At 26.9% G+C, this 57,671-nt stretch carries 54 protein-coding genes and 1 riboswitch (1 of these 55 running past the window's edge); of the genes, 10 read left to right on the top strand and 44 right to left on the bottom strand.

Features of this window, described 5'->3' with window-relative positions:
- The 3 genes from J2Z25_RS14535 to helD all read right to left on the bottom strand — a co-directional run.
- Positions 1-751: the 5' end (the start) of an AAA family ATPase gene (locus J2Z25_RS14535; RefSeq protein ID WP_209741109.1), read on the bottom strand. 1,559 nt of this gene lie to the left of the window's left edge; 751 of the gene's 2,310 nt are visible here — the first part of the coding sequence; it begins with the start codon at positions 749-751; its stop codon lies beyond the left edge, outside the window.
- A 283-nt stretch (positions 752-1,034) separates the two neighbouring features.
- Positions 1,035-2,207 carry an FprA family A-type flavoprotein gene (locus J2Z25_RS14530; RefSeq protein ID WP_209741108.1) on the bottom strand — a complete coding sequence of 391 codons (1,173 nt, stop codon included), beginning with the start codon at positions 2,205-2,207 and terminating at the stop codon, positions 1,035-1,037.
- 135 nt (positions 2,208-2,342) lie between these two features.
- A complete protein-coding gene (gene helD / locus J2Z25_RS14525; RefSeq protein WP_209741107.1) occupies positions 2,343-4,625 on the bottom strand; it encodes an RNA polymerase recycling motor HelD in 2,283 nt (760 codons plus the stop codon).
- 252 nt (positions 4,626-4,877) lie between these two features.
- Here helD and J2Z25_RS14520 point away from each other — a divergent pair, with 252 nt between their 5' ends.
- Positions 4,878-5,522, top strand: a complete 645-nt coding sequence (locus J2Z25_RS14520) for a GntR family transcriptional regulator (protein WP_008677269.1) — start codon at positions 4,878-4,880, stop codon at positions 5,520-5,522.
- Positions 5,523-5,552: 30 nt separating this feature from the next.
- On the opposite strand, the gene J2Z25_RS14515 is transcribed toward J2Z25_RS14520, so the two are convergent.
- From J2Z25_RS14515 to J2Z25_RS14495, 5 genes are all read right to left on the bottom strand, one after another.
- The gene (locus J2Z25_RS14515) at positions 5,553-6,788 is read right to left on the bottom strand and encodes a hypothetical protein (RefSeq protein WP_209741106.1); all 1,236 of its coding nucleotides are present in this window, start codon (positions 6,786-6,788) and stop codon (positions 5,553-5,555) included.
- A 37-nt stretch (positions 6,789-6,825) separates the two neighbouring features.
- Positions 6,826-7,581 (bottom strand): flavodoxin family protein, encoded by a 756-nt coding sequence (locus J2Z25_RS14510; RefSeq protein WP_209741105.1) that lies wholly within the window; start codon positions 7,579-7,581, stop codon positions 6,826-6,828.
- 103 nt (positions 7,582-7,684) lie between these two features.
- Complete coding sequence (locus J2Z25_RS14505; RefSeq protein WP_209741104.1) at positions 7,685-8,530, bottom strand: protein phosphatase 2C domain-containing protein; 846 nt, start codon at positions 8,528-8,530, stop codon at positions 7,685-7,687.
- Positions 8,531-8,772: 242 nt separating this feature from the next.
- Entirely contained in the window at positions 8,773-10,128 is a 1,356-nt protein-coding gene (locus J2Z25_RS14500; protein WP_008677255.1) for a PFL family protein, read from the bottom strand.
- 13 nt (positions 10,129-10,141) lie between these two features.
- Positions 10,142-10,411, bottom strand: a complete 270-nt coding sequence (locus J2Z25_RS14495) for an ACT domain-containing protein (protein WP_008677252.1) — start codon at positions 10,409-10,411, stop codon at positions 10,142-10,144.
- A gap of 335 nt (positions 10,412-10,746) precedes the next feature.
- Between J2Z25_RS14495 and J2Z25_RS14490 the strand changes: the two genes are divergently transcribed.
- Positions 10,747-10,962 carry a hypothetical protein gene (locus J2Z25_RS14490; protein ID WP_209741103.1) on the top strand — a complete coding sequence of 72 codons (216 nt, stop codon included), beginning with the start codon at positions 10,747-10,749 and terminating at the stop codon, positions 10,960-10,962.
- Between the two features lie 215 nt (positions 10,963-11,177).
- A complete protein-coding gene (locus tag J2Z25_RS14485; protein WP_209741102.1) occupies positions 11,178-11,684 on the top strand; it encodes a hypothetical protein in 507 nt (168 codons plus the stop codon).
- 148 nt (positions 11,685-11,832) lie between these two features.
- On the opposite strand, the gene J2Z25_RS14480 is transcribed toward J2Z25_RS14485, so the two are convergent.
- The 5 genes from J2Z25_RS14480 to hcp all read right to left on the bottom strand — a co-directional run bounded on the left by J2Z25_RS14480 (position 11,833) and on the right by hcp (position 17,884).
- A complete protein-coding gene (locus J2Z25_RS14480) occupies positions 11,833-12,192 on the bottom strand; it encodes a DUF1667 domain-containing protein (protein ID WP_209741101.1) in 360 nt (119 codons plus the stop codon).
- A gap of 1 nt (position 12,193) precedes the next feature.
- On the bottom strand, positions 12,194-13,447 hold the full coding sequence (locus tag J2Z25_RS14475) for an NAD(P)/FAD-dependent oxidoreductase (RefSeq protein WP_209741100.1): 1,254 nt from the start codon (positions 13,445-13,447) through the stop codon (positions 12,194-12,196).
- Positions 13,448-13,457: 10 nt separating this feature from the next.
- Complete coding sequence (locus tag J2Z25_RS14470) at positions 13,458-14,888, bottom strand: NAD(P)/FAD-dependent oxidoreductase (protein ID WP_209741099.1); 1,431 nt, start codon at positions 14,886-14,888, stop codon at positions 13,458-13,460.
- A gap of 431 nt (positions 14,889-15,319) precedes the next feature.
- Positions 15,320-15,988, bottom strand: a complete 669-nt coding sequence (locus J2Z25_RS14465; RefSeq protein ID WP_209741098.1) for a Crp/Fnr family transcriptional regulator — start codon at positions 15,986-15,988, stop codon at positions 15,320-15,322.
- A 255-nt stretch (positions 15,989-16,243) separates the two neighbouring features.
- Positions 16,244-17,884, bottom strand: coding sequence for a hydroxylamine reductase (hcp, locus tag J2Z25_RS14460; protein WP_142691096.1), 1,641 nt, complete (start codon positions 17,882-17,884; stop codon positions 16,244-16,246).
- A 271-nt stretch (positions 17,885-18,155) separates the two neighbouring features.
- Between hcp and J2Z25_RS14455 the strand changes: the two genes are divergently transcribed.
- Positions 18,156-19,043, top strand: coding sequence for an AraC family transcriptional regulator (locus tag J2Z25_RS14455; protein ID WP_209741097.1), 888 nt, complete (start codon positions 18,156-18,158; stop codon positions 19,041-19,043).
- Between the two features lie 184 nt (positions 19,044-19,227).
- Here J2Z25_RS14455 and J2Z25_RS18915 read toward each other — a convergent pair whose 3' ends face one another.
- The 6 genes from J2Z25_RS18915 to J2Z25_RS14425 all read right to left on the bottom strand — a co-directional run bounded on the left by J2Z25_RS18915 (position 19,228) and on the right by J2Z25_RS14425 (position 27,172).
- On the bottom strand, positions 19,228-22,362 hold the full coding sequence (locus tag J2Z25_RS18915) for an AAA family ATPase (RefSeq protein WP_209741096.1): 3,135 nt from the start codon (positions 22,360-22,362) through the stop codon (positions 19,228-19,230).
- Between the two features lies 1 nt (position 22,363).
- Positions 22,364-23,533, bottom strand: a complete 1,170-nt coding sequence (locus J2Z25_RS14445; RefSeq protein ID WP_209741095.1) for an exonuclease SbcCD subunit D — start codon at positions 23,531-23,533, stop codon at positions 22,364-22,366.
- 129 nt (positions 23,534-23,662) lie between these two features.
- Complete coding sequence (locus tag J2Z25_RS14440) at positions 23,663-24,517, bottom strand: patatin-like phospholipase family protein (RefSeq protein WP_008677233.1); 855 nt, start codon at positions 24,515-24,517, stop codon at positions 23,663-23,665.
- Between the two features lie 188 nt (positions 24,518-24,705).
- The gene (locus J2Z25_RS14435) at positions 24,706-25,227 is read right to left on the bottom strand and encodes an ECF transporter S component (RefSeq protein ID WP_008677231.1); all 522 of its coding nucleotides are present in this window, start codon (positions 25,225-25,227) and stop codon (positions 24,706-24,708) included.
- A 98-nt stretch (positions 25,228-25,325) separates the two neighbouring features.
- Complete coding sequence (locus tag J2Z25_RS14430) at positions 25,326-26,354, bottom strand: acyltransferase family protein (protein ID WP_209741094.1); 1,029 nt, start codon at positions 26,352-26,354, stop codon at positions 25,326-25,328.
- Positions 26,342-27,172, bottom strand: a complete 831-nt coding sequence (locus J2Z25_RS14425) for an alpha/beta hydrolase (protein WP_209741093.1) — start codon at positions 27,170-27,172, stop codon at positions 26,342-26,344. The genes J2Z25_RS14430 and J2Z25_RS14425 overlap by 13 nt, the downstream gene beginning before the upstream one ends.
- A gap of 434 nt (positions 27,173-27,606) precedes the next feature.
- On the opposite strand from J2Z25_RS14425, the gene zupT reads away from it, so the two are divergent.
- A complete protein-coding gene (gene zupT, locus J2Z25_RS14420) occupies positions 27,607-28,383 on the top strand; it encodes a zinc transporter ZupT (RefSeq protein WP_008677226.1) in 777 nt (258 codons plus the stop codon).
- 34 nt (positions 28,384-28,417) lie between these two features.
- Here the strand turns inward: zupT and J2Z25_RS14415 are convergent, their stop codons facing one another.
- Both J2Z25_RS14415 and J2Z25_RS14410 read right to left on the bottom strand, forming a co-directional pair.
- Positions 28,418-29,035: a DUF4397 domain-containing protein gene (locus J2Z25_RS14415; RefSeq protein ID WP_209741092.1), complete on the bottom strand. Its 618-nt coding sequence runs from the start codon at positions 29,033-29,035 to the stop codon at positions 28,418-28,420.
- 10 nt (positions 29,036-29,045) lie between these two features.
- A complete protein-coding gene (locus tag J2Z25_RS14410) occupies positions 29,046-30,785 on the bottom strand; it encodes a hypothetical protein (protein WP_209741091.1) in 1,740 nt (579 codons plus the stop codon).
- Positions 30,786-30,928: 143 nt separating this feature from the next.
- Between J2Z25_RS14410 and J2Z25_RS14405 the strand changes: the two genes are divergently transcribed.
- Positions 30,929-32,215, top strand: a complete 1,287-nt coding sequence (locus J2Z25_RS14405; RefSeq protein ID WP_209741090.1) for an aminotransferase class V-fold PLP-dependent enzyme — start codon at positions 30,929-30,931, stop codon at positions 32,213-32,215.
- Between the two features lie 101 nt (positions 32,216-32,316).
- Here the strand turns inward: J2Z25_RS14405 and trmB are convergent, their stop codons facing one another.
- A complete protein-coding gene (gene trmB / locus J2Z25_RS14400; RefSeq protein ID WP_008677221.1) occupies positions 32,317-32,970 on the bottom strand; it encodes a tRNA (guanosine(46)-N7)-methyltransferase TrmB in 654 nt (217 codons plus the stop codon).
- A 303-nt stretch (positions 32,971-33,273) separates the two neighbouring features.
- Between trmB and J2Z25_RS14395 the strand changes: the two genes are divergently transcribed.
- Positions 33,274-34,038, top strand: a complete 765-nt coding sequence (locus J2Z25_RS14395) for a 4Fe-4S binding protein (RefSeq protein ID WP_209741089.1) — start codon at positions 33,274-33,276, stop codon at positions 34,036-34,038.
- 313 nt (positions 34,039-34,351) lie between these two features.
- On the opposite strand, the gene J2Z25_RS14390 is transcribed toward J2Z25_RS14395, so the two are convergent.
- Both J2Z25_RS14390 and yeiL read right to left on the bottom strand, forming a co-directional pair.
- Entirely contained in the window at positions 34,352-34,999 is a 648-nt protein-coding gene (locus J2Z25_RS14390) for a hypothetical protein (RefSeq protein ID WP_209741088.1), read from the bottom strand.
- Positions 35,000-35,306: 307 nt separating this feature from the next.
- Positions 35,307-35,993, bottom strand: a complete 687-nt coding sequence (yeiL, locus tag J2Z25_RS14385; protein WP_008677216.1) for a transcriptional regulator YeiL — start codon at positions 35,991-35,993, stop codon at positions 35,307-35,309.
- A gap of 268 nt (positions 35,994-36,261) precedes the next feature.
- Here yeiL and J2Z25_RS14380 point away from each other — a divergent pair, with 268 nt between their 5' ends.
- Together J2Z25_RS14380 and J2Z25_RS14375 are read left to right on the top strand one after the other, a co-directional pair.
- Positions 36,262-36,684 carry a DMT family transporter gene (locus J2Z25_RS14380; protein WP_111928050.1) on the top strand — a complete coding sequence of 141 codons (423 nt, stop codon included), beginning with the start codon at positions 36,262-36,264 and terminating at the stop codon, positions 36,682-36,684.
- Positions 36,685-36,693: 9 nt separating this feature from the next.
- A complete protein-coding gene (locus tag J2Z25_RS14375; RefSeq protein WP_209741087.1) occupies positions 36,694-37,149 on the top strand; it encodes a DMT family transporter in 456 nt (151 codons plus the stop codon).
- 48 nt (positions 37,150-37,197) lie between these two features.
- On the opposite strand, the gene J2Z25_RS14370 is transcribed toward J2Z25_RS14375, so the two are convergent.
- From J2Z25_RS14370 to J2Z25_RS14290, 17 genes are all read right to left on the bottom strand, one after another.
- Complete coding sequence (locus J2Z25_RS14370) at positions 37,198-37,746, bottom strand: NADH peroxidase (RefSeq protein WP_008677212.1); 549 nt, start codon at positions 37,744-37,746, stop codon at positions 37,198-37,200.
- 371 nt (positions 37,747-38,117) lie between these two features.
- Positions 38,118-38,825, bottom strand: a complete 708-nt coding sequence (locus J2Z25_RS14365; RefSeq protein WP_209741086.1) for a phosphatase PAP2 family protein — start codon at positions 38,823-38,825, stop codon at positions 38,118-38,120.
- A gap of 347 nt (positions 38,826-39,172) precedes the next feature.
- Complete coding sequence (locus J2Z25_RS14360) at positions 39,173-40,666, bottom strand: cobyric acid synthase (protein WP_209741085.1); 1,494 nt, start codon at positions 40,664-40,666, stop codon at positions 39,173-39,175.
- Positions 40,659-41,324 (bottom strand): Dph6-related ATP pyrophosphatase, encoded by a 666-nt coding sequence (locus tag J2Z25_RS14355; RefSeq protein ID WP_209741084.1) that lies wholly within the window; start codon positions 41,322-41,324, stop codon positions 40,659-40,661. Before J2Z25_RS14355 ends, J2Z25_RS14360 begins: the two co-directional genes overlap by 8 nt.
- A gap of 15 nt (positions 41,325-41,339) precedes the next feature.
- Positions 41,340-42,095: an ABC transporter ATP-binding protein gene (locus J2Z25_RS14350; protein WP_209741083.1), complete on the bottom strand. Its 756-nt coding sequence runs from the start codon at positions 42,093-42,095 to the stop codon at positions 41,340-41,342.
- Positions 42,096-42,105: 10 nt separating this feature from the next.
- Entirely contained in the window at positions 42,106-43,140 is a 1,035-nt protein-coding gene (locus J2Z25_RS14345) for a FecCD family ABC transporter permease (protein ID WP_008677207.1), read from the bottom strand.
- Positions 43,127-44,044, bottom strand: a complete 918-nt coding sequence (locus J2Z25_RS14340; RefSeq protein WP_097034455.1) for an ABC transporter substrate-binding protein — start codon at positions 44,042-44,044, stop codon at positions 43,127-43,129. The genes J2Z25_RS14345 and J2Z25_RS14340 overlap by 14 nt, the downstream gene beginning before the upstream one ends.
- 202 nt (positions 44,045-44,246) lie before the next feature.
- A riboswitch (cobalamin riboswitch) is annotated at positions 44,247-44,423 on the bottom strand.
- 55 nt (positions 44,424-44,478) lie between these two features.
- A complete protein-coding gene (gene cobD, locus J2Z25_RS14335) occupies positions 44,479-45,552 on the bottom strand; it encodes a threonine-phosphate decarboxylase CobD (RefSeq protein ID WP_209741082.1) in 1,074 nt (357 codons plus the stop codon).
- On the bottom strand, positions 45,552-46,496 hold the full coding sequence (locus J2Z25_RS14330) for a cobalamin biosynthesis protein (protein WP_008677202.1): 945 nt from the start codon (positions 46,494-46,496) through the stop codon (positions 45,552-45,554). Before J2Z25_RS14330 ends, cobD begins: the two co-directional genes overlap by 1 nt.
- A gap of 32 nt (positions 46,497-46,528) precedes the next feature.
- The gene (locus J2Z25_RS14325; RefSeq protein ID WP_209741081.1) at positions 46,529-47,137 is read right to left on the bottom strand and encodes a histidine phosphatase family protein; all 609 of its coding nucleotides are present in this window, start codon (positions 47,135-47,137) and stop codon (positions 46,529-46,531) included.
- The gene (locus J2Z25_RS14320; RefSeq protein ID WP_008677197.1) at positions 47,130-47,519 is read right to left on the bottom strand and encodes a bifunctional adenosylcobinamide kinase/adenosylcobinamide-phosphate guanylyltransferase; all 390 of its coding nucleotides are present in this window, start codon (positions 47,517-47,519) and stop codon (positions 47,130-47,132) included. Before J2Z25_RS14320 ends, J2Z25_RS14325 begins: the two co-directional genes overlap by 8 nt.
- A 216-nt stretch (positions 47,520-47,735) precedes the next feature.
- Entirely contained in the window at positions 47,736-48,491 is a 756-nt protein-coding gene (locus J2Z25_RS14315) for an adenosylcobinamide-GDP ribazoletransferase (protein WP_097034454.1), read from the bottom strand.
- Positions 48,488-49,039 (bottom strand): bifunctional adenosylcobinamide kinase/adenosylcobinamide-phosphate guanylyltransferase, encoded by a 552-nt coding sequence (locus J2Z25_RS14310; protein WP_209741080.1) that lies wholly within the window; start codon positions 49,037-49,039, stop codon positions 48,488-48,490. Before J2Z25_RS14310 ends, J2Z25_RS14315 begins: the two co-directional genes overlap by 4 nt.
- Positions 49,036-49,569, bottom strand: coding sequence for a cob(I)yrinic acid a,c-diamide adenosyltransferase (locus J2Z25_RS14305; RefSeq protein WP_209741079.1), 534 nt, complete (start codon positions 49,567-49,569; stop codon positions 49,036-49,038). The genes J2Z25_RS14310 and J2Z25_RS14305 overlap by 4 nt, the downstream gene beginning before the upstream one ends.
- Positions 49,570-50,679 carry a nicotinate-nucleotide--dimethylbenzimidazole phosphoribosyltransferase gene (gene cobT / locus J2Z25_RS14300; protein WP_111928063.1) on the bottom strand — a complete coding sequence of 370 codons (1,110 nt, stop codon included), beginning with the start codon at positions 50,677-50,679 and terminating at the stop codon, positions 49,570-49,572.
- Positions 50,680-50,835: 156 nt separating this feature from the next.
- Positions 50,836-51,315 (bottom strand): hypothetical protein, encoded by a 480-nt coding sequence (locus tag J2Z25_RS14295; RefSeq protein ID WP_195624638.1) that lies wholly within the window; start codon positions 51,313-51,315, stop codon positions 50,836-50,838.
- A 188-nt stretch (positions 51,316-51,503) separates the two neighbouring features.
- Complete coding sequence (locus J2Z25_RS14290) at positions 51,504-52,187, bottom strand: pseudouridine synthase (RefSeq protein ID WP_111928065.1); 684 nt, start codon at positions 52,185-52,187, stop codon at positions 51,504-51,506.
- A gap of 379 nt (positions 52,188-52,566) precedes the next feature.
- On the opposite strand from J2Z25_RS14290, the gene J2Z25_RS14285 reads away from it, so the two are divergent.
- Positions 52,567-54,351, top strand: a complete 1,785-nt coding sequence (locus tag J2Z25_RS14285; protein ID WP_209741078.1) for an alpha-amylase family glycosyl hydrolase — start codon at positions 52,567-52,569, stop codon at positions 54,349-54,351.
- 125 nt (positions 54,352-54,476) lie between these two features.
- On the opposite strand, the gene J2Z25_RS14280 is transcribed toward J2Z25_RS14285, so the two are convergent.
- The 3 genes from J2Z25_RS14280 to J2Z25_RS14270 all read right to left on the bottom strand — a co-directional run bounded on the left by J2Z25_RS14280 (position 54,477) and on the right by J2Z25_RS14270 (position 57,200).
- A complete protein-coding gene (locus J2Z25_RS14280; protein WP_209741077.1) occupies positions 54,477-55,262 on the bottom strand; it encodes an HAD family hydrolase in 786 nt (261 codons plus the stop codon).
- 27 nt (positions 55,263-55,289) lie between these two features.
- A complete protein-coding gene (locus J2Z25_RS14275) occupies positions 55,290-56,048 on the bottom strand; it encodes a DeoR/GlpR family DNA-binding transcription regulator (RefSeq protein WP_245173409.1) in 759 nt (252 codons plus the stop codon).
- Between the two features lie 270 nt (positions 56,049-56,318).
- Positions 56,319-57,200, bottom strand: coding sequence for a CPBP family intramembrane glutamic endopeptidase (locus tag J2Z25_RS14270; RefSeq protein ID WP_209741075.1), 882 nt, complete (start codon positions 57,198-57,200; stop codon positions 56,319-56,321).
- Positions 57,201-57,671 lie beyond the last annotated feature (471 nt).

The raw sequence follows: 57,671 nt of genomic DNA, 5'->3' as shown, positions 1-57,671 counted from the left end.
CATCTATAAACTCAAGTAAAACCTCATCCTTATATCCCTCCATTTCATTTGCTAGAAAATCACTATATATTTCTTTTAACTTTTTTATTGACTTAGTTTCTATGTCTTTTAATTTTCCTAAAACTGCTTCTGCTTTTTTCTTTAAAATAGATGCCTTAGCCACAATAGCTTCTTTTTTGTTTTTTTCTAAATTATCATATTCCCTTTCGCTAATTACTTTTCCACTTATTAATGGAATAAAAGCAAAACCTTTATTTGTAACCTTTACTTCAAAATCTTCCTTCTTTGCCATCTCCATTAATTCACTTATATAATCATTTCTCTTACTTTGTATTTCCTCTATAAGTTCATCCTTTTCATCTTCAGATGATGCATTATAGAACTCCTCTACTATTTCTATATAATTATTTCTTATTTCTTCAACTGCGTCCTTCAGCTTTTTACCATTACCATTGCTAACAAATAATACTTCTGGCTTCTTATCATCCTCTAATGAAACATAGCAAATGTCTTTTGGAGGTTCCAGATATTTATACTGCTCCTCTATATAACCTTGCAGCTTCTTCAGTTTTTCCTTAGAAAATGAATCGATTAAATAAAGATTATAGCCTTCTTTATTTATATTAAGAGCTCTTCCAATCTTTTCATACTCACTATCTATTTCAGGAATCTTTGTTACACTGCCTTTCAGATCACTTTCCTTGAATTTAAAATTAAATTTTACTTCTTGTGAAGTTAACTCTTTTCTCATATATTTTCCACTTTCAAATTGCTTTAGCAATTATTAAGAAGCAGTTTCCCCCCTTTTTTTAGTATTTACTATATAGATATTCTTAATATGCTTGTTTAGGGAATAAATTTTTCTAATTTAATTATTTTTTTATATATATTATATTAAATATATATGAGAATTTATTATCTATCACCAATACTTTCTTTCTTCATAATTATATATTTTTTGCTAATGTCTAGTTATAAAACAATAAAAGGCCTGTATTTTTCTTATTACAGGCCTTTTGTCTATTTTTTTATAATTACATTAGTTCTATAAACTTATTTACTACTTCTTCTGCATGTTTATAATCTTGTTCTGATGGAACAAAGCAGAATGATAAACCTGGCTCAACTACTTTAAGCTTTAAATCTTTTAGTCTTGCTGTTAGCATTCTTACGCCTTCTCCGCTCCATCCATAAGATCCAAATGCTAATGCCGGCTTTCCTCTATTTATTATAGGATTAACTAAGGATAATAAATCCCAAGATGGTTTAACTGCATCTTGATTTATTGTTGGTGATCCAACCATAAATCCTCTTGCTCTTTCTATTTTTGCTATACTTTCTTCTAAAGGAATAGTAGTTATTTCTGTTACATCTACATCATATCCTCTTGCTTCTAGCTTTTCCTTCATAAAGTTAGCCATATTTTCAGTATTTCCATATGCAGAAATATAAAATATTTCCACCTTATTTTTATCTACTTCTACTTCTGTTGCCCATTCTTTATAAAGGTTTAAAATCTTATCAATATTAGCAACATGAACTGGTCCATGGCTAGGCGCGATACATTCTATATTTAAATCTTTTATCTTTTCTAAGCCCATTAATACAAATTTTTTAAATGGTCCCATTATACAATTAAAATAGTATTCCATTTCAACAAAATAATCTTGATTTAAACTTTCTGTAATTCCGCCTTCTGGACAATAATGAGATCCAGTAAAATCACATGTAAATAATAAGTTTCTTTCTTTTACATATGTGAAAATAGTGTCTGGCCAGTGTAAATTAGGTGAACTTATAAATTTAAGACTTGTTTCTCCAAGTGAAATTTCTTCCTTAGCTTCTACAGCATTAAACTCTCTATTTAATATATTTTTCAAATAATTTAATGCAGCTTTAGATGCAACTACTTTTATTTCTGGATAATCTTCAATTAATCTTATAAGAGATCCACTATGATCTAATTCCGTATGCTGAACTATTACATAATCTACTTTTTTATTACCAATTACTTCTTTTAAATTATTTTTAAACTCATCATAAAATCCAGTTTTAACAGTATCTACTACTGCTACTTTTTCGTCATTTATTACGTAAGAGTTATAGGTTGTTCCTTTTTTTGTTTCCATTATTATATCAAATATTTTTAAATCCGGGTCTTTAACCCCTATCCAATATATATTATCTTTTAACTTTTCCTGTAACATATCCCTACCTCCAACTTTACTCTTTTATCTCTATATATTCTAGTAATATTTTACCATAAATATATTTGTCAAACAATTATGAAATTCGACTTTTTTTGTATATTTATTATATATTTTTTAATTATGCTATATTTTTTATATTTTTATCATATCTGTTATATTATCAACTTCTATTATATATTCATAATGCAAGGCTCTTGTTAATGATACATATAAAAGCCTTTGATCTAACAAAGTATTTTTAAAGTTAGACTCACTTGGATTATAAATAATAGTTGCATCAAATTCTAATCCCTTTGTTAAATAAGATGGTATTATCAATATATCATCATTATGCTCTTTTTCATTTCCTTTTATTAATGTTGCTTTAAATAAAGAATTCTTTTTTATAAGTTTTTCTAAAATTTTACCATCTTCTATACCTTTTGTTATTATTGCTATACTACTTTTACCTTTATTCATAACTTCAGTAATTATACTGTTTATATTTTTTATTACATCTTTGCTGTTATTACATTTTATTATTTTAGGAGATTCTCCATGTCTTAATACAGGTTTTGCTCTTTTTAACTCTAGTCCTTGTGATTCTAATGCACCATTAGCAAAATCTATAATTTCAACTGTAGATCTATAGCTTTGAGTAAGTTGCATATATGTCGCTTTTCCTTCAAAAACCTTTTCTACTATATCACTCCAATTTTTTATTCCTTTATAATAATATATTCCTTGAGCAATATCTCCAACTAAAGTAAGAGAATTTCCCTTAGTTAATCTATTTACTAAATAAATTTGGAATGGATTATAGTCTTGTGCTTCATCTACTACTATATGTGAATATTTTTCTTTTTCTTCAACACCTTCTAAAAGAATATTAATATATAAAAGTGGTGCTAAATCATCTTCATCTATAATTCCTCTATTATAATTTGAAATGATTTCTTCTTTCATAAATTCTGATAATTCTTTTGGTATCTTATTTAAAGTTGCAAGTTCAAAAAATTCTTCATTTTTAAATAAATCAACATATATATCCTTAGAGGTTATTCCCCTCCAACTTTTAAAATAATCATTCATTTCTTTTTTTGAGTTGCTTTTTATATTATTTTTTATTTCATCTCTTTCTGAATAAATTTTTATCAATTGCTTCCTTCTATCTTCACAATCCTCTTGTTTATTTTTTATCTCTTTAATTCTTATATCCCATTCTAAATCTACTTGCAGGCAAAGAACTCCTATTCTCTCTTTAAGCTTTAATCCTAGATATCTTTTTATTTCATCCTTTCTTTTATTTATTGGATAATTTTTTAAGTCTTTAAGATAAAGCCTCATTATTTCCCTTTTGTTAAATAATACATAATTACCAATCATTATGTCTGTTATATCAACAGAATCGCTTTCTAATAATGTAATGTATCTATCTATAATAGATTTAAAGGTTAATGTTCCTTTTATTTTAGATGCATTTATTATTAATTTACATTTCTCTGCATCTGTAGACTCAATTAACTCCTTAAGTTTTTCATCTTTTCCATTTACCTTGCTTCTAACTTTTAAATGATTAAGTACCAAATCTTGAAAAGTAGTTTGTTTTACTTCATCAACTCCTAAATTCGGTAATATATCTGAAATATAATCTAAGAATAACTTATTAGGAGCTAGAACTAAAATATCTTTTCCATTCATCGTTTCTGAGTATCTATAAATCAAATATGCCAGCCTATGTAAAGCTATAGTAGTTTTCCCAGAACCAGCCGATCCCTGAACTATAATAGGTAGATTCTTTGGCCACCTTATAATATCATTTTGTTCCTTTTGAATAGTTGCTACTACTTCTTTTAATTTTTTTCCTCTACTTTCCTCAAGATTTATTTTTAAAAATTCATCAACTAAGTCATTTCCTTCATCACTAGTTTTTATTATAATTTCATTTATTCCTTCATCGAATATTTCTTTTAATGAATCTTCTTTAAATAAAAATTTTCTTTTTAGTGATAAGTTTCCTTCAATTATTCCTATAGGCGATTTATAATATGCATATCCTCCAGTTCCACTATAATATAAATCTGCTACTGGAGTTCTCCAATCTACTACTATTTCTTCTCCATCTAAAGTTGAACTTACTGATTGTTTGCCTATATATATACTTTCATCACTACCTCTCAATTCTCTAAAATCAACTCTACCAAAATAAGGAACCTTTATAGCCTCCTCATAATTTTTTATATCTTTTCTTAACACAGAATATATTTTTTCTGTAGTTTCTTTTTCTTCGTTATAATTTCCTTTTGATTCCTTTGTTAAAGCTCTCAACTTACTTTCTATACCTTCATAACTCTTTTTTTTCTCTAAAAGCTCATTATCTATCTTTTTCCTTTTTTCCTTTAATATTTCTTGTTCTAATTTTAAATCCTTATTCATATTTTTACCTCTAAATTCAACTAATGCCTTAATTATAGGCTAATTAGATTCTAAATTCAATTATTATAGTATATAAACTAATCAAGTAAAAACTATTAACTATCAAAAGCATAAAATCTCATATATTCCAATTATTTACTATACTCAAAACATTTATTCCTTTTCTTACCCATTTATAAATTATAAATTTCAATAAGTATTTTACTTTCCAATATTGTGTGTTAGAATCTTATCGTAAAGGAGATGTTAATATTGTCTAAACAAACTAAAACACCTAACTATATAAAAATAGCTGTTGATATAGCTCATAGAATAATAAATAATGAATTTTTGGAAGGAAGTAAGATTACAGGAAGAACAACTTTAGTTAGTATATATAATGTATCTCCAGAAACTATTAGAAGATCATTAGCCTTATTAAAAGATATGAATGTTGTTACTATTAATGAAAAAAGCGGGATTATAATAAATAATAAGACTTATGCAAAAGAGTTTTTAAATAAATTCAAAACAAAATCAGATTTTACTCATTTAAATAGCGACACTTTTGACTTAATAAAAAAAAGGAAAGATATCGATAATAAGCTTGAAAAAAATATTAATGCAATAATTGAATTTGCTACTCAACTAAGAAATGTTGGTTCTATTATTCCCTTTGAAAGTATAGTAGAAGAAAATAGTATTGCTGTAGATAAAAGTATTGGTGAACTCGACTTTTGGCATAATACAAAAGCTACTATAATTGCTGTTAAGAGGGATGGAGATTTATTTTTATCACCAGGACCATACTTTAAAATACATTCACAAGATATAGTAGTTTATGTTGGAGAAGATTCAGTTCTAGAAACAGTTAAAAATTATATTTCTTTACCATCATCTGATAAAGAAAAAGAATAACAGCTAAAGTAAATTTACTTAGCTGTTATTTTAATTAATTCCTAATATATAGTTAACTGCATTTTTAAATTCTATTTTCCTAATTTTTTTTCTTAGTTTAAACTTAATACTTTCTATATATTTTATAGAAAATGGTAAGTATTCATCTATGACATTTATATATTCACTTGAAAAAAACTCTTTACTCAATATTACTGAAAACAATATAAGCATTATACAATTTGTTTTTATAAGTTCTTTCAATTCATGTATATTTTCTCCTTTAAAGCAACTGTCTTCTTTTAAAAACATAACTGTAAAATTTATTAATTTATTTACTATTTTATCTAAATTGTATTTAGGCGCTAATTGTGACATTATAGTTATATGATTGTTATTTATATCAGATTTAATATCTTGTAAATCATCTGCTAGTTGAAGCAAGAAACCATAAAAAATACAAAAAGATATTTCATCTTTATTCATCTTTCCCTTTGTTAAAAATCCATCTACTAGTACTGATGATCCACCTTTTTCAATAGATATACCTAAAATATCCTCTTCATAAGGAATACTCACAATATTTTGTTGTCTTAAACTTTTTATTTGACCTTTATGAATTGAAAGTAAAGCGTCATATAATTCACTATAATCATTTCTCTTAAAATCTTCTTCAATATAACTAACTAATTTATAAACAGCCTCTTCACAAAAATCGCTACTTTCTACATTTTCTCCATTTAATCTCTTATTCAATTTATAATTAAAATTTTTCTTTTCCATGTCATTTATCGTTGTATTATCTAAATAGTTATCTGTATATGGATATAACATACTATAGCTAAATATAGCCTTAGATAGCTGTACTTTTTCTCCAAAGACTGCTTGAAGGATATTTATGATCCAAACATTTCTCATGGCCTGTCCTATGTCAGTATAACTTAAATTTTCATCAAATTGTTTTGCTTCTTTTATAAATCTTTTAGTGCTATTAAAAAAGTCATTTTTAATATTTTTATTAATTATTCCAAGCTTAAAGGTTTCTTTTTCACTTTCTATGAAGTTATCTATAATTTCATCAAACTCATTTTGCCACTTTCCCTTTTTATTATCTTCCTTAGGAAATTCGTTTATTTTTTTAATTATTAAATCTATATAGTTATCTAAATTCTTTTCTTTATTTTTCTTCTCTATATTAGTATATTTTTTCATATCTAATTTAAAATTTCTATCTGATTTCCACCATCGTTCACTACATTCTAAATATATATAGTTTATTAAATTCATTATTAATCTCCCAAATCTAATCTTATCATCACATTTATTAATTTTTTACTTTGCTCCCCATTAATTTATAAGTAGCACTACCTATTGCTCTTTTTAAAGCTCCAATTTTAATATCTGGATGATAAATAAACTTTGAAAGCCCCGAATTTTTCCAATATCTATAATCAGCATCGCCCTCTTTAAAAGGTGTTTCTCCTGATTTTCTCCATAAATTATACATAAAAATAGATTTTACTTTTGGTTTGTGTATTTTTCTAGATATCAAATCTTCACTAAACTTACCAGATATACATTTTATTTTTTCCACATTTTTATCATTTAATTCTATGGCTCTATATGCTATTGGTATCATTTTCACAAAATTAAATCCCCAATAATACAATACATCCCTAATATACTTTGCTGAAGATGTATGACCTGCCCCTGCAGTAGTAGTAATTACTAATGCTTTTTTTGTAAAAAATTTTGGCCTATGAAAATTATAAGACATATGGTCTATAAACGTTTTTAAAAGCCCACTAACTTGCATTGAATAAACTGGTGAAGTAACTATAACAGCATCTGCATTTTCAATTTCATTTACTATATAACTCATCTTTTCATTGTGTGGACATTTATCTTCACCTTTATAAATACATAAAAAACACCCATTGCAATAAGGTATCTTTTCCTTACGTAATTCAATATCTATAAATTCAATTTCACCATGTTTTTTCATTTCCTCTTTTGCAATATTTAACACATCCCAAGTGTTACCTCTTCTTGGACTTCCATGTATTACAACACACCTCATAATTTCCCCCTAAAACAATAAAAGAGAAAGCTTAATATCTTGCCTTCTCTCTTGCTAATCATTCAATTTAAATTATACACCATATTTATCCAACTTGTAAATTTTATAATTCAAAATATATTATACTTGTATCATCTCTTTTCTTTAATCTCGGATAATCATTACAGTTACTATCTTTCTCCTGCTCTTCATATAATGTATTAAATATAGCCTCTACATTACTCTCTTTTAGTAAATTTATAAACGCCTTATAATCTTGTGCTAAATTGAATGTATCATAAAATTGTGAAAATCCATCTGAAGTAATACAAATACTAATTTCACCATTAATAGAAATTTTATTATATAACCCTCTATCTACCGCATCTTCATTAAATTCCAATATCCAATATCCATTTAATTTATTCTTTAATTTTCTTACACTTATAACTTCATCATTACAAAGCTTTCTTGCATCTAATACAGAAATATTATTTACTTTGCTTACTTCACACATTTTTCTTAAAATATTTTCTTCTAACCCTATTAGTTTTCTATCAACAATTTCTTTTATTGATTCATTTTCTTGAGAATATATTAATGTACAATCACCAATTACATAATACTCTAATTCTTTACTATTAAATCTTACTAAAGCTAAAGCTGCACAAGGATAATCAATTTCCTCTAAATCATTAAATCCATCATATTTAGAATATTTTTCTTTAACTTCCTTAATTGCATTTTTTATTATTTCCTTAATATCTTTTGAACTATTTATATGTTTTTTTAAGTAATCATCTAATGCTTCAACATACCATAATGCATCCGTTTCTTTCTCAGTAATTCTTTTTCCAGTTAATCCTGTTGCTCCATCTAATATCCAAGCTGAGCCTTCGATTATAGTAATTTTATCTTCATTCGGTTTAACATTTGATCCTTGTCTTGATAAAGCTTTTATATTTCTCATAAACTTATCCCCCTATATATCTTTAGTACTAAGTCCATACTCTTTAAATAAATCTTATATAAATTATATCTCTTTACTGGAACTATTTATACAGCTCTAAACACTAAAAATGGACAATTATACTTAAATTTATAATTGTCCATAGCTATATCTTTTATTAAAAATCTATAAAATAGTAATGTTATATCAAGTTTTAATAAATTGATTTAAATAAAATATAATAATTAAAATTCTATATTTATTTAATTTTTAAATGAATGAATTGGTGCAGGTATTCTTCCACCTCTTTGTATAAATAAAGAAGAGGAATATTTATTTACAGGCATTACTGGAGCTGTTCCTAGTAATCCTCCAAACTCAACTAAATCTCCTACCTTACATCCTGGTGCTGGTATTACTCTTACTGCTGTAGTCTTATTATTAATCATTCCTATAGCTGATTCATCTGCAATCATAGCTGCTATTGTTTCTGCTGGGGTATCTCCTGGAACAGCAATCATATCTAATCCTACTGAACATATAGCAGTCATAGCTTCTAGTTTTTCTAAGTTTAACGATCCATTTAATACAGCATCAATCATTCCTGCATCTTCTGAAACTGGTATAAATGCTCCGCTTAATCCTCCTACATGACTACATGCCATAACTCCACCTTTTTTAACAGCATCATTTAATAATGCAAGAGCTGCTGTTGTACCATGAGTTCCAACTACTTCAAGTCCCATTTCTTCTAGTATATGTGCTACAGAATCTCCTACTGCTGGAGTTGGAGCTAATGACAAATCTACTATACCAAAAGGAACTCCTAATCTTTCTGAAGCTTCTTTAGCAACTAATTGCCCCATTCTTGTAATCTTAAATGCAGTTTTCTTTATAGTTTCTGCAACTACATCAAAGGATTCTCCTTTTACTTTTTCTAATGCTCTTTGCACAACACCAGGTCCACTAACTCCAACACTTATAACCTTATCAGCTTCTCCAACGCCATGAAAGGCTCCTGCCATAAAAGGATTGTCCTCAACAGCATTACAGAACACAACGAGCTTAGCACAACCAAATCCTTTTGTATCCTTTGTGTATTCAGCAGTTTTTTTAATTACTTCACCCATTTCTCTAACGGCATCCATATTTATTCCTGATCTACTTGAACCTACATTTACAGATGAACATACTTTGCTAGTTTTAGCTAATGCTTCTGGTATTGAATTTATTAATATTTTATCGCCCTTTGTGTATCCCTTTTGTACTAAAGCTGAAAAACCACCTATAAAGTCTACTCCTAAAGTTTCTGCTGCTTTATCTAAAGTTTGCGCAAACTTAACATAGTCTGTCTCATCTGTAGCTCCTGCAATTATTGATATAGGGGTTACTGATATTCTTTTATTTACTATTGGAATTCCAAATTCATTTTCTATTTCTTTACCTACTTTAACTAAATCTTTAGCACTACTAACTATTTTATTGTATATTTTTTCTCTTGCCTTATCGCCATCTGAATCTATACAATCTAATAATGAAATACCCATAGTTATTGTTCTTATGTCAAGTTTTTCTTCTTCTATCATCTTTATGGTTTCTAATATATTATTACTATTCATCTTTAACCTCCAATTATAAAGTGTGCATTGAATTAAATATTTCTTCTCTTTGAATTTTAACCTCTACTCCAAGATCTTCGCCTTTTGTTACTAATGCACTTTTAATATCATCAAAGGTAGAATTAGCTTCTTTTAAATCTAGCATCATTATCATTGTAAAGTATTTATCCATTATAGTTTGGTTAACATCTAAGATGTTTATGTTTAATCTCAATAATTCATTACTAACTCCTGCAACTATTCCCACTTTATCTTTTCCTATTACTGTTAATATAGCTTTCATTAATATTCAACTCCCATTTTTATTATATTTTTCCACATAACCTAAAAAGTTATTATAATTTTATCCCTTGTCCGTAAGTTTGTCAATTTTCAACTGTAATTATTCGTGAAAAATCCGCAATTTTCATTCTTTTCTAAAAAAAAATTAGGCTCTGTTTTAATGAAGTGTTTATTATAATATTGTGAAGGAATTTAAAAATAAAATATTAATATTTTTATCCTAATATAATTATGCCTCCAATTAATGTATAATAAAAACATACATTAATTAACAATTTTATTATTTAATGAAATACTGTTTAATAATTTTACTTAAATTCGAATGGGAGTAGATTTATGAATAAGAATAGTAATTTACTTTATTGTATTTTAGGAAGTATAATATTAGTTTTGTTTAACACTAGTATTGTTTATGACTCACTTCATTTTCTTCCTATAATCGGATTATTTTTAAGTCAATTAACTTATTTTATATCAGCTATAGGTGTAATTTTATCTTTGTATTTTACAATTCTATTAATAAAAGAAAATTGGAAATTCAAAGAAAAATAATTTCAATTTATTAAAATTATAATTTTGACTAGTAGATTTAGAGTCACACTTGTAATTTTATGCATATTAAATGACAAATAAAAAATTCTATTAAAAGCTATTTTTATAAGTAAAATCAATGACTTAATAGGGTATAATATTTCGTTATTACCTTTTGAAAAAATTAATATTGAAGTTATATTTAATAATGCATAGTTTTTTAGGAGGAGCTTTCTATGAATAAAAGGAAAATAATAAGTATATGTGCTGCAGTATTAATCTTTTTTTCATTTTTGCTTTATAAATACTTGCAGTTAAGCAATAATAAATTAAATATCTATGCTGACAGAGTTCTATCATTAGCTATTAATACACAAAACTCTATTTATGCGATTACGGAGGCTTCCTCAACAGAAGAAGATTTTAACCGCAATGTAGAAGACCTAATTATTAATGTGTATGCATTACAAAATGTATTAGAAAGTGGTGAAATATTGCTTTCAGAAAATGGCAGGAACGGTAGTGCACTGTATAATTCTTTAGATAATCTTAAATCAGCATTTAAATACGATAATAAAAATCTAAAAAATATTGAACTAGATGCTATAAATAGTGCTAGTGATGTATTAATTCAAAGATTACAGCCTTATTATGACGATGGCAAAAATATAAGTAAAAAGGAAATACTTGCAGCTACTCAATTAGCTTTAATGAAAATGAGATTAATCGAGTTACTTCATTAATTACTGAAATGGAATTAATTATTATAAAATTTGCAGATAATTTTAATTTCTGCAAATATTCATGTTAAATAAAATGACTGGCTATTAATAGCCAGTCATTTTTAATCATTTCTCTCCCTTTATACTTCCATTTAAATTTCAATATTATTTAAGCCTTAATGCTTTTTATATCTCTGCAACTTACAATATTAATTCCTGTTCCTAATATATCTTTAAGAATTACTTCACCTACAGAAACAGGTGCAACTACTTCAAGTTTTTTAAGTTCTTCCATGCACTTAAAGTTAAGTTCTTTTGGAATTGCCCCCTTTGTTTTAACTGGAAGCACCGGAAGTTCACCATCTTTAACTTTAACAGTAGTAGTTATTACCCTAACAGGATTGGTTATTTCACTAATCCCATAATCAATACCTCTCTTGCATCCATTTCCATTTACTTTATTTTCTTCGATGTTAACCTTTAAATGACATCCCATTGGACAACATATACAAATTAAATTCTTTTCCATTTTATTCACCATCCTCTAAAGAAATAATTAAGTCTTCTTCTATATTGTTTAATAATTTCTTACTTAAAACTATTCTTTCCATTTCTGATGGCGCTAAATGCCTTTTCTTCAGCCTTGAAACTTCCTTTTCCCCAGATTTAACAACAAGCACTTTATTTTTATAAACATTATTTACTCTCATAAATATAGTCAACTTTTCATCTATATCTTCTATAGAAATTCTTTGAGGAACAGTATAATTTATAGCATTACCATTCTTTATATTTATATAATTTTCTTTCTTCAATATGTTCTTCAAATACTTTGCAGCTGATTTTCCTGCATGTTTAGCTTCTTCAGTAACAAAATCTACTAAATCATGTACATGAACTACATTTCCACAAGCAAAAATTCCATCAACATTAGTTTCCATACTTTCTGTTACAACAAGTCCATTAGTCCTTCTATCTAGTTCTATTCCTACTTTATCTGATAATTCATTTTCCGGAATTAATCCAACTGATAATAGTAATGTATCACATTCAAATTCTACTTCTGTTCCTTTCATAGGTCTCTTATTTTCATCAACCTTTGAAATTATAACTTTTTCTAGTCTTTTATCTCCAATAATATCTACAACTGTATGTGATAAGTATAATGGTATATTATAATCTTCTAAACATTGAACTATATTTCTATTAAGCCCGTTTGAATATGGCATAAGCTCTACAACTGCCTTTACCTTAGCACCTTCTAATGTCATTCTCCTAGCCATTATAAGACCTATATCACCAGAGCCTAAAATTACTACTTCTTTACCAGGCATATATCCTTCCATATTTATATATCTTTGAGCTGCTCCTGCAGTATATACACCTGAAGGTCTATCCCCTGGAATATTTATTGCTCCTCTTGTTCTCTCCCTGCATCCCATTGCCAATATAATTGCCTTTGTTTCCAAAATCATATACCCATCATTAGAATTTATTGCATGTATTCTCTTATTTTTTTCTATTTCTAAAACCATTGTATCAAGTTTTATATCAATTTCACTTTCTTCAACAAGTTTTATAAATTTATCAGCATATTCAGGGCCAGTAAGCTCCTCTTTAAATGTATGCAAACCAAAACCATTGTGAATACATTGATTTAATATCCCACCAAGTTCTCTATCTCTTTCAATTATTAAAATATTTCTTACCCCATTTAAATAAGCTTCATATGCAGCTGCAAGACCTGCAGGACCTCCACCTATTACAATTAAATCATACCTCATAATTATCCCCCTATCTTGACTTTCCAGTTAAAATATATGAACCATCTTTTTCTAAAACTATATTTTCTAAAGGTATATTAAGTTCTCTGGATATTATTTCTTGAACACGAGGTCCACAAAATCCACCTTGACATCTTCCCATTCCAGGTCTACATCTTCTCTTTACTCCATCTAAAGAAATAGCCCCAAAAGACCTTTTAATTGCATCTACTATTTCACCTTCAGTTATTTGCTCACATCTACATATAATTCTTCCATACTTACTATCTTTTTTTATTACTTCAGCTCTTTCTTCTAACGAAAGCTCCATAAATCTAATTTGCTCTCTATTTGGATTAAAGTTATCTTTTCTACTCATATTATTAAGTCCAGCATTTTTTAATATATCTAATACACCCATAGCTATTGCTGGAGCAGCAGATAATCCTGGTGACTTCATCCCTGCTACATCTATAAATCCTTTAATATCTTCATTTTCCTCTATAATAAAATCTCCATTATCAGAATGTGCTCTTAAACCTGAAAAATTTCTAATTGAATTTCTAAAATTTATTTTGTTTGTTGTCTTTGATGCAGTTTCCTTTATATAGTCTAAACCTTTACTTGTTGTTTTTACTGAATCTTTATCTTCAATAGTTTCTGCATTAGGTCCTACAATTAAGTTTCCATGAACAGTTGGAGTAACTAGTACGCCTTTTCCAAGTTTTGTTGGACATTGGAATATAGTATGTTCAAACATCTTGCCTTCATTCTTGTCAATTACATAATATTCTCCTCTAATTGGGGTTATCTCAAACTGCTCTTTACAAATCATGTTATGAATTTTGTCAGAATAAATACCAGCTGCATTTATTAAATATTTAGCCTCTACCACTTCTTTATCCTTTATCTTTATTTTAAATGTATCATCTTTTTCTATTCCTATAACTTCACTACTTAATTTAATTTCTCCTCCATTTTCAATACCATTTTCAATTAAAGCTATCGTATATTCAAATGGTCCTACTATTCCTCCTGTTGGTGCATATAATGCTCCTAATATATTTTCACTTAAATTAGGCTCTTTTAATAAAACTTCTTCTTTATTTAGTAGCCTCAATCCCTTTACCTTATTTTTTATACCATTCTCACATAATTTTTTTAATAACTCCATTTCTTCTTCATTAAAAGCTATTACTAATGACCCATTTCTTTTAAAGGGTACAGACAACTCCTTACATAGGCTTTCAAACATTTCGTTACCCTCTACATTATATTTTGCCATTAGTGTTCCATGTTCTGGATCATAACCAGAGTGAATTATAGCTGAATTTGCTTTTGTCGTTCCCATAGCTACATCATTTTCTTTTTCTAAAATTACAACTTTTAAATTAAATTTAGTTAGTTCTCTAAAAATAGAAGCTCCTATAACACCAGCTCCTATTATGGCAACATCATACATATATATACCCCCATTAATATTATTTAAATTTATTTTAACCAACCTTTTTATAATTTAAATTATTCCTGGCATCTTTGTTTAGATAACAAAAAAAGCACAAAAATAAGACTTAACTCTTATTTTTATGCTTAACTCTAACTTCTCTTAGCACATTAAATAATTATACATTCATTATATCATATATTTTTCCAATGGTACATATAACTTTCAGAATTTTATTTATATAATATTTTCCTATAAAATTTGTACAAAGATTATTATACTTTTTTGGTAATTATTCTAAATTTTCTAAATTTTATTTAATTTATTAAAATATTCCACTATAATATACTTATTGCACGGGTTAATTTAAGTTATCCCTTTACAATTTATATATACCAAATAATTGGGCAGGCTTTTTTATTTAATAGCCTGCCTAGTTACTTTTATTATTAAACCAAAAATTCATCTTCTAAGCCTTCAAGATCTAATATCATTATTTCTTTTAAACTAAAGTCTATAAGTCCCATATCTCTCATATTTATAAGTTCTCTTGAAAGAGATGGTCTTGGAATTCCAAGCTCTTCAGCTAAATCTTTTTTAGATGATATTTTTAATGAAAATGTATTATTTCTTTTATAATTATCAAGTAAAATCTTACATATCTTTCTTCTAATTGAATCTAATTCAATTAAATTTATTTTTCTATTTAATATAACTATTTTTTGAGATAAAAGCTCTAATATATTTTCTGTAAACTTAGTATTCTTCTGAATTATACCTAAAACACTTTTTTTAGGAAATGATAATACCTTACAATTTTCAAAAGCCATAACTGTTGCAGGATACTCTTTTTCTTTAGAGAATAATAATGCTTCTGCAAATACATCACTTACATTAAAATAGGATAATGTTAATACTTTTCCATTTTCATATATAGTCTGGATTACAGCCTTTCCATCAATTACAACAGATAAGCTATTACACTTTTCTCCCTGATTTGCTATTACTTCACCCTTTTTATATGATTTTATTATATATGATTCACTTTTTAAAATTTCCTCTATCTCAACTTCAGGAATACCCTTAAAAAAGCAAGTATCCTTTAATATATCTATCATACGAACTCTCCTTTGTATAAAAATGTGAACATTTTTATAATTGATAATGCATAATGGACAATTAAGAAAAAAACAGAGATTTTTAAATAAAAGGTGCTGATCACCAATTTAATTTAAGTTTTTCTGTGCAAAACATCCTTAATTATCAACTATCAATTGTCCATTATTAATATTATACTATCACAAATTATATATAAAAAAAACAAAAGCTGTTGTAAAACCAAGTAGCTTAGTTTTACAACAGCTTTTAATTTATTATTGTCCTAAGAACATGTTTAAATCATCTTCAACATTAGTTATTCCACCAATACCAAAGTTTTCAACAAGTACTTTTGCAACATTTGGTGATAAGAATGCTGGTAATGTTGGTCCTAAGTGGATATTCTTAACTCCAAGATATAATAATGATAATAATACTATTACAGCTTTTTGTTCATACCATGCAATATTAAATGCTATTGGTAATTCATTTATGTCTTGTAATTCGAATACTTCTTTAAGTTTTAATGCAATTAATGCTAATGAATATGAATCGTTACATTGTCCTGCATCTAGAACTCTTGGAATTCCACCGATATCTCCTAAGTCTAATTTGTTGTATTTATATTTTGCACAACCTGCTGTTAATATAACAGTATCATTTGGTAGAGCTTTTGCAAAATCTGTGTAGTAATTTCTTGATTTAGCTCTTCCGTCACATCCTGCCATTACGAAGAATTTCTTAATTGCCCCTGATTTAACAGCATCTACAACTTTATCTGCAAGTTGCATTACTTGATTATGAGCAAATCCACCTATGATTTCTCCTTTTTCTATTTCTGTTGGAGCCTTACATTTCTTTGCAAGTTCAATTATTTCTGAGAAATCTTTAGCTTGTCCATCTATACCCTCTATATGCTTGCATCCTGGGAATCCAGCTGCTCCAGTTGTGAATACTCTGTCTTTATAGCTGTCCTTTGGTGGTACTATACAGTTAGTAGTCATTAAAATTGGTCCATTGAAGCTTTCAAATTCTTCTTTTTGCTTCCACCATGCATTTCCGTAGTTTCCTACAAAATGATCATATTTCTTAAATGCTGGATAGTAGTGAGCTGGTAACATTTCTGAGTGAGTATAAACATCCACTCCTGTACCTTCTGTTTGCTTTAATAATTGTTCTAAGTCTTTTAAATCATGACCTGAAACTAATATTCCTGGTTTATTTCCAACACCTATATTAACTTTTGTCATTTCTGGGTGTCCATAAGTTCCAGTATTAGCACTATCAAGTAAAGCCATACCGTCTACCCCAACCTTACCAGTTTCTAAAGTTAAAGCAACTAGTTCATCTACTGTTAAGTTATCATTTAATAACTTAGCTAAAGTTTCTTGCATAAATGCACTTACTTCTTCATTATCATAGCTTAATTCATTAGCATGCTTCATGTAAGCTGATAATCCCTTTAATCCATAAGTTATAAGTTCTCTTAAACTTCTTATATCTTCATCCTTAGTTGCTAATACACCAACTTCTATTGATTTTGCATCATATTCTTCTCTTGTAGTTGCTGTCCATAATGCAGCTTCTGATAATCCATCTTTACTTGATAACTTATTTATTAATTCTTCTTTTATTTCTAAAACTCTTTTAACTCTTTCATAGAATATTTCATCATCAAAGTTAGCATTAGTTATAGTTGTAAATAAGTTTAATGTTATAAAGTGATTAATTTCAGCTGAAATTTCTTTTCCTTCTTTTCTTAATCTTGTTGTAACTTCTGATAATCCTTTTGTTGTATATACTAATAGATCTTGCATTCTTGCTAAATCTGGTGATTTACCACACACTCCAAATTGTGTACATCCAGTACATCCTGCTGTTTCTTGACATTGGAAACAAAACATTTTATTTTCCATCGAAAAAATCCCCCTTGATAATTTAAATCTTAATTTGTTCCTTCTATGTTTACATTATATGAGGATTTCATATCTAATTCGGTAACAATCGTTACAAGGTAACTAAAAAACAAAAAATTTATCTTTTAATTTGTCAAAGCCCAATTATAAAGATATTTTACTATAATGAAATTTATTTCTTTTTGCATTATACTGTTATTATAATTACTTTTCTCATTTAAAATTGCTTATAGGCATGACAATTTTGCTATTTTTATTTAAAGGAGATATTATGGATAATAAAAGTTATTTACAACTTAAGGAACAAGTTAACCATGGAAATATGCAATTACCACTAGAAGTCTATAATGTGGAATTTAGGAATTCAGCCGATTTCTATTCACACTGGCATGATGAAATGGAGTTTATATACATACTTAATGGTTCTGCAGAAATTTGCATAGATTTTAAAATATTTAGCGTAACTACTGGAGATTTCATTATTATTCCTAACGGATCTATTCATTATATGATAGGCAAAGAAAATACTAAGATATCTTATGTAGCTCTTGTATTTAATCTCTCTTTAATAGAAGGAAATACTTTAGATTATTCTCAAATTAACTTTGTAAATCCCATAATGAAAAACAAATTATTTTTTAAGAATATCATAAGAACTTCAAATGTTGGACATTCTAAAATAGTTAATTCTTTTAATAATATAATAGAAAGCTACAATAATAAATCTTATGGCTTTCAATTAGAAATTAAAGGATCTTTATTTTCAATTTTTTCTACTATCTTTAAAGAAGGTTATATTAGCCTAAATTTAAATTCAGAAAACTATAGTGATTTAATCAAAGTTGAAAAATTAAAAGAAGTTATTAAATATATTCAAACCAATTATAAAAATCCTATCTCAATTAAAAAATTAGCAGATATAGCTCAGTATAGTGAATACCATTTTTTAAGATTCTTCAAAGCTCAAACAGGTAAAACTTGTACTCAATATATTAATTATTTTAGAATTCAAAAAGCAACTTTGCTTTTATTTGATACAAATTTATCTATAACAGAAATTGCTTATGAAGTTGGATTTGGTGATGTTTCATATTTTATTAAAACCTTTAAAAAGTTTTTATCAATATCTCCAACTAAATATAGAAAATCAAATTTATAAATTGTGAATCAATTTATCTTTAATGAAATAATGAAAAAATTAAGGTAAAAAATCCTTACGGATTTTTAAATAAATAGTGCTTTGCACAATTAAATTTAAGTTTTGCAGAGCAAAACCTCCTTAATTCTTTCATTTCTTAATTCTTTCATTTTTTAACTATTTTGCTTCGCAAAATAACTTATAGCTAAACTTTAAAGACAGCCTTACTTCCCTTATTTGTTGAGCTTACTTCAAGCTTAGTTTCTATTCTATCTTTTAGTTCTTGAACGTGGGAAATTACACCAACCACTCTTCCATCGTCTTGTAGGTCTATTAAGCATTCTATAGCTGAATCAAGGGATTCTGGATCTAGGGTTCCGAAGCCTTCATCTATAAACATAGTATCTAGTTGTATGCCACCTGAATAACTTTGAACTACATCTGCAAGTCCTAATGCCATAGATAATGATGCTTTAAAGCATTCTCCTCCTGATAATGTTTTTACATCTCTAGATTTACCTGTATAGTTATCAAACACTTCTAAATCTAATCCTTGCCCTTTTCTTTTATCTCCTAATTCTTCTTTTCTTAAAAGCTCAAATCTATTACAAGTCATTTGTGAGAATCTAATATTTGCAGCTTCAATTATATCTTCAAAATATGCTGCTAAAACATATCTCTCAAAACTTATTTTTCTTGGATTATCCCCATTTATTACTTTTGCTAATTTACCTACGGTCTTATATTTTTCTTCATCTGCCTCTATTAATTTACTATAATTAATGCATTCTCCAACAATTCTTTTATTTTGGCTTATTCTTAAGTAAATTTCTTTTTCAGCTTTCTCTAAATTAATCTTTTCATTACTTTTAACTTTTAAAGCTTCTTCTATATTTCTCACATCAATTTTATTTAAATCCTTACACTCTTCTAAAGATAAATTATAAACTCTTTCTGCATTAGATAAATCTATATTAAACTTATTTATATCTCTTTCTAACTCATCAATTTCTACTTGTGTCATTCTCGTTGAAGAATAGTCATTGTAATTTTCAAATCCTAATTCTAGAACTTTTTCTTTAAACAGCTTTAAAGCATCATCTAGCTCTAACTTTGCATTTTCAGTTACTTTCTCTAGGGAACTCTTATTACCATTTTCTTTATCATAAATAGTTTTTATATTATTAAAGTTTTTTTCCGCCTTTAGATAATCTTCTTTTAACTTTTCAAGAGTACACTTTACTTTTAATTGTTCTTCTTCTAAATCCTTAACGCTTCTTATAGTTCCTTTGAATTCATCAACTATATTTTGTAGATTAGTTTCTTGAGTTTTTAATTCTCCCTCTTTTGCTAATAGTTCTTTATTTTTATTTTCTAGATCGATCCTTAATTCCTCAGTATATTTTTCTACTTCTTCCTTTTGCTTTAATTTAGTTAATTCTAGTGATACTACCTTTTCAATTTCTTTTTTTCTACTAATTACTTTATCTAACTGACTGTAATTATATTTTAGTTCAAATTTAACCTTTTCTATAGATATCTCAATATCATCATTAAACTCTTCTTTATTAAAAACTTCTATAAATATAGGTTTTATTGTTTCTTCTTTAAGTGAACTTATTTCTGCTTGTATTTTAGTAAGCTCCCTATAATAAGATTCTCTTTTTTCATAAAACTTGTCAGCTAATGCTTTTGATTCCTTTACAGCAGCTTCATTTATATTACCTGATTCAATAGTTGCAAGCTTTGGATGATGAATAGATCCACAAACAGGGCAATTTTTTCCTTCTATTAGCCCTTTAGCTAATATTCCTGCTTGATTTCTTCTAAAAGCATCTTCTAGCTTCTCATAATTTTTTTTCTTATCATTATATTCTTTATCTGCATTTTCATAAAATGCTGTTCCCTTTACATGTCTTTGACTTTCTAATTTACATTTTTCTAAAGCACTTAAAAGCTTATTGAGTTTTTCTTGTTTAGATGTATAATTTATTTCTTTTATATCTAAATTACTTTTTTCCTCTTTTAGCTTATTTATATTTTCTAGCTCTTCTGATAATAATTTTAATAAGTCATTCTTCTTATTTCTATCTATATCGATTTGCTTTATTCTTTCGATAATATATTGAGATTCTTTCATTAGCTTATCAAGCTTTTCCTTATTACTTTGATAAATTGAAGCTTTTTCTTTTAACTTCTCAATTTCATCAATCTTTTTTCGTAAATCGTTTTTTAAATCTTCCTTTTCATTTTCTATTTTTAGTTTTCTTTCTGCATCATCAAATTCTTTTTTATATTTATTTAAATTTTCTATACTTTTTCTTAAACTTTCTTCTGCTTTCAGTAAGGATAATTTTTTCTCTTTATATTTATCTTCAAAGCCTAGAACTGTTACAGCTTTTTTTCCACTTTCTAATTTAATACTTTTTACTTCATATTCATGCTTTAATAAATTTAATTTATCTAAATCGCATTTGTACTTTTCTAGATTATCTATCTTTTTGTTTATATCATTTGCTAAAACTAACTCTTTTGAAATATTATTAATTTCTATATTAATATCTTTTAACTTTTCTTTGATTATATTTTCTTCTGCATCATCTTTATCTATAGCATCTTTAAATTTTGAAAGTATTAATTCTATGTTCAAATCCTTAGCATTTACAATTCTTCTTAATTCGTCATCATCCTCTTTGCATGCAAATGCCTTAATTCTATTTTCTCTATCTCTTTGTATTTGTTCTATAGACTTTTTAAGATTATTGGCCTCTAATTTTATGTTTTGTTGTATATCTGCAAAAACCTTAGTTCCAAAAATCTTTCTAAAAATTTCTTCTTTCTTGTCGCTATCTGAATTTAATAATTTTTTAAATTCACCTTGTGGAATCATAACTAATTGTTTAAATTGCTCGCATGTAATTCCTAGTATTTCTTCAACTAATCTAGTAACTTCTTTCGGTCCTGATACTGTTTTATCTCCAATTTTTATTTCAGCAGAAGGCTTACTTTCTGTAAATCCATCACCTCTTTGTTTAGCTCTAAAATATTGTGGTGACCTCTTTATATAATACTCTTTATTTCTAAGTGAAAACCAAAGTTCTACTTCTGTTGGAGTTGATTTATCGACAAAGTCACTTCTTAAATTTTTCCCATCTCTTTCACTACCACTTGCTTCTCCATATAAAGCAAAATTTATAGCATCAAAAATTGTAGTTTTTCCTGCTCCAGTATTTCCTGTTATAACAAACATATTTTTCCCATCAAGACTTGATTCAAAATCTAACTCTTGTCTTTCAGCATATGGTCCAAAACCTGTTATTATAAGTTTTCTTATCTTCACCTTACTCTCCCCCCTTTTCTGATGCTTCTATTATTTTTTCTATAACATTTATCTCTTCTTCGCTACAACCTTCACCCATTATATCTTCATAAAAATTCTTAAATAAAGTTATTTTAGATTTTTCTTTTATATTAGTTGCTACATTTCTACTACTATTTCTTGAAACTCTTTCCTCTCTAGTAAGTTCCATAACATTTGGATATATACTTCTAAGCTTTGCCATAGGATCTAAAAGCTCACCCTTATCTTTTAGTATCACTTTAATGTAATCATCATAATTTTCAGACGAATTATCAAATCCTTTAATAATTTCATCTAATGTACCAGTCTTGATTCTAAAATCTCTTCTTGGCTTTAAATCGTAAATTTCTATATCTACATCTCCATTTTCATCTATGTCTACAATAGTGATTCCTTTTTTTTGCTTTACTTCTGAAAATGAATATTTCATTAGGGAGCCTGAATACCTTATTCTATCACTTCCAACTTTTTGTGGTCCATGCAAATGTCCAAGTGCTGTATAATTAAACTTTTCAAAGTGTTTGGAATTTATATATTCTGTTCCACCTATTGAAAGAGGTTTTTCTGAGTCACTCTCCTCTAAAGCTTCAAAATTATCTTCCTTCATTTGAGTTACATACCCATGAGCTACTGCAATATTTCTTTCATCTTCATTAAAATCATTTAGAATTTCAGAAATTATTTTTTGCATAGCCAAATCGTGAGTTTTTATATTTTCATCTTCAAACAAATCTCTAACAACTGGTACATCTACATATGGTATTGGATAAAAATTAACCTTTCCATATTCATCTTCTAGGACTATTTTATCTATTTTTCTTTTTAAATTTCCAACTATGTATAAACCACTATCACATAATAATGAGCTTGCAAATTCAACTCTTTCATTACTGTCATGATTTCCTGCTAATGCTATTACTTTAGTATTTAAATCCTTAACTATTTTTTTCATAGTTTTATTTAACAATTCAACAGCATGAACTGGTGGAACTGATCTATCATATAAATCTCCAGCAATAACAACTACATCCGGTTTCTCCTTTTTAATTGCTTCATAAATTTTCTCTATTATAAATTCTTGATCTTCTGTCATATAAAATCCATTAACAAGTTTTCCTATATGCCAATCTCCCATATGAAAAATCTTCATAAAATCACCTCAAAATACTTTACTTAATATATGCTAATTATATCATAGTAAAGTAAATTCATATTTATTCATATAAAAAAAGAGAAGTAATTTTTTTGTAATTACTCCTCTTTTAACTTCATTTAAAAACTATTTATTAAGAAATTTTATTAGATCTTCCGATATAGCCTTTGCATCTTCATATCCCTTATTATAAATAGCCTCTAACTTATTTTTATCTTTTTCAAATCTACTAACATCTAATGGACTACTTGGTCTTATAACAAAACATTTTCCCTCTTCTTCTAACTTATCTAATTGCTCTAATGTTTCATTATATATTTTATATCTATTTTCCATAGCATTAATAAGTCCTGGATGCTTTTTATACTTTCTTTTTATTATTGGCATTATTTTTGTTTTACTCTTTCTATAGCCCTTATGTTGAGTTAAAACAACAATATGCTTTTCTATCCCATCATCTATAGCTTTTTGTATTGGTATTGGTGCAGCTATTCCACCATCCATTAATTTTTTATTGTCAAAATCAACTATCTTTGCAACTAATGGTAATGAAATAGAAGCTTTTAATGCATCATATCCGTAACCATCGTTAAAATCCTTAATATTATAAAATTCAGCTTTACCATTTTCACAATTTGTTGCTCCAACGATAAATTTAACGCCTGAACTTTCAAATCTTTTATGATCAAAAGGCTCTAATTCATTTGGTATAATATTAAAAAGCATATCCATTCCAAAAGCTGAACCAGTTTTAATTAAATTACTAACACTTAAATATCTTTTATCATTTATATAATTAAGATTTACTCTATAATTTCTTTTATGTTGTTTTGAAATATATGAAACACAATTGCAGGCTCCCGCTGATACTCCCACACAATATTTTATATCTATATCTTTATCTAATAATAAATCTAGCACACCTGCAGTATAAACCCCTCTCATTCCTCCACCTTCTAGAATAAGTGATGTACTTTCCATGTCAATTCCTCCAAATCATATAATTATATCGTAATATTTCCATTAATTTAAAATTATATCACTTTATATAAAATAAAAAAATATAAACTTAATTAATAATGTGAATTTGAATTGATTATAATTCTTCATAATAAAAAAAAGCCTGTTAATATCTCAACAGACTTTTTATAAGTAATATTCTAAATATTTTATGCAGCTTCACTTGAAAATACATCGTATATGTTTTTTCTTCTTGCTTTAGCTAAAGAATTTGCTAAAGCATATGATATTGCCCCATCAACAAAGTGATGAAGAATAGTACCTATTGTTACTACTACTATAAATTGATAAACTGAAAAACCAAATGGTATCACTATAAGACCTTCTAGAATTCCATGAATAGGAGATGTTATAGCAATTGCTTTCTTAAAGTTCTTATCCTTATTTATTATTAATGCTCCGACAAATCCAACTATTATATGCATAGATGCTCTAGCTGCAACTACTAATGGAGTTGTTATAAAAAAACCAAGTGCTGATCCTACTCCAACAAATATTGCTACCCCAGGTGATATCAGCATTGCTAAAAACATAGGTACATGTGATGCTAAAGTTGCTGTGAAAGGTCCTATTGTTATTTTTAAAAATCCGAATTGAGTTGGAATTATAATTGCAATTGCAGTCAAAACAGCTGCAAAAACCATTTTTCTTATTTTTTCTCTACTTTCCATATAAAATCCCCCTTGATTACTAATGTATATACACTAGTATAGTATTAATATATCTACTTGTAAATATTTTTTTTATAAATAAAAGCTCATTAAATAAATTAATGAGCTTTTTTGTTTATTTTTTTATATTTTTTAATAGACTTCTTTCCAGTATCAATACTTATATTGACTGGATAAAATAATCCATCATAAACTTTATTAATCTTTTTTCTAGATAAAATAAAGATTATAATAAACGGACTTATCAAAATTAAAATATTTTGCAATAACCCAATATTCCATTTTGGTATAAAGAAATATACTAACATTACCAAATAAATATGAAAAACATATATATTCATAGTTGCCTTTCCTATTTTAGAAAAGAATTGTTCTTTCCTTGGAACTAAATTTATAACACAAATACTAAATATTATTGCTCCAAAATAAAGGAAAATTCTAAATATAGTCCCCTCAAATAATGAAACTTCTAAAGCATTGTATGAATATGAGTTATATAAGAACTTATAGTTAAACAAATCATTTTTAACTATATAAATTGCTACTAATAGAAATACTAGTATCCCTGTAATTGCGTACTCACTTTTGAAAGATTTAATTTTCTCTAAGTGCTCTTCTGTTGTATAATATCCAAGTAAGAAAAAAGGTAAAAATACAATGGTTCTAGAAATTGATAAAATACTTCCTATACTAGGTATTAATCCAACTAAAACTCCTGCTATAAAGCTAAGTAATAAAATATGTTTAAACTTTATTAAATATTTTAATGTTATTCTCCAAAAAAATAAACTTAACAAGTACCATAAAGTCCATCCTGGATAAAGTACAGAAAACATTGCTCTTCTTGTACCAATATATACAGCAGTGTACCAAATCATATTGAATATTATATAAGGTATCAATAAATTTCTAATTGCCTTTCTTTTCATTCTATAAAAATTCTTTGATAAATATCCTGAAATAAAAATAAAAAGAGGCATATGAAAAATATATATGAAAATATATAAAGTCATCAATATACTATTATCATTTATATAGTACTCAATTACATGACCAAAAACTACAAAGAATATTAATATAACTTTTAAATTATCTAATAAATAATATCTTTTTTTTAATTTTTCCATATATCTTCTATAAAATCTAAAATTATTTTAGATTCCTTTTCTCCTTTATTTATTACTAGTGATATTATATCAGAATGATACTTTCCATCTAAAATTATTAATTTAGCATTTCCATTTAAACTATTTATCTTATCTACAAAGCTAATAGAATTTTCTAAGTTGATTAGAGGATCCTTATTTCCATGTAGACATAGAGTAGGAATATTATTGCTTTCTTTTAACAAATTTATAGGATTCATTTCTTTAAAAGAACTATCCTTACCAATATAATTTTCAATTAATGTTATAGAATGTTTAGAAGTACATTTTTCAAAATCCAACACACCAGCTAATGTAATTAATCCTTTAAAAATATCATTATTTATACCAAATTCTTTTTGTTTCTTTACATTGAAAACTATATTAGCTGCAAGCTCTCCACCTGCTGAAAATCCTATAACTATAATTTCCTTATTTTTAATATCATTTTCTTTTGATAAATAGTCTTTTAAAACCATAAAAACATCATCTATTTGAGTTGGATGTTTATATAAAGGTGCAAGCCTATATGCTGGAAGAACTACACTATATCCTAAGTCGTTAAAAAACTTTCCAATACAACTTGATGTCTTAGGACTTCCATGCCACCATCCGCCTCCATGAATAAAAAATATTATAGGTTTATTTTTATCACCTTTATAAGTCCTATAATACTGTTTTATATTTTCCCCATATTTAAAATTTTCAAAATTATTTCTTCTACTTCGTATATTTTCATATAAAACCTTATACATTATAGGTATCATTGCAACCTTTTCTTCTATTCTATTATTTATCATACTACCTCCCCTAAAATTAAAAATGCAAACTTAATTTATATGGCTAGATTATTATTTTACAATACTTCACTATTTATAAAAACATTTATTTCCTATAAACCAACTTCACTACATATGGATATTAAATATACTTAACTAATAATACATAAAATATATTATAAAATTTTCTATATATTGCATAGTATATTTTTTCTTTTAATATATTTATTAATGTATTAGTTACAGTAAATATTTAACTAAACTATAAGTACTTAGATAGTTTATAAATAAAGTTAATAGTTTAGTAACTGATATAAAAATTAAATAATCTATACTTTCAATTTGCCATTTTCTTGCAAGTGTACTAGCTAATCTATGTACTACTAATTTTGATTATATGGATTATTTATTGAAACATATCGTTTAAAATACTAATAACTTTGTGAGGTACTTTTATGTTAAGCAATCAATCTTTTATTCCATTATTACTTTCTTTAATGGCTGGTCTATCTACAGTAATTGGGGCTTTTATTGTGTTTTTTTCTAAGTCTCAAAATAAAAAACTTATAACATTTGCACTAGCTTTTTCTGCAGGTGTAATGATAACAGTATCCTTTACTGATTTATTTGTCTCTGCTGAAGAAACACTCAGCAAGTATAATGGCAAATTAAATGGAGTTCTTTTATCAATTTTATTTTTGCTATCGGGTGCATTTGTAGCATTATTAATAGATAAGTTTATTCCAGATGAACCTAAAGCTAATCCATCAGAACCATCAGGTAAACTTTATAGAGTTGGATTTGTATCAATGATAGCTTTAATGATACATAACTTTCCAGAAGGTATTGCTACTTTTGTGTCTGGATATGAAAATACTACACTTGGAATATCTATAGCTTTAGCAATAGCTCTTCATAACATTCCAGAAGGTATTTCGGTAGCTATGCCTATATATTACTCCACCCAAAGCAAATATCAAGCATTTAAATATACACTTTTTTCTGGCCTTGCTGAACCAGTTGGAGCTTTATTAGCCTTCTTATTTTTAAGACCTTATATAAATGAAATAATACTTGCTATAATATTTGCTATGGTTTCAGGAATAATGCTTTATATTTCTTTTGCTGAGCTTATACCAGCATCAAGACAATATAGGTATCATAAGATTTATTTATTTTCAATTTTTTTAGGAATATGTATAATTCCATTAAGCCATATTTATGTTCATTAAAAAATGACTGTATCTTGAAAGATACAGTCATTTTTTAATCCCTTCCGTCTTCAACCATAATATATCCAATTTGTGGTTGCCTATTTAATAGGCCTATTATATATATGGTATAATACCTTCCATTTTGTAATCTCCTTTCATTTATATACTTTTCTAATCCAGCTATAGCTGAAAAAGTAACCTTTAAGTTATAAATTCCTGGAGATAAAGGTAAATATCCGGTAGTTTCCAAATACTCGACATTATCAAATAAAACTATATTATTGGGCAATGATAAAGACATTAAAGGAGCATTAGATGATAAATTAATAAATCTCAAAAAAGAGAGTGTCATATTACCTTTTACATTAACATCATTCAAGACTAATATACTAATTCCACCACCGCTAGTTACTATATTAACTGTCAAACTAGTATCAGGTAAAATATCTATATTTCTTGTAAATAATGGGGTATCATAGGTTCCTGTTATATATAACTGAAGTTCATGAGTTCCTGGTGCTACACTTTCATAGCATGATATATTAGAAAATGGTGAATCTTTTACAAATAAACTCCCATCTAAATAAATGTCTACAGCAGGTGATGAAGGAATTGCATGTAAGAATCTTATTTTACTTTGTAAGTTAGGTAAGTTCTGACGGAATAACATATTTTTCACCTCACTCTTTATTAGAATGCTCTAAGGTTATTTTTATTATCTTTTTAACTAATAAACTTATTATTGGATATGGAATTCTATAAGCCTTTAAAGTTGATATTATAGCTACATGATTTTCTTCTATTTTCTTAAAAATACTGTCTATTTCTTTACTCTTATCATCCCTATATATGCTATCATATTCGCTTCCTAAATCTAACTCTCTTAATATTTCCATATGAGGAGGATCTTCTATCTCTTTATCAGATCTTATAACTCCACTTTTTTCATAAGTTTTCATATAATCATTTAACTTCTCAAATGAATTATATGAGTTATCAAATTTAGGATTTGATGCAGTTGAAGTTCCTGTTTGGCTACTGGTATTATTCATATTAAAACCTTCAGGTATTGTATAGTTTGGTCCCATATTTAAAGGATTCATATTTTGAATATTAGTTGATACATAATTAGGCTCAGAATCGTTATAATTTATATCCATGTTATTTGGAAATGCAGTAGTATTTCCTCCACTTATATCACCTGTAAATGTATTATTACTATTCCCATTAGTTTCTCCTATAAATTGATTATTTGGGTTTAAATTAAAATTGCTAAAATTGCTAAATGGAATATATTGTTGCTCTAAACTGCCTTGATAACCTTCTTCAAACATATTATTTATATTATCATTTGTTCCTGTATTAATATTCCACATGTTATCCATTCCTGTTATTCCAACATTCATATTTTCCATAGTAGCATTTATTCCTGTAAATCCATCCCCCATATTCCACATACTATTCATTCCTGTTATTCCAGAATTCATATTCCACATGCTATTCATTCCTGTTATTCCAGAATTCATATTCCACATGTTGCTATTCATTCCTGTATCTCCAGTATTCATATTTCCCATGTTATTATTCATTCCCGCTGCCCCAGTATTCATATTTCCCATGTTATTATTCATTCCTGCTGCCCCAGTATTCATATTTCCCATGTTATTATTCATTCCTGCTGCCCCAGTATTCATATTTCCCATGTTATTATTCATTCCTGTAACTCCAGTATTCATGTTTCCCATGTTATTATTCATTCCTGCTGCCCCAGTATTCATATTTCCCATGTTATTATTCATTCCTGTAGCTGCAGTATTCATATTTCCTGTAATACCACCACTTTCCATATTACCATTACCTAAAGTAGCACCATTACAGTTTTTTTCCTTATTATATGAATATAAATCTTCTGCTTGCGTTTCTGATGGATATTCTAAATCAAAATTATTACCAAAGCTAGTACCACTTTGATTATTCATTCCACTAATATTGCTATTACTTAACATATTACTTGGTAAAAATCCACCACCTTGAGAGAAGCCTTGATTATAGTTATTACCTGAAATATTACCTGTCATGTTACCCGTCATATTGCCTTGCATGTTACCTGGTATATTGCTTGACAAATTACCTGCTTCGTAAGTATTAAAGTAATTTTCGTCTGTATAACTATAATTAACATTTGGTACATAATCTATTGTTTTTAAAAAGTTTTCATCTAACATTTCACCATCTGCTGAGTTAGAAAATCCTAATATAAAATTATTAGTCATATGATTTATATTTGGTGAATTCATGTTTACAATTGGAAACCAGTTAGAATCTTTCTCTGAAAAAGGCTCTTTTATATTTAAAGGAATAAATTTTAAATCATCATCTTCATCCTCTTCTCGATGTCTATTTAAATTATTATAATACATATATTTCCTCCAAAAAATATTTCATTATATTTATATGTTATATATTTATATATGTTTCCTGATATCACATTAGAACCCTCTACTTTTTACTTTAATAGCACACTACGTCAAGTAAGTGAATAGAATATATGGGAGGTAATGCTATGAGTAATTCAACAAATAATTCTTTAAGAGATTTATTTATAGGTCTTAATAAAAGAGTTCCTATATTAGATGATAATAAAATAATACCAATAAATTTTGATAATGCTGCAACAACACCAGTTTTTAATAGTGTTATAAATAAAATTACAGAAGCATGCGAATTATATGGATCAATTGGCCGTGGCCTTGGACAAAAGTCAGAATACTCAACTAAACAATATTGTAACTGCAGGGATTATATATTAGATTTTTTTAATGCTTCCAAAGACAAATATACTGTTATATTTGTAAATAACACTACTGAGGGAATTAATCGACTATCTAATATATTGATAGAAAATAAAAATGATATAATCATCACTACAAGAATGGAACATCATTCTAATGACCTCCCTTGGAGAGGAAAATGTAATTTAAAATATATTGAAGTAGATGAAAATGGCAGACTAAAGCTAGATGAGTTACAATACTTACTAGACAAATATAGTGGATTAGTTAAATATGTTACAATTACTGCTGCTTCAAATGTAACTGGATATATGAATGATTTATCTTATATTTCTAAACTTGTTCATAGTTATAACGCCAAACTAATAGTAGATGGTGCTCAAATAGTGGCTCATAAAAAAATTGATATAAATGCTGATTCAATAGATTTTTTAGTTTTTTCTGCTCATAAAATGTATGCTCCATTTGGAAGTGGTGCTATTGTTGGACTAAAAGAAGACTTTGAAAGACTATATCCCGATTTTAAAGGAGGAGGAACTGTAGAAGCTGTGTTAGATAACTCGGAAGTTCTATTACCTCCACCTGAAAAAGATGAGGCTGGTAGTCCTAATTTTTTTGGTGCTATTGCATTAGTTCAAGCAATGAAAGAATTAAAAAATATAGGATTTGATACCATTGAAGAAAACGAAAAAATACTATTAAAGAGAACACTAGATGGCTTAAACTGCATTAATGGAGTTATCACCTATGGTGATAATAAAAATATATCAGATAGATTAGGTATAGTAGTTTTTAATATAGATGGAATGTATAATGCTGAGGTAGCTAGATTACTAGCAAATCTTAGAGCAATAGCTGTAAGGCAAGGTGCTTTTTGTGCCCATCCTTATGTAAAAAGATTATTAGGATTAACGGATTTGGAAGCAGGTAGACATTTAGTAGATTCAACTTGCAAAATGCCTGGTATGGTAAGAGCAAGCTTTGGACTATATAACTCAATAAAAGAAGTTGATATATTTTTAAATACTGTTGATTTAATATGTAAACTAAGAAATTAAATAATTTTATAATAAAAAGAGTTAAGTAAAAGTTGTGTAATTAAAATTTAAATTACACTGCCTCTCATAATGAGGCTTTTTACTTAACTTTTTATTATTTTCTATCTACTTGCAATTAAAAACTTAATCTTTATTCCTTGTTCACTAAACATATTTTCATGCTCTGTTCTAACATTTCCTACAAAATCGCTTTTATGTAAATCATATGTAATATATTCAATATTAAATCCCGCTTCTTTAAAATATTCTATAGATTCATCAAATAACTCATCATCATCTGTCTTAAAGTATATTTCTCCATCTTCTGCTAAGAAGTTTTTGTAGTTTTCTAACTGTCTAGTATGAGTAAGTCTTCTTTTTTTATGTCTTTCCTTTGGCCAAGGATTACAGAAATTTATGTATATTCTATCTACTACATCTTCTTCACTAAAAATATCATTAATTAAGGCAATTTCCTGAGCCATTAATTTCAAATTATTTATTTCTTTATTTTTATCTTCATACGCTTTTTCTATATTTCTTTTTGCTAACACTAATACTTCATCTTTGATATCAATAGCAATATAATTTATATCTTCATTTTCTGATCCATGAACAGCTATAAATGTTCCTTTTCCACATCCTAGTTCTAAGTATATAGGATTATCATTAACAAATGACTGTTTCCATTTTCCTTTATTTTCACTTGGATTAGTTATAAAAAAATTACATGCTTCTAATTCTGGTCTAGCCCATGGCTTTTTTCTTAATCTCATGTTCTTCACTCCATATATTATAATTCATAATCATTATACAGATTTTATATATCATATACAACATATAAATATCCTTCCTTCTAATTTAAAGATGTTGAATTGGCAGCCACTATTTATTAAAATGTCATTTATTTCATACCTTACTGAAATTATAAATCATGAAGCAATTTATTAGTGAAAAGTTAAGAGTGAGACATTTACAAATATGCTATAATTAACTAATAATTGCATTATAATACAGAATAAAGATAAATTATATAGAATAATAGATAGAGTTAACTTTAGAGGGGAGATATAGAATATATGAAAGTATTTGAAATTTATTTTAGTCCTACAGGTGGAACTAAGAAAGTAGCAGATTTAATAAGCAGACAATTTGATTACGAAAGAATAGAATTAGATTTGTCAAATGCAATAGAAGATTTCTCAAAATTTACCTTTAGTGAAAAAGATCTTTGTATTATAGCAGTTCCGTCTTTTGGTGGGCGTGTTCCAACGATAGCAATGTCTAATATTAAGAAGCTAAATGGAAATGATTCAAAAGTCATTTTAGTAGCAACATACGGTAATAGAGCATATGAAGATGTATTATTAGAATTGAAATATACATTAACAACATTAGGGTTTGTCTGCATTGCAGCAATTGCAGCAGTTACAGAGCATTCCATTATGCATCAATTTGCTACTGGTAGACCAGATTTACAAGACAAAGAAGAATTGATAAAATTTTCTGATGAGATTAAAGAAGTTTTAAAACAGGCAAAGGATACTAAAGATTTATATGTACCGGGGAATAATCCGTATAAGGAATATAATGTTATTCCTTTAGTTCCAGAAGTGATCGAAGAATGCGAGAAATGTGGGCTCTGTGCTATAAAGTGTCCAGTTAATGCTATTTCAAAAGAGAATCCAACGTTGGTAGAAAAAGAAAAATGTATTTCTTGCATGCGTTGTGTAGCTATTTGTCCAAGCAAATCTCGAAGTGTAAATAAAGAGTTACTATTGGTAACTTCAAAAAAATTAGAAAAGGCATGCTCTAAAAGAAAAATGAATGAAATTTTTTTATAAATATTAAACTCATTTTTATAAATTGCGAAGCAAAAAATGAAGGAATGAAAAGTGCTTGGCACCTATAGTTTAAGTTTTGAGTAGCAAAACAACTTTAATTCTTTCATTTTTTAATTCTTTCATTCTTTCATTAATAAATTGCTTCGTAATTTATTACTTAAGCAAATTAAATATAAACACAGAAAATTTGATATCTAATTTTATTTATGTTTATTAATCTCCATCAGTTTACAATAGAACCTTTAATTAATAAAAGGCTGTCATAGACAGCCCTTAAATCTGAAATATAAAATTAAAAATTATGCCACATCTCTTACTTTTTTGTAACTTTAATTTTTATTATGTTAGCTGATGCATATTTACCCACTTCATCTTTATATGAATCTAAATTTATCGCAGCTTTTTCTGAATCATCTTCTTTAAACTTTACTAATCCAATTAATGTAGCTTCCTCATCTAAGTTCTTCCCTACTTGATTTACTTCTGACTTTGAATCAAAATCTATGCTTTCTCCATAAGTTTTAGTTATCTTATATTCTGGATTCTTAGCATCTTTTGTATTTTCTTTATCTACTTCTGCAATAGAATATATAGACTTATCGGCTTCTCCGTCATTTGCTCTCGCTGCATTCATTATTATATGTATTATTGAGTCCTTTTCTATAGTTTCAGTTGTATATTTAGTTAACTCTTTTGTTTCAATTAACTCACCATTATTGTATTTTTCCATATATAAGTTCACATCATATTGAGAATCCTTTGGTAATACCATTGATGCTACAGTACTTTTGTCTTCACCATAATTTGCAGATTCTAATAATAATTCAACAACCCCTTGAACTTGCTGATTTACTATCTTAACATCACCTTCTGGCAATTTAGCTCCACCCGCTGTACATCCCGCTAAACTTGCTGTTATAACTACTGCTGCTACTATTACTGATAACTTTTTTATTTTCATCTGTTTTCCCTCACTTTTAATAATTATGATATGATAATTTAATTATATCATATGTAAATTTTCTAATATATATGTTTCACCTAATAATCAACATAATTAACAATAATATAATATTTAAATAATTAATAAATTTATTTATGTAAAACATAATACAAAAACAATGTATACAAATCATTGTTTTTCTAGTATATAAAATACTAACTTTAAATAAATACTATATATTAGCAAACATCTAATTATATCTACACCTTATTTCAACTTAAATATAAATTTTATAAAATGTCTTTTAGCAAAGATATTATTCATGCTAACTATATATATCTGCAGCTAATTCTTCAAGATTTTTATAATCTATAATAATATAATAATCTTCTTCCTTTTTTAAAATATTTTTATTACATAATCTATTTAATGTTCTTAATAAATGCCTATAGCTTGTACCTAATAATTCAGATATTACAGTTAAAGTTTCATCAAATTTAATAATTTCACTATTTTTATCTGTACCTATTGAAATTATATAGCTTGCAACTCTATTTTCTAGTGGATACATTAAATTTATAGATGCATTTTTGGATGATCTTTTAAGTTTTTTTCCTAATGAGTTACACAAGAAATTCATTAAATTTGTATCATTATAGTAAATATTTCTTAATACTTTTAATGGTATGCCGATGCAAATACACGGCTCTATAGCTTCAACATTACAACTAGCAAAATCATTAGTAATTAGTTCTAAGTCCCCTAATGTATCTAACTCTTTATAAAAATCTAATAACAATAGTTTACCATTTTTTAATGTTGTATAAACTTTTGCCTTTCCTTCTACAAAAAACATTAAATACTTAATCTCTTCCCCCTCTTGAAAAATTAATTCTCGTTTATTAAAAAATAGGATTTCAGAATTCTTCCTAATTTCATCATTAAATAAATTTTCAATCTTATTCAATCTTATATATTTTTCTATTAAATTAATGTCCTTTACCCTCTGCATTTTTTCTCCTTAAACCATAAATTTAAATATTAAATAAATAATGTATACGATTCAATTAATATTCTACTAAGTAAAAACAATAGTATATTAAAAAGTTAATATACTTAAGTAAAATGGCACAATTGAAAGCATATATTATTTAATTTTTTATTATACATTACTAAAATATAAACTTTATTGCAAATTATATATACTAATTATGACATATGTCCTAATAAAATATAATTCTTTTATGCTAAATTTATAAAAAAGCCTAAGGAGAATCAATATGTATAATTTTTTATCTTTATTTACAGGAATATTAATTACTATCATGGTTAGTTTTAATGGAGTTTTATCTCAAGCTATAGGTAATTATTCTTCTTCTTTAATTATTCATCTAAGCGGATTTATTATATTATTAGTAATTATGTTACTAAAAAAATATAAGATATCCTTTAAGAAAAAACTTCCTATTATATTGTATAGTGCTGGAGTAATTGGAGTTTTTACAGTAATTTTTAATAATATAAGTTTTAAAGGATTAGGAGCTTCTTTAACTATATCATTAGCTCTTCTTGGACAAACTGTATCTTCTTTTATAATAGATAGTTATGGTTTAATGGGAATGAAAAAAGTAAGATTTGAAAATAAAAAGATATTTGGTTTATCAATTATCACATCTGGAATAATTATTATGACATTTTTTTAGGAGGATTTTATGTTATATATTTTATTAGCAATTTTATCTGGAGTCTCTGTTGTTTTATCAAGAATAGTTAATTTTAAGCTAGCTGAAGAAATAGGAACTTTCCAAGGAACATTTTTTAATTATTTAACAGGTTTCATAACATCATTAATATTTTTCTTTCTTACTAAGGACTATATTAATATAAATGAATTATCTATTCCATTTTATGCATACCTCGGAGGTACAATTGGTATTTTAGTTGTTTTAATGTTTAATTACATCACACCAAAAGTATCATCTTTTTCATTATCACTTTTAGTTTTTATAGGCCAACTATCTATTGGAATTATTATAGATTACTTTTCTAATAATACTATCTCTATTGGAAAAGTATTGGGTGGATTATTAATTTTGTTAGGACTAAGCTATAATATATTTATTGATAAAAAGGCTCAGGAAACTGAAAGTTTAAATATAATTGAATAATAAAAAAGGTTTAGTAAATTAATACTAAACCTTTTTTCTATTTATAAATTAGTTTTGTCCAAAATATCTATCTAATAATCCCTTGAATGCTTGTCCATGTCTAGCTTCATCTTTACACATTTCATGAACTGTGTCATGGATTGCATCTAAGTTTAATTGTTTAGCTAATGTTGCTAAATCTTTCTTTCCTTGACAAGCTCCGTGTTCTGCATTTACTCTAGCTTGTAAGTTAGCTTTTGTATCAGCAACAACTACTTCTCCAATTAATTCTGCAAATTTTGCAGCGTGTTCTGCTTCTTCGAAAGCTATTCTCTTATATGCTTCTGCAACTTCTGGGAATCCTTCTCTATCAGCTTGTCTTGACATTGCTAAGTACATTCCTACTTCTGTACATTCTCCTACGAAGTTAGCTTGTAATCCTTCCATAACTCTTGGATCTACATCTTTAGCAACTCCTACTCTATGTTCATCTGCCCAAGCTAAGTCTCCTGATTGTTCCATGAACTTATCAGCACCTACCTTACATACTGGACATACTTCTGGTGCTGTATCCCCTTCATGAACGTATCCACATACTGTACAAACAAATTTTTTCATAATTTAAACTCCTCCTAAATTCCACATTATTTATATACTTAATTTTTATATAAGCTTTACTTGATGCTTTTATTATATAATAATTATTATTAGTTGTAAATAGTTTTTTATAAATTATTTTAAATTATTTGTAATTAATATATAAAAAGTTAAAATACATAAATTACTTACTTCATCATCAACTTAAAATCAGTAAAGGTTATATATCACTAACTTGAAAACAAAAAAATATGAAATTTATATATAACTAAAGAAAAAGCAAAGCATAATGCTAAGCTTTTCTCATAGAGCTAAACTAAAAATGAAATCATAATCTGCAAATCATTACTATTAATTATAATATTCTTCAAAATGAAACTATTTAATAAAAGTTAACTTATAGAAATATCATTTTTTTCTTTTATCTTATCTATTAATTTATAAGGTAATAATAAGATATTGTCTATGCGCTTGTCCTCTATCTTCTTAGAGATTGAAATTACTATTTCACCTAATACCATGGCTGCTATTCCATCTAAGATAAAATGCTGTTTTATAAATAATGTAGATAAAATAATTAGAATTCCAACTATTTGAGTGTAGTAAAACCATGATTTGTTTTCTTTTCTATTTGTGTACCTCATAATTATATAAGTATTTAATACATGTATAGATGGAAAACAATTAAATGGCCTATCATTTTGGTAGATAATATTAACTAGTTTATTAGGCAAATTATTATTAACAACTGTTGGTCTTACTATTTCTACTGGAAACAAATAATAAATAAAGTAGCAGATAAACATACCAATGTACACTGCTAAAAGAGCCCTTATATATTTCCTACGATCTTTTAATAAAATAAATATTAGTCCTATGAAAATATAAATATACCAATATATATAAGGAAAAATAAACATCGATACAAAAGGTATTTCTTTGTCTAAAAACAAACCAAGATTTTTTCCTTTTTCTGCAATAGCCCCTAAGATAACATAATTTATATTTATCAGTGGGAATATAGCAAGCCATATTAAATCTAACCATTTTAGCTCATTTAATTTATATTTTACTATAAACTTTTTTAATAAATCCCTCATTTTTAATCACCCCCATTAAAAACATAAGTTATATAAAATTACTTCTTACTAACTATTTTACAATATTTAAATTATATTGTGCATTTAACAATTAAGTTTAAGAATTTTATAAGATTTCCTTTAGATATTCTTTAAAAAAGTAAATATATATCTTTGTTTAACTCATTGTCCTCATCAAATTCAGCGCAAACCTACATATCTACTCTTGAAAATTTTAAAAATGAAATTATAAAAATAGGGATGTATCAAACACCCCCCTTAATTTTAAATATAATATTTTGATTATTTAACATCACTATTTCAAATATAATTTTTTCATTATGTAATAGCACTATCTCCTAATAACATCATATCTTTATTATTTCTTCTAATTTTTTCATATCTATATTATCTTCCAAAATTTTAGAAAGTTCATCAAACTGCTTTAATTTATATTCATTATAACTTGTTATATCTTCAATTATAGCTTCTATATTATTTAATTCTAATAGATACTTTATGAAAGCATTTAAGAACTCTCCACCATCAAATATACCGTGAAGATAAGTTCCCAAAACTGTGTAGTCTTTATTTGTAACCCCTAATATTTCTCCACTATTTATCTTAATGAATGGAATTGCATTTTTATTTACATTACTAATACCATTATGGATTTCATATCCAAATACTTCTACATCCTTAATAGGAGTAATTTTATCTAAAACCACTTTCCCTTCAGATTGCTTTGTTACTTTAGTTTTATTAAAGCTAGTACATATATCTAAAAATCCAAATCCAGTTTCTGATGTTATATCCCCTTCTACTCCTAAATCATCTTTAATTATATTTCCAAGCATTTGATATCCACCACAGATTCCTAAAATCAAAGTTCCACTTTTTTCAAGTTCTATAATCTTGTTAAATATTCCATTCTTCTTTATAGCTCTTAAATCTTCTATAGTATTTTTACTACCTGGTATTATTAAAAGATTAGGATTTCCAATATCGCTTGCACTTTCTACATATCTTAAAGATACTTGATTTAATCTTCCTAATGAATTAAAATCTGTAAAGTTTGACATATAAGGAAGCCTTACTACTACAACGTCTAACTTTCCACTATTAATATTTTTATTTTTTAATCTTTCAGTTACACTATCTTCATCCTCTATATCTAAGTCAAAATAAGGCATAGCTCCAAGTACCGGTATTTTTATAATATCCTCTAACTGTTTCATTGCAGGCTTAAAATATTCTACATTTCCTCTAAATTTATTTATTATTACACCTTTAACTCTTTGTCTTTCCTCTTCATCTAACAGCATTATTGTTCCAACTACTGATGCAAATACCCCTCCCCTATCAATATCAGCAACTAATATAACAGGTGAGTTGCTCATCTTTGCCATAGACATATTAGCTATATCAGTGTCTTTTAGATTTATTTCTGCACAACTTCCTGAACCCTCAAGAATCATTAAATCATAACTTTTAGATACATTATTAAAAGTTTCTTTAACTATTTTCTTTAATTCTCTATTTAAATCTTTATACTTATATGAATCCATAGTACATTGTACTTTGCCATTTACTATAACTTGTGTTTTCATATTTCCACTAGGCTTTAAAAGAATTGGATTCATCCAGGCCTTTGGTTTTATTTCACATGCATCAGCTTGAACAACCTGAGCTCTTCCCATTTCAAGCCCTTCTTCTGTTACATATGAATTTAACGAAATATTTAATGCTTTAAATGGTGCCACATTAAATCCTCTATTTTTAAAATATCTACAAAAAGCTGTTGCAATTGTACTTTTACCTACTGATGAAGCAGTCCCAAGCAACATAATACTTCTACTCATTAATAACACCTACGATATCTAAAAATCCATGAGTTTCATTTGTAATTATTCCATTTTCCTTAAATTTAATTGGATACTTAAATAACGGACCATCAAACACGAAAGTATGATACTCTCCATTTTCTCCACATGCATCTGAGCCTGTCTTAATTATATCCTTCACTACTTTATGTGTTAATTGTTTTCCTAAAAAGTCAGTTGATAATGCATTTAACCTAACATTTTTAATAACAGTCTTAAATCCAGTATCTATAAATTCATAAGTTAGCTTTTCCCTATTTTCAAGCCAAAGTGGGAAAATAGCTTCCATTTCTACTTCATTACATCTATCTGTACACCATGTTCTATGTGCTTCTAAGTCTATATCTCCAAAGACACAAGCTTCTGCACCTAGTTCAATTTTAGCCTTATGTAGTGCTTTTTTAAATGCTTCTGAATATTCTTCACCCTCACATTTTACAAGTAAAAGAGGAATTCCAAGTGATTTTGATACCTCATTTAATAAGTCATTTGACACCCCATGAAACCATGATCTTAAAAATTTTTTATCAACTGTAATAAGTAAAGCAACCGGCTTATGCCCTTCTCTTATCATTCTATATAAAGATAATGTGCTGTCTTTTCCGCAACTATATGACATGACAAACTTTTTCTTCATTTAAATTATTCCTTTCTATTTCCATTTTTCCAATGTTCTTACCATAAAAGTTTTTATATCTATTCCATAAACCTCTTCCAAATCATTGCTATTTAGCACTTCTTTTGTATTTCCATTTCCTTTTATGACTCCATCATTAAGCATCAAAACTCTATCTCCATAATTTTGAACTAAATTTAAATCATGTAATACAGCTATAACAATCTTATTTTTTTCTTTAGCCCAGCTTTTAAGATAATCTAATATCTCAATTTGACATCTTAAGTCTAAATGATTTGTTGGCTCATCTAAAAGTATAACTTCCGGATCTTGTGCAAATGCTCTTGCTAAAAATACTCTTTGAAGTTGACCTCCAGATAGTTCACTTATAAGCTTATCTTTTATATCAAGTAACCCAACCATCTTTAAGCTTTCATTTATAACTTCCTCATCTTTTTTACTTAGTCTTGAAAAAATACTATTTAAATGAGCATACCTTCCTAATGCAACTGTTTCAAAAATAGTATAAGGAAATTGTATATTAGAGCTTTGTGTCATTAATGCAATCTTAGTTGCAAGTTCCTTTCTTTTTAAAGCATTTATATTTTTCCCATCTAACTTAATTTCTCCATTAAAAGAAATCAAATTAGATATAGCTTTTAATAAAGTACTTTTACCACATCCATTAGGACCAACTATGCATAAGTTCTCTCCTCTATTTATGTTAAAACTAACTTGTTTTACAATATCTATTCCATTATAGCCACAACAAACATTTTTAACTTCTAACATATTAAATCACCTACTTTGATTTTTTAAAGTATAAATAAGCAAAAAATGGAGCTCCTATTATAGCTGTTACTGCACCTACTGGAAGTTCTGATGGCACTATTATAGTTCTTGAAATTAAATCAGTAATCACCATAAGACATCCCCCAAATACAATTGACATAGGAATAACATATGAATGTTTGGATCCAAATATCTTTCTCACTATATGTGGAGCAATTAAATCAACAAATCCTATAGTTCCACTTATTGATACTGCTGCTCCCGTTAGTATTGCTACAAATAAGAAAAGATACTTTTTAACTTTTTCTGCTTCAACACCAATAGATTTTGCTTGTTCTTCTCCAAATGTTAATACATCCATTTCTTTAACAAATGCCATTATTCCTATTATTCCTATTAAAAAGAATGGAATTCCAGCTTTAAGATAACTCCATCCCCTCATAGAAAATGATCCCATTTGCCACATAGTTATAGCTTCTATCTTATTAGTAAATAAGGCTGTTATAGTTGTTAACGCCGCATTAAAGAATAAAGAAAAAACCATTCCTGACAATATAATGGTACTATTTGATAATTCTTTATCTACTTTACTTGCAAATACTAACACTATTATCATAGTTAATAAACTACTTATAAATCCAACTAGAGGTAGTGAAAAGTTTCCAAGGAAAGGGATAGATATTCCTGAAACTACTAAAAGCCCTACTCCTAAAGATGCTCCTGATGATACCCCTAAAGTGTAAGGTGATGCTAATGGATTTTTTAAAACCGATTGTACTACAGCCCCACTAGCTGCAAGTGCTCCTCCAACAGTAAATGCTAATAGTACTCTTGGCAATCTAATACTCCAAATTATTGCAACATCCTTTGCTTCAATACCTTCTAGTAAATTTGCATTAAATACTTTATGAAGTATTATTGAAATAATATCCATAATACTAATATTGGAACTTCCGATGGAAGTTCCAATACAAATTATTAAGATAACTAGTGGTATTGATAATATCATCAATGTTTTACTTTTTTTATCTTTACTTATATTCATTTGGATAAACGGCCTTAGCCATTTCTTTTAAAGCTTTTATAACATTTTGAGATGGTCTTGCTGATGCATTTTTATCTATTCCATAAACTTGACCTTCTTTTATAGCTGTTATACTATCCCATCCATCACGACTCTTTATATCATCAACTGCCTTTACTCCATTTATATCAGGCATATTTGTTAATATAACATCTGGATTAGCCGCAATTATTGATTCTGGAGTTGGTGATATCCATGATTTTTCATTAGCAAATATGTTTTCTGCTCCAATTATTTCAATCATTTCATTTAAGAAAGTATCTTGACCAAAACTACTTAATTTAGCTCCTGATCCTATTTCAAAATATACTTTCTTCTTATCTGTTATTTTATCTCCAATAGCCTTTATAGACTCTACTTCTTTTTTCATGTTATCAACAATTTCTTTTCCTTGCTTTTGAGTTTTAGTTATTTCAGCTATAAACTCTATATCTTCATATATTCCATCTATACTATAACTACTTGGAATATAAACAACTGGGATTCCAGCTTCTTTAACTAATTGAAATGGATCATTATCGCCTACTTTGTTATGTCCTGACGCAATAATTATATCTGGTTGCAATGATATTATAGTTTCTGCATCTGGATTTCTAAAATCTATTTTAGGTAGATCTTCACTTATTCCCTCTACATCTGCTGAATATTTATCTATAGCAACTAATTTATCTGCAAGTCCTAACTCAACTAATACCTCTGTATTAGATGGTGCAGTTGATATAATTTTTTCTACTTTCTTTGGTAGGGTAAATTCATTTCCCTCTCTGTCTGTCATAGTTTTTGTAGTTTCTGCACAACCAGCAAATAATGCTATAGAAAATAACATTGCAAAAACTAACGAAAGAATTTTACTTCCTTTTTTCATAATACTTTCCTCCTAATTTTTATTAGGGCTTATTTTATAGAATTATAATTTTTTCTACAAAATAAAAAGACATACTAAGAGTATGCCTAAAATACATATTTAATAATTTTAAATTATTAAATAATAGAAAATAGCTTGTATTATCTATTAAAAATAACTTAAAACTATAATAGTATTCCTATTATCTCACCCTCAGAAGATAACAGTCCGTCTATAGAAGGCAGGTCTCCCGGCTTTACTTCATCCTACTCTCTAACCTTCCCGCGCATCTTGCAGTGGTATTAATAGATTTCGTCCATTTCACGGTTACTGGGGTAGCTCAGGAATTTTACCTGATTCCCTATTAAGCTTGAAAAGCACCTTATATAGCTAATATAGTCTAAATTTCAAATAGAATTATATTATTAATGATATCATATGTCAATTAAAATATACTATTTTATTATATTTCTTAAAGTGCTTATGAACTTTTCATTTTCAGCTCTAGTTCTAACTGCAATTCTATAATAATTTTTATCTAACCCTTTATAGTTACTACAACTTCTGATAATTATATTTTCACTTAACATTTTTTCCTTCAAATCTATAAACTCCTTAGTTTTAAACATAATAAAATTTACTTCTGGTTTAAATACTTTTATTTGCTCTATCTTACTTAATTCATGAAATAAGAAATTTTTTTCATCTTCTATATATTCTATCGTGTCATCTATATATTCTTTTTCATCTAAAGCAACTATAGCCGCCCTTTCAGCCATAACATTAATATTCCAAGGAACACTTATGTCATCTATCTTTTTTATAATATCTTTATTTTTTGATATACCATAACCTATTCTGATTCCTGGAATAGCAAAGAACTTTGTCATAGATTTTATGATGAATATATTATTATAATCTTCTAATAAGTCTATTGCTGTGTAATTTTTATTATCTTTAACGAAATCTAAAAATGATTCATCTATAACTACTATTGTATTAGTTTTTATAGCTTTCCTTAAAATCTTCAATATTATGTCCTTATTAGTTAAATTCCCAGTTGGATTGTTTGGATTACATATAAAAACCATGTCTGTATCTTCAGTTATATAATTTAATATTTCTTCATTTATATTCCAATTATTATTTTCTCTTAAATAATAATATTCTATACTTCCATTAACACTTAAAACTGCTTCTTCATATTCTCCAAATGTTGGTGCTGGAATAAGTACTTTTTTAGGTTTTAACGCTCTAACTAAATTAAATATAACCTCTGCTGCACCATTTCCTAATGTTAAATCTCTAATTTCTATATCTTCAAATTTGCTTATTGAAGATTTTAAATCAAAATATGTTATATCTGGATATCTTTCTATTTTATCTATTGCTCTTATAAGCTCCATCTTAACATTCTTATTTGCTCCAATAGGATTAATATTGGCAGAAAAATCTATAAGCTTTTCTTTATTTAAATTATATTTTCTTGATAACTCATCTATATTTCCACCATGAACTACCTTACTCATTATAAAAGACCTCCAATTAAAGATAAAATCATTGCCACTAAATAGCTAAGAAATGATACTAAATACAGAATATTATTAGTTTTGTATACATCTAAAACTTGTATTTTCTTTACTTCATCTCCTATAGTTGGCTTTTCTACTAACTTTCCAAAATAATAATTAGCTCCACCTAATCTAAGCCCCAGAGCCCCTGCAACTGCTGCTTCTGGATGAGCACTATTAGGACTACTATGGTTATTCCTATCTCTTATGTAAATCTTAAAACTATTTTTATAATTTAGTTTTAATATTAATGCTGCAATTACTATAAGTATTCCACTTAATCTAGCTGGTATATAATTGAATACATCATCTAATTTTGCTGGAAAAAATCCAAAATCCTTATACTTTTCATTTTTATATCCAAACATAGAATCCATAGTATTAACAGCTTTATATACCATTGCAAATGGCGCACCTAAAAGTCCAGCATAAAAAATAGGAGCTACTATACCGTCAGACATATTTTCTGCTATAGTTTCTACTACTGCACGTAAAATAGCTTCCTTATCTAAATCTTTAGTATCCCTACCAACAATATAAGAAAGTTGCTTTCTTGCTCCCTCTATATCGTCTTTTAATATATATGATATTACCTTCAATCCTTCTATTTTTAAGGCTTTTGTTGAAATACAAAAATATATTATTATACCACTTATAATTATTCCTAAAATATGATTAATATTAAAACTAATTTTAATTATATAGTAATTAATAAAATAAACTATTAAAACACTAAAAATCCAAGTCAACAATCCTGCTATCTTTAAAGTATTTTTGCATAATTTTCTAAATATGCTTTCTAAAAATCTACAAGTATTACCTATTAATCTTATTGGATGAACAGGATTTTGAGGATCTCCTATTATTAAATCCAAAATATATCCTATAGTTAGTTGTATCATTTTATCTCCTTTTATTTTAATTCTATCTCTTCTTAACTTTTTATTTCTAAAACTTCTTTTATTATAAAATTATTATTTTCAAATTCTATTATAATCTTATATCCTTCTCCACATTTAGGTTGCCAGCTATAAAAGTTTTTACTATCATCATAAAAACATTCTAATATAGTTCCTATTGTTCCTCCATGTGAAATTAGTAAAACTGACTCATATCCATTTGAATTTATAGCTTCTATAAAATTATTAAACTCTTTCTTAATACGTTTTTTATATTGATTTTTACTTTCACCATTTGGACATCTTACATAACCAATTTCATCCATAATCCAATTTATATAGAGCTTATTCTCTTTTAAATCCTCATAGGATTTCATTTCAAAATCTCCAAAATCATATTCAAAAAATCCTGATAATTCTTCATAAGACTCATCTTCATAAAGAATCTTAAAAGTTTCATTTGCTCTAACTGCTCCACTAGTAAAATATTTATTGCACCTTGGATATCTCATTATTGATTTTAAAGTCTTTAACTCTTTAATTCCTTGCTCACTTAAACTTACATCTGTTTTACCACAATATAATCTTTTTTCATTACAAATAGTCTTACCATGCCTAATTAAATAAACTTCAATACTACTCATCTTTGATCACCATTGGAATTCCACAAAAAACTCTATATACTTCTTTAGAATTCTTACTTAAATATTGAAGGCACTTTCCAGTATTCTCTCGCCATATTCTATCTTCTTTTTTCAATGGAACTATCCCTTCACATATATCATCACTAATAATTATTTTATCTTTAAACAAACTTTCATTTTCCAAAATATATTTTAATGGGTCTTGATTTTCTAAAGACATTTTATAAGTTAAATTCTGAAATTTATTTATTACTTTTTTTGAAAAATCTATTTCTAAATCATCTATATTATTTAACGTTAATACTTCTTCGTCAGAAATATTAAATTTTTCTTTAACAAAGCTTAATTTTCCATTATAAGCTCCACCAAATACAAGAATCAAAATTAAACACACCCTCCTTAATATTTTGCTAAGCAAAATAGTAAAAAAATGAAATAATGAAGAAGTGAAGAATTAAGGAGGTTTTGCTCTGCAAAACTTAAATTTATTTGTGTAAAGCACTATTTATTCAAAAATCCTTAAGGATTTTTTACCTTAATTTTTTCATTCTTTCATTTCTTAATTATTTCATTACTAATAAATTGCTTGCCAATTTATTTATATTATTGCTAAACACAGTACTCCTATTAATTCTGAAATTACAAGTCCATATCCTGCACTGTCTCCTGACATCCCACCTAATTCCTTTGTACTTTTATTTACTGAAATTAAAGCTGAAATTATCATTCCTAATGAAACTATAAGCCCCTTATATCCAATAACATATATAAAAAATAAAGTTGATATAAATAAAAATAAATATAAAATAAATATATCTGCTTTTCCTGTTCCTTTTTTAAAGTATGACCCAAGGGAACTTTCCTTCATAGATTCTTTTTTTAATAGCATAAGCCCCATCAAGCTTCTTGAAATAATAGGTATAATAATCAATCCAATTATGTTTTCTGTTTTGTCTACTAGTGTATAGATAGATGCAAAATCAATTATAAATAAAATTGCTAATGATATTACTGCAAAAGCTCCTGTATTAGGATCTTTTAATATTCTTACCTTTTCTTTTTGATCTCTTCTTGATAATAAAGCATCACACACATCCATATATCCGTCTAAATGCAACATTCCTGTTATAATAAATGGAGTTACCATAGTAATTGCCGCTATCAAAATTGTAGATATATTAAAAATACTAATAATTTTATAAATAGCATAATGTATTAATCCTACAACAAGCCCCACTAATGGATAAAGCTTCATCATATGCCTTACTCCATTATCATCCCATTTCTTATATGGCATAGGTATTACTGTAAACATACCTAGTGCCATTATAAAAGCATTTATTAACTTCATCATATTAAATCACCTACATATCTTTTTCCCTTATGAATTATATTATTATTAAAACAACATTCTATAACAATATCTGATATCTTAGCTAAATTTATATTTATTTTTCCTATTTCTCTTCTGAAAGCTTCTGTATAATCATCATAAACTATAGAATCACTAAATAAATAATCTGTTACTATAACTAAGTTTATATCTTTACTAGATAATTTTTTTATTCCATCAAATATTTTTTCACTTACATTCATTATAAATTGATCTTCAATAAACATTTCATTTGTAACTATTGATGTAACACTATCTAATAAAAGAGTATCTCCTTTTTTTACTTTTGCTGCTACTTCTTCTATATTTCTACCTTGCTCAATTGTTTTAAATCCCCAACCATCTCTTTCTATTAAATGATTATTAATTCTTTTTATATCTTCTTTATCGTAAGGCTTCATTGTAGCAATATAGTATAAATTGCTATCTTTAGATTCTAACTTCTTTGCTAAGCGTTGGCCAAGCATTGATTTTCCACTTTTAGATCCACCAACTACTAATATAATCATTTTTCTATTCCAATTCTTGCTAGAACTTTTTTATCTACAAATGGATGTTTTATTAGATGTACTTCAGAGACATAGTCTGCAAGTTCAATTAAAACTTTATCAGGATTTCTTCCCGTTAATACTACCTCTAAATTTTTAGGCTTACTTTTTAGGAAGTCTACTACTTTATCTAATTCAAGTATTCCATATGTTAATGATGCCATAATTTCATCCATTATTAATAAATCATATTCTTCTTCTACAGCCTTTTTTGTTACTTCTTCAAATCTCTCTCTATGCTCTTTTATAACATCTAGTTTATCCTCATCACTTAAATACTTAAAAAACTTCTTCATTGGTTCACCAAAAAGAACATGAAAATTATCATTTAATTTCTCTATAGATTTTAATTCTCCTGATTCATTATCCTTTAAAAACTGAGTAAGTAATACCTTATATCCTCTACCAGCAGCTCTTACCCCTAATCCCATTGCCGCCGTTGTCTTTCCTTTTCCATTTCCACAATATATATGAATAAGTCCTAAATTCATTTAAATTCTCCTATCTACAATATAACTTTTTTTATCCTTAACTTCTTCTAAATAACTCGGATCTATTTCTGCTTCACTAAAAGTTGCCATATTATTCATCATTGCACATGCATATTGAACTACAGAAAAAGCTATTGGACATCCACTTCCCTCTCCAAGTCTCATATCCAAATTAAGCATTGGTTCTAATCCTATATTATCCATTGCAATATTGTATCCAATTTCCTTTGAGCAATGAGATGATATAAGATAATCTTTAACAAACTTATTTAGTTTAGTAGCTATTAAAGCAGCAACTGCTGATATAAATCCATCTATTACAACAGGTATTTTATAATATGAAGCTCCTAGGAAAACCCCTACCATTCCAGCTAAATCAAATCCGCCAACTTTAGCTACTACATCAATTGGATCATTAGGATTAGGCTTATTTAACTCTATCGCTTTCCTAACTACTTGCTTCTTCTTATCAAAAGCCTCATCTGTTAAACCAGCACCTTTTCCTACAACGTCTTCAATTTCACAATTTATTAAAGCTGCTAAAACAGAACTACTGGTGGTTGTATTTCCTATTCCCATTTCCCCAACACCAATTATGTCATAGCCCTTTTTCTTAGCTTCTCTAGCCATATCAATACCTATATAAATCCCTTCAACACACTCATCATAAGTCATAGCTGCTTCCTTTGCTATGTTATTAGTACCCCTTCTAATTTTTCTATTTATTGCTCCTGGTATCTCACCTTCACAATCAACACCAATATCAACTACTAATAAATCAGTATTATTCTCTTTTGCAAGAACTGCAACCCCTGTCAGTCCTTTCGAAAAATTAATAGTTTGGGCTAATGTTACATATTGAGGAGCAGATGCTATTCCTTCTTCTACAACTCCATTATCTGCCGAAAAAATTACTATACACTTTTTTTCTATTTTATTTTTTATTTTTCCTGTTACTCCAGATAATTTAACAGCAATATCTTCAAGTTTACCTAAACTTCCAAGTGGCTTTGCTAAAGAATCTACTCTTCTTCTTGCTTCTTCTTTAGCTTTATAATCTATTTCATCAATATTCTTTATTACATTTTCAACTACTTCTCTATGATTCATGCCGTCTCCCCCTCGTCTACTTCTTTTTGTTATGATATATTAAAATTCATCTAAAAGTCAATAAAGCACTATTTTTATATTTTCATATACAAAAAATCCACAGTTTAATCTACTTAAACTGCGGATATACCATTAATAACCTAATAGTTATAAATCTTAATTATGCTTTTCAAAAATAATTTCTGAAGAATTAGGCCAAATATTACTTTTATTTACAAGCTTTATTTTTATATTTTTTACACTAACCCCATTTAAAAATATTTCTATAAATTCCTCGTCATTGCCTGCATATGAACCAAAGAGTATTAATCTATCAATTTCCTTTTCAAAATCTATTATCTCATAAATCTCATAATACATAAGTTCTCTTCCATATGAAGGATACTTTATTTTATTAATTGAAATATAGTCATTAAATTTGTAAATAAAATCTCGTGAAAATGAATCTCCAATATTTTTTAAATATACTTCCTTCTTATCCAAGTCCGAATCACTACAATAATTTTTATGCTTATTAACTATCGATAAAATCTTATGTATGCTATCCTTTGATATTTTAAAGAATTCATTATAATTAAAAAAACCTTCATATAGCACTGTAGTTGATAGAATTTCATCTATTTCAATACAATTCATATTAAGCCTCCTTTAATTTCAAATATCTCCCCATTACCCCTTTTTAAATAATCATCTATTTATATTTTTATACTTTTTCACTTAATTTTAAAGTCCTATTTTCTTCAAAAATAGTCATAAAAAAATAGGACTATAGTCCTATTCCAAAAGATTTTTTATTATTTTATAAAAAATTATTATATATTACATTAAATTTCATCTATAAGCTTACTTATAACTTCCTTATTTATAAACTTCCATTGTCCTAATTCTATATCATTGGACATAATATTCATTATCCTTATACGCTCTAACTTTATAACATTATATCCAAAAGCTTTGGTCATTCTTCTTATTTGCCTATTCAGTCCTTGAGTTAAAATAATACTAAATATATTTTTATCTATTCTTCTTAATTTACATGGTCTTGTAATAGTTCCTAATATCTCAACCCCATTAGACATTCCCTCAATGAAACTATCGTCAAACTCTCTATCTATGGTGACAATATATTCTTTTTCATGATAACTATCTGAAGATAATATTTTATTTGCTAATTCACCGTCGTTTGTCATTAAAATTAACCCTTGAGAATCCTTATCTAACCTTCCAACTGGAAAAACATAATCTTTGTAATTCAAAAAATCAATTATATTATTATCTATCTCTCGTGCAGAAGTACAAACTATTCCTGGCGGTTTATTTAATGCTATATATACCTTTTCCTTAGGCTTTATTTTTTCACCATCTAATAATATTTCATCACTTTCCTCAACCCATTGACCTTGCTCACAGAGCTTTCCATTAACAATTATTCTTTTATCCTCAATCCATCTACTTACTTCTTTTCTTGAACAATATCCATAATTACTTAGTAATTTATTTATCCTCACTGCACAAATTATCCTTTCTATCTCTGATTTTTATATTATATATTTGTTTGAATTAATAATCTACATTAATAAATTGCGAAGCAATTTATTAGTGAAAAGTTAGGAGTGAAAGAGTGAAAAACTTAGGATATTTTGCTACGTAAAATTTAATCTATAAGTGTAAAACACCTTTTATTCAAAAAAATCCTGTAAGGATTTTCTCCTTAACTTTTTCCCTATTAACTATTTCACTCTTCACTATTTTGCTTCGCAAAATAATACAAAATTGAATTTATATTTTTGTACTCCCGTCCAAATATATCTAACACTTACCATTTGCAATTGTTGTCATAAATGAACTGTGTTAAATTCAACTTAGGATATTTCTAGGAGGGGTAATATGAAGAAGAAAAAAATAATTTATTTATCTATATCAATAATTTTAGCTTTAATTGCTATAATAATTCCCTTTAACCTATTTACAAAAAATGATAAGACTCTTGAGAGCAAAGCATTTTCATGGGATAATGTTAGTCTTTACTTTGTAATGACTGATAGATTTTATGATGGTGATAAATCTAATAATAATTCATATGGAAGAATTAGTGTAGATTCTAAAGGATCAACCGTTGGAACTTTTCATGGGGGAGATATTAAGGGTTTAACTAAAAAATTGAAAGAAGGATATTTTGATGATTTAGGAATCAATGCAATTTGGCTTACATCTCCTGTAGAACAGATACATGGATTTATCTCTGGAGACTCAAATGGCTCCTTTGCTCATTATGGTTATCATGGGTACTATGCTTTAGATTGGACTTCAATAGACAAAAATATGGGTACTGCTCAAGAAATAAGAGAATTTGTTGACTTAGCTCACTCAAAAGGAATAAGAATTGTTTTAGATGTTGTAATGAATCATACTGGATTTTCTACTTTAAAAGATATGTCTGATTATGAGTTTTCACCACTTAAAAATGATACAGTAGATATTTCTAACTGGACTCCTAGTGAAAATGAAAACTTTGATACTTATAATAAAACTATAGTTGATTATTCAGGACATAAAGAAGAATGGGCTAAATGGTGGGGAACTGATTGGATACGAGCTGGACTACCTGGATATACACCTGGTGGTTCAAATGATATAAGCATGAATCTTTCTGGATTACCAGATATAAAAACAGAATCTACAAATCCTGTAAATATTCCACCAATACTTAAAACTAAATGGGCAAAAGACATTACAGAAAAAAATGATAAATGGATAATTCCAGCTGCTGAAAAATATAGAGAAAACTTAAATATAGCTCCTTCAGAATATATAATAAAGTGGCTATCTGCTTGGGTAGAAGAGTTTGGAATAGATGGTTTTAGATGTGATACTGCTAAACATATAGATATGTATAGATGGCAAGAATTAAAAGAAGAATCAAATAAAGCTCTAAAAACTTGGAGAGAAAAAAATCCTGATAAACCTGGTGCTAAATGGACCGATGATTTTTGGATGACAGGTGAAGTTTTTGGACAAGGACTTGATAAAAATGAATATTACAATAACGGATTTGATTCAATCATAAACTTTAAATTTCCAAAAGGAGATAGCTTAGATTCACTAGAAGAAATTTATTCTGAATATGCAGATAAAATAAACTCCGATCCTTCATTTAATGTTTTAAGCTATATCTCATCTCATGATACAGGATTAACTAGAGGTAATATGATAAATTTAGGCACAAAACTTATATTAACTCCTGGTGGTATAGAAATTTATTACGGTGATGAATCAAATCGTAAACCTTCAACTAATACTGTAACAACTGCTAAAGATCAACCTTCAAGATCAGATATGAATTGGGATAATGTAGATAAAGATGTACTATCTCACTGGCAAAAAATTGGTAAGTTTAGATCAAATCATATTTCAGTAGGTGCAGGAGAACATAAAGAAATTCAAACTTCTCCTTATACATTTAGCAGATTTTATAATAAAAATGATTTTAATGATAAAGTTGTTGTTGCAACTGGTGTTTCTAATGAAGCTATTATAGATTTATCATCTGTATGGGAAAACTCTACATCTATAAGAGATTTCTATAATGGCAAGAAATATACAGTTAAAGATGGTAAAGTTACTGTCAAAGCTGATAGCAATGGTATTGTATTATTAGAAGAAGTAAAGTAAAAATGATGCAATCTCAGAAATCTATTTAATATAAAATTCACTCAATTTCAAGTAAGCTCTATTTCTTAAAAAAGTTAATTTCTTATTTAAAAAAGGGGCTCGTTTCACGAGCCCCTTTTAAAATTTTATATACCTACAACTTCTTTTATAGCTTCTACTACTCCATTATCATTATTACTTCTTGCAATAAATCTTGATACCTTCTTTAAATCATCATGTGCATTTTCCATTGCAAAACTATAATAAGCACTACCCATCATTTCTAAATCATTAAGATAATCTCCAAATACCATTGTTTCTTTATGATCAATATCTAACATCTCTTGAATTTTATTTATTGCAACCCCTTTATTGACCCCTTTAGCAGTTATATCAAGCCATATTTCTCCTGACACTGTTACTTGAAGCTTGTCTTTATATTCATTATAATACTTATTACTATTAAATTCAGATCCTGAAAAATCACATATTGTTACCTTTAATATGTCATCTTCTACCTTAGTTAAATCATCAATTATTTCGTATCTTTCATAATATTTTTCTGTTTGTTCTACTAATCTCGATTCATTACTTTCTATATAAGCTGATCTTTTGCCACATACTATAACATGAGCATTCTCTATAGTTCTACCTATTTTAATAAGTTCTAATGCAACATTTTTATCTAAAGCATTAACAAGAATTTCTTCACCTTTATATACTACAAAAGTTCCATTTTCAGCTATAAACATCATATTATCTTTTATTTTTTCAAATCTTTTTAATAAGTTATAATATTGTCTTCCACTTGCAGCTGCAAATATTATGTCTTTTTCAACAAGCTTATGAAAAATATCAAAAAACTCCTTATTTATTTCATTATTCTCATTTAGCAATGTTCCATCCATATCTGATGCTATAAATTTTATCATACGCTTGATCACTCCTAATTATTATATTTAATATATCACTTTTACATTATATTTTGATAAGCCATCAATTATATTTTCTTCTGGTTTCTTATCTGTAATTATATAATCAACATCACCTAATTCACAGAATTTATATGATCCATCATTATAAAATTTTTCATTAATAGTAATTAAATATCTTTTTTTACTTGCTTTTATAATAGCTTCTTTTGTACTAACTTCATCCAAATTAAAGTTACTTACAAAATTGTCTTCTATATTAATTCCACCAGCTCCAATAAAAGCTTTATCAATTTTGAATTTTTTGATTTCATTTACAGTAAATGCCCCAACAGTTCCGCCTGTTTTCTTATTATACATTCCGCCTAATTGTATTATATCTACATTAGGTATCGAATCAAATGCCATTGCAATTCTATTCATATTTGTTATTAGGGTTATATTCTTTGTAAATCCTGTCATCATTGTTGCAACTGTATAATTAGTACTTGAAATATCCATAAATATTACATCATTTTCTTCAATTTCATCCATGACCAACCTTGCAATTTTTTCTTTTTCTTCTATATTACTTATTATTCTTGAAGTAGTATTATCATTATGAATTATTTTTCTTTCTAAAATTGCACCACCATATGTTCTTTTTATATTTACATGTTGCTCCAACTTACTTAAATCCTTACGAATCATACCTTCCGAAACATTAAATTTTTCACTTAAGTCTTTTACTCTTACTTTCCCATCTCTCTTAAGCATTTCTAATATATCTTCTAGTCTTTCTTCCATAAACAAACAAATCCCCTCACTTACCCTATAAAACTAATTTTATTTGTTATCATTTATTATCATTTGTTATCTTTTAATATCATTTTATAACATTTATTATTATTATTCAAGTATAACAAATCTAATTTGTATTTTGTAAGGAAGATTAGTCATATATAAATTTTCTTACTACGTGATTTCTCTTTAAGTCAATTCCCCTACATCCTTAATCAAAAACTAAAAAACTAAAAAATATAAAAGGAGTTATTTAAAAATAACTCCTAATAAACACTAATTTAAATTTCTATAATCATTAAAATTAATTGTATCACTTTCATAGCTAATATTTTTCTTATTAACAAAATAAAGTGATATTATTATCCCTATAGCTCCAACTATTACAAAACTTATAAGAATACTTGTTAATGATGGAACATTTTTCAAAATATATGGTGATAAAGTAGCTATACTATTATTAACCATATGCATTATTATAGCTGGCCATAGTGATTTTGTTTTATATGTTATATATCCAAACACTAAACCTAATAATGTAGCATAAGTACCTTGAATAAAATTACCATGGAAAATCCCAAAGAATACAGCTTGAATAATTATTGTCCATAAAACCGATATATTTTTATTTAAAGTCTTAAATATAACACCTCTAAACATAAACTCTTCTGTAAATGGTGCTATTATACCTACTGTTAATAAAGCAATAAATATATTACCTTCACTTAATGGTGCTAGAAGATTTTCCATAATAGAAAAATGATCTTTAAATAATCCTGCTTCTTGAACTAGACTTAATGCACCAGCATTAAATAACCATGCACTTATCCCTAAAGTTACCCCCATTAAAAGATTTATTTTAACAGTTTTAACTATTTGTAACTCTTCCTTAAAACTCTTCTTTCTTATCTTATATATTAATAAGAATACTAATACTGTTATTATTGACGATGCTAATAAAATATAGTTTGTTGCTCCTAGCATTTGATTAGTTATCTCATCAACATTTGGAGCATTTGTAGATATTTCATCTATATTTTTAATTGCATATATAACTCCAACTAATATTCCTCCAATCATTGATACTATTAATTGAATTCCAAAGGTTACAAATAAATACCCAATTGCTGCAAAAAAACTTTTTAATTTTCCTTTCATTTTCCTACCCTCTTTCCAGTAAATTATATACCACATTTTCCCTAATATAATTATATATTACATTTGCTTATTTAACTATATATTTATAAAAAATAAGACTTTTGCATAAATTAAAAATCTTATTATTATAAGTTTATACTATTCTTAATACAATTTTATTTATATATCTTATAAATTCTTTAACTTTTTGGTTAAATACTCATAAAAAACTCTTTTTTACCATACTTATATCTTTATTTTTTTTCATCCTTAGTTTAAAATTAGAAGTAAAACTAGCGTATTATTATCTAGATATATACATAAATTTATTAAAATCACGAATATATAAGTTATAGTAAAGATTTAACTTTTTAATAAAATATCTAAGTAATTGATAATATATAAATAAAGTGAATATTTAAGTAACTTATATAAAAATTACATACTATATATAGTATGTAATTTTTATATAAGTTATAGTATTGATTTAAC

Origin of the sequence: Clostridium tertium, assembly GCF_017873245.1 — a bacterium.
Classification (GTDB): Bacteria; Bacillota; Clostridia; order Clostridiales; family Clostridiaceae; genus Clostridium; species Clostridium tertium.
This window is presented reverse-complemented; position numbering and strand designations above follow the sequence as displayed.

Excerpts from the sequence above, each read along its gene's own strand:
- J2Z25_RS14355 (WP_209741084.1), bottom strand. The coding sequence starts at position 41,324 with ATGAAGAAAAAGTTTGTCATGTCATATAGTTGCGGAAAAGACAGCACA.
- J2Z25_RS14435 (WP_008677231.1), bottom strand. The coding sequence starts at position 25,227 with ATGGAAAGTAGAGAAAAAATAAGAAAAATGGTTTTTGCAGCTGTTTTG.
- J2Z25_RS14365 (WP_209741086.1), bottom strand. The coding sequence starts at position 38,825 with ATGAGGGATTTATTAAAAAAGTTTATAGTAAAATATAAATTAAATGAG.
- cobD (WP_209741082.1), bottom strand. The coding sequence starts at position 45,552 with ATGAGTAAGGTAGTTCATGGTGGAAATATAGATGAGTTATCAAGAAAA.
- J2Z25_RS14310 (WP_209741080.1), bottom strand. The coding sequence starts at position 49,039 with ATGATTATATTAGTAGTTGGTGGATCTAAAAGTGGAAAATCAATGCTT.
- J2Z25_RS14425 (WP_209741093.1), bottom strand. The coding sequence starts at position 27,172 with ATGATAAATAATAGAATAGAAGAAAAGGTTGCAATGATACCTATAATG.
- J2Z25_RS14455 (WP_209741097.1), top strand. The coding sequence starts at position 18,156 with ATGGATAATAAAAGTTATTTACAACTTAAGGAACAAGTTAACCATGGA.
- J2Z25_RS14350 (WP_209741083.1), bottom strand. The coding sequence starts at position 42,095 with ATGTTAGAAGTTAAAAATGTTTGTTGTGGCTATAATGGAATAGATATT.
- J2Z25_RS14495 (WP_008677252.1), bottom strand. The coding sequence starts at position 10,411 with ATGAAAGCTATATTAACAGTAATAGGAAAAGATAAAGTGGGAATAGTT.
- J2Z25_RS14280 (WP_209741077.1), bottom strand. The coding sequence starts at position 55,262 with ATGATAAAATTTATAGCATCAGATATGGATGGAACATTGCTAAATGAG.
- J2Z25_RS14395 (WP_209741089.1), top strand. The coding sequence starts at position 33,274 with ATGAAAGTATTTGAAATTTATTTTAGTCCTACAGGTGGAACTAAGAAA.
- J2Z25_RS14500 (WP_008677255.1), bottom strand. The coding sequence starts at position 10,128 with ATGAATAGTAATAATATATTAGAAACCATAAAGATGATAGAAGAAGAA.
- J2Z25_RS14410 (WP_209741091.1), bottom strand. The coding sequence starts at position 30,785 with ATGTATTATAATAATTTAAATAGACATCGAGAAGAGGATGAAGATGAT.
- J2Z25_RS14285 (WP_209741078.1), top strand. The coding sequence starts at position 52,567 with ATGAAGAAGAAAAAAATAATTTATTTATCTATATCAATAATTTTAGCT.
- J2Z25_RS14440 (WP_008677233.1), bottom strand. The coding sequence starts at position 24,517 with ATGGAAAGTACATCACTTATTCTAGAAGGTGGAGGAATGAGAGGGGTT.
- J2Z25_RS14470 (WP_209741099.1), bottom strand. The coding sequence starts at position 14,888 with ATGTATGATGTTGCCATAATAGGAGCTGGTGTTATAGGAGCTTCTATT.
- J2Z25_RS14405 (WP_209741090.1), top strand. The coding sequence starts at position 30,929 with ATGAGTAATTCAACAAATAATTCTTTAAGAGATTTATTTATAGGTCTT.
- J2Z25_RS14465 (WP_209741098.1), bottom strand. The coding sequence starts at position 15,988 with ATGATAGATATATTAAAGGATACTTGCTTTTTTAAGGGTATTCCTGAA.
- J2Z25_RS14315 (WP_097034454.1), bottom strand. The coding sequence starts at position 48,491 with ATGATGAAGTTAATAAATGCTTTTATAATGGCACTAGGTATGTTTACA.
- J2Z25_RS14475 (WP_209741100.1), bottom strand. The coding sequence starts at position 13,447 with ATGAGGTATGATTTAATTGTAATAGGTGGAGGTCCTGCAGGTCTTGCA.
- J2Z25_RS14295 (WP_195624638.1), bottom strand. The coding sequence starts at position 51,315 with ATGAATTGTATTGAAATAGATGAAATTCTATCAACTACAGTGCTATAT.
- J2Z25_RS14325 (WP_209741081.1), bottom strand. The coding sequence starts at position 47,137 with ATGAGTAGTATTGAAGTTTATTTAATTAGGCATGGTAAGACTATTTGT.
- J2Z25_RS14270 (WP_209741075.1), bottom strand. The coding sequence starts at position 57,200 with ATGAAAGGAAAATTAAAAAGTTTTTTTGCAGCAATTGGGTATTTATTT.
- helD (WP_209741107.1), bottom strand. The coding sequence starts at position 4,625 with ATGAATAAGGATTTAAAATTAGAACAAGAAATATTAAAGGAAAAAAGG.
- J2Z25_RS14530 (WP_209741108.1), bottom strand. The coding sequence starts at position 2,207 with ATGTTACAGGAAAAGTTAAAAGATAATATATATTGGATAGGGGTTAAA.
- J2Z25_RS14480 (WP_209741101.1), bottom strand. The coding sequence starts at position 12,192 with ATGGAAAAGAATTTAATTTGTATATGTTGTCCAATGGGATGTCATTTA.
- J2Z25_RS14275 (WP_245173409.1), bottom strand. The coding sequence starts at position 56,048 with ATGGAAGAAAGACTAGAAGATATATTAGAAATGCTTAAGAGAGATGGG.
- trmB (WP_008677221.1), bottom strand. The coding sequence starts at position 32,970 with ATGAGATTAAGAAAAAAGCCATGGGCTAGACCAGAATTAGAAGCATGT.
- yeiL (WP_008677216.1), bottom strand. The coding sequence starts at position 35,993 with ATGCAGAGGGTAAAGGACATTAATTTAATAGAAAAATATATAAGATTG.
- J2Z25_RS14305 (WP_209741079.1), bottom strand. The coding sequence starts at position 49,569 with ATGAATTTAGGACTTATTCATATATATTGTGGAAATGGAAAAGGAAAG.
- J2Z25_RS14380 (WP_111928050.1), top strand. The coding sequence starts at position 36,262 with ATGTATAATTTTTTATCTTTATTTACAGGAATATTAATTACTATCATG.
- cobT (WP_111928063.1), bottom strand. The coding sequence starts at position 50,679 with ATGAATCATAGAGAAGTAGTTGAAAATGTAATAAAGAATATTGATGAA.
- J2Z25_RS14445 (WP_209741095.1), bottom strand. The coding sequence starts at position 23,533 with ATGAAGATTTTTCATATGGGAGATTGGCATATAGGAAAACTTGTTAAT.
- J2Z25_RS14490 (WP_209741103.1), top strand. The coding sequence starts at position 10,747 with ATGAATAAGAATAGTAATTTACTTTATTGTATTTTAGGAAGTATAATA.
- J2Z25_RS14345 (WP_008677207.1), bottom strand. The coding sequence starts at position 43,140 with ATGAATATAAGTAAAGATAAAAAAAGTAAAACATTGATGATATTATCA.
- J2Z25_RS14375 (WP_209741087.1), top strand. The coding sequence starts at position 36,694 with ATGTTATATATTTTATTAGCAATTTTATCTGGAGTCTCTGTTGTTTTA.
- J2Z25_RS14510 (WP_209741105.1), bottom strand. The coding sequence starts at position 7,581 with ATGAGGTGTGTTGTAATACATGGAAGTCCAAGAAGAGGTAACACTTGG.
- J2Z25_RS14430 (WP_209741094.1), bottom strand. The coding sequence starts at position 26,354 with ATGGAAAAATTAAAAAAAAGATATTATTTATTAGATAATTTAAAAGTT.
- J2Z25_RS14515 (WP_209741106.1), bottom strand. The coding sequence starts at position 6,788 with ATGAATTTAATAAACTATATATATTTAGAATGTAGTGAACGATGGTGG.
- zupT (WP_008677226.1), top strand. The coding sequence starts at position 27,607 with ATGTTAAGCAATCAATCTTTTATTCCATTATTACTTTCTTTAATGGCT.
- J2Z25_RS14360 (WP_209741085.1), bottom strand. The coding sequence starts at position 40,666 with ATGAGTAGAAGTATTATGTTGCTTGGGACTGCTTCATCAGTAGGTAAA.
- J2Z25_RS14340 (WP_097034455.1), bottom strand. The coding sequence starts at position 44,044 with ATGAAAAAAGGAAGTAAAATTCTTTCGTTAGTTTTTGCAATGTTATTT.
- J2Z25_RS14330 (WP_008677202.1), bottom strand. The coding sequence starts at position 46,496 with ATGATACAACTAACTATAGGATATATTTTGGATTTAATAATAGGAGAT.
- J2Z25_RS14485 (WP_209741102.1), top strand. The coding sequence starts at position 11,178 with ATGAATAAAAGGAAAATAATAAGTATATGTGCTGCAGTATTAATCTTT.
- J2Z25_RS14505 (WP_209741104.1), bottom strand. The coding sequence starts at position 8,530 with ATGAGAAATATAAAAGCTTTATCAAGACAAGGATCAAATGTTAAACCG.
- J2Z25_RS14415 (WP_209741092.1), bottom strand. The coding sequence starts at position 29,035 with ATGTTATTCCGTCAGAACTTACCTAACTTACAAAGTAAAATAAGATTC.
- J2Z25_RS14370 (WP_008677212.1), bottom strand. The coding sequence starts at position 37,746 with ATGAAAAAATTTGTTTGTACAGTATGTGGATACGTTCATGAAGGGGAT.
- hcp (WP_142691096.1), bottom strand. The coding sequence starts at position 17,884 with ATGGAAAATAAAATGTTTTGTTTCCAATGTCAAGAAACAGCAGGATGT.
- J2Z25_RS14390 (WP_209741088.1), bottom strand. The coding sequence starts at position 34,999 with ATGAAAATAAAAAAGTTATCAGTAATAGTAGCAGCAGTAGTTATAACA.